The 55,747-nt window shown below is 65.7% G+C and carries 55 protein-coding genes and 1 pseudogene (2 of these 56 cut by a window edge); 23 read left to right on the top strand and 33 right to left on the bottom strand.

The features are described 5' to 3' along the window. The 7 genes and pseudogenes from NDO75_RS06865 to rpl7ae all read right to left on the bottom strand — a co-directional run. Positions 1 to 1,329, bottom strand: partial view of an FAD-linked oxidase C-terminal domain-containing protein gene (locus NDO75_RS06865; RefSeq protein WP_310905408.1) — the start only. 1,701 nt of this gene lie to the left of the window's left edge; only the first 1,329 of its 3,030 coding nucleotides appear in the window; the start codon lies at positions 1,327 to 1,329; the stop codon falls past the left edge of the window. 182 nt (positions 1,330 to 1,511) lie between these two features. After that, entirely contained in the window at positions 1,512 to 2,114 is a 603-nt protein-coding gene (sod, locus tag NDO75_RS06870) for a superoxide dismutase (RefSeq protein WP_310905409.1), read from the bottom strand. Between the two features lie 210 nt (positions 2,115 to 2,324). Next, positions 2,325 to 2,728 (bottom strand): annotated as a pseudogene (locus NDO75_RS06875) (hypothetical protein). A 522-nt stretch (positions 2,729 to 3,250) separates the two neighbouring features. Beyond that, a complete protein-coding gene (ndk, locus tag NDO75_RS06880; RefSeq protein WP_254764394.1) occupies positions 3,251 to 3,715 on the bottom strand; it encodes a nucleoside-diphosphate kinase in 465 nt (154 codons plus the stop codon). After that, on the bottom strand, positions 3,712 to 4,083 hold the full coding sequence (locus NDO75_RS06885; protein WP_310905410.1) for a 50S ribosomal protein L24e: 372 nt from the start codon (positions 4,081 to 4,083) through the stop codon (positions 3,712 to 3,714). Before NDO75_RS06885 ends, ndk begins: the two co-directional genes overlap by 4 nt. Beyond that, positions 4,083 to 4,307 carry a 30S ribosomal protein S28e gene (locus NDO75_RS06890; RefSeq protein ID WP_004214009.1) on the bottom strand — a complete coding sequence of 75 codons (225 nt, stop codon included), beginning with the start codon at positions 4,305 to 4,307 and terminating at the stop codon, positions 4,083 to 4,085. Before NDO75_RS06890 ends, NDO75_RS06885 begins: the two co-directional genes overlap by 1 nt. Positions 4,308 to 4,318: 11 nt before the next feature. Beyond that, on the bottom strand, positions 4,319 to 4,681 hold the full coding sequence (rpl7ae, locus tag NDO75_RS06895) for a 50S ribosomal protein L7Ae (protein WP_006090865.1): 363 nt from the start codon (positions 4,679 to 4,681) through the stop codon (positions 4,319 to 4,321). Positions 4,682 to 4,973: 292 nt separating this feature from the next. Here rpl7ae and NDO75_RS06900 point away from each other — a divergent pair, with 292 nt between their 5' ends. Next, positions 4,974 to 5,453 (top strand): SHOCT domain-containing protein, encoded by a 480-nt coding sequence (locus tag NDO75_RS06900; protein ID WP_310905415.1) that lies wholly within the window; start codon positions 4,974 to 4,976, stop codon positions 5,451 to 5,453. A 36-nt stretch (positions 5,454 to 5,489) separates the two neighbouring features. Here the strand turns inward: NDO75_RS06900 and mnhG are convergent, their stop codons facing one another. The 7 genes from mnhG to mbhE are packed head-to-tail and all read right to left on the bottom strand — an operon-like array spanning position 5,490 to position 11,772. Further along, positions 5,490 to 5,855 (bottom strand): monovalent cation/H(+) antiporter subunit G, encoded by a 366-nt coding sequence (gene mnhG / locus NDO75_RS06905; RefSeq protein WP_310905416.1) that lies wholly within the window; start codon positions 5,853 to 5,855, stop codon positions 5,490 to 5,492. After that, positions 5,852 to 6,142: a monovalent cation/H+ antiporter complex subunit F gene (locus NDO75_RS06910; protein ID WP_310905418.1), complete on the bottom strand. Its 291-nt coding sequence runs from the start codon at positions 6,140 to 6,142 to the stop codon at positions 5,852 to 5,854. The genes mnhG and NDO75_RS06910 overlap by 4 nt, the downstream gene beginning before the upstream one ends. Next, on the bottom strand, positions 6,135 to 6,740 hold the full coding sequence (locus NDO75_RS06915; RefSeq protein WP_310905419.1) for a Na+/H+ antiporter subunit E: 606 nt from the start codon (positions 6,738 to 6,740) through the stop codon (positions 6,135 to 6,137). Before NDO75_RS06915 ends, NDO75_RS06910 begins: the two co-directional genes overlap by 8 nt. After that, the gene (locus NDO75_RS06920) at positions 6,740 to 8,398 is read right to left on the bottom strand and encodes a proton-conducting transporter membrane subunit (protein ID WP_310905421.1); all 1,659 of its coding nucleotides are present in this window, start codon (positions 8,396 to 8,398) and stop codon (positions 6,740 to 6,742) included. The genes NDO75_RS06915 and NDO75_RS06920 overlap by 1 nt, the downstream gene beginning before the upstream one ends. Before the next feature lie 55 nt (positions 8,399 to 8,453). Further along, positions 8,454 to 8,807 carry a sodium:proton antiporter gene (locus tag NDO75_RS06925; RefSeq protein WP_310905422.1) on the bottom strand — a complete coding sequence of 118 codons (354 nt, stop codon included), beginning with the start codon at positions 8,805 to 8,807 and terminating at the stop codon, positions 8,454 to 8,456. Continuing rightward, complete coding sequence (locus tag NDO75_RS06930) at positions 8,804 to 9,268, bottom strand: MnhB domain-containing protein (RefSeq protein WP_310905423.1); 465 nt, start codon at positions 9,266 to 9,268, stop codon at positions 8,804 to 8,806. The genes NDO75_RS06925 and NDO75_RS06930 overlap by 4 nt, the downstream gene beginning before the upstream one ends. Then, positions 9,265 to 11,772: a hydrogen gas-evolving membrane-bound hydrogenase subunit E gene (gene mbhE, locus NDO75_RS06935; protein WP_310905425.1), complete on the bottom strand. Its 2,508-nt coding sequence runs from the start codon at positions 11,770 to 11,772 to the stop codon at positions 9,265 to 9,267. The genes NDO75_RS06930 and mbhE overlap by 4 nt, the downstream gene beginning before the upstream one ends. A gap of 159 nt (positions 11,773 to 11,931) precedes the next feature. On the opposite strand from mbhE, the gene NDO75_RS06940 reads away from it, so the two are divergent. Further along, on the top strand, positions 11,932 to 13,593 hold the full coding sequence (locus NDO75_RS06940; RefSeq protein WP_310905426.1) for a tRNA uridine(34) 5-carboxymethylaminomethyl modification radical SAM/GNAT enzyme Elp3: 1,662 nt from the start codon (positions 11,932 to 11,934) through the stop codon (positions 13,591 to 13,593). Between the two features lie 15 nt (positions 13,594 to 13,608). Here NDO75_RS06940 and NDO75_RS06945 read toward each other — a convergent pair whose 3' ends face one another. Beyond that, on the bottom strand, positions 13,609 to 14,148 hold the full coding sequence (locus NDO75_RS06945; protein ID WP_310905427.1) for a hypothetical protein: 540 nt from the start codon (positions 14,146 to 14,148) through the stop codon (positions 13,609 to 13,611). A 158-nt stretch (positions 14,149 to 14,306) separates the two neighbouring features. Then, entirely contained in the window at positions 14,307 to 14,951 is a 645-nt protein-coding gene (locus NDO75_RS06950) for a hypothetical protein (protein ID WP_310905428.1), read from the bottom strand. 205 nt (positions 14,952 to 15,156) lie between these two features. On the opposite strand from NDO75_RS06950, the gene rqcH reads away from it, so the two are divergent. Then, the gene (gene rqcH / locus NDO75_RS06955; RefSeq protein WP_310905429.1) at positions 15,157 to 17,334 is read left to right on the top strand and encodes a ribosome rescue protein RqcH; all 2,178 of its coding nucleotides are present in this window, start codon (positions 15,157 to 15,159) and stop codon (positions 17,332 to 17,334) included. Between the two features lie 50 nt (positions 17,335 to 17,384). Further along, positions 17,385 to 17,678, top strand: a complete 294-nt coding sequence (locus NDO75_RS06960; RefSeq protein ID WP_310905430.1) for a hypothetical protein — start codon at positions 17,385 to 17,387, stop codon at positions 17,676 to 17,678. A 51-nt stretch (positions 17,679 to 17,729) separates the two neighbouring features. On the opposite strand, the gene NDO75_RS06965 is transcribed toward NDO75_RS06960, so the two are convergent. Further along, positions 17,730 to 18,272: an HTH domain-containing protein gene (locus NDO75_RS06965; protein WP_310905431.1), complete on the bottom strand. Its 543-nt coding sequence runs from the start codon at positions 18,270 to 18,272 to the stop codon at positions 17,730 to 17,732. Between the two features lie 182 nt (positions 18,273 to 18,454). Beyond that, on the bottom strand, positions 18,455 to 19,024 hold the full coding sequence (locus NDO75_RS06970) for a hypothetical protein (RefSeq protein WP_310905432.1): 570 nt from the start codon (positions 19,022 to 19,024) through the stop codon (positions 18,455 to 18,457). A 194-nt stretch (positions 19,025 to 19,218) separates the two neighbouring features. Here NDO75_RS06970 and NDO75_RS06975 point away from each other — a divergent pair, with 194 nt between their 5' ends. Continuing rightward, a complete protein-coding gene (locus tag NDO75_RS06975; RefSeq protein ID WP_310905433.1) occupies positions 19,219 to 20,286 on the top strand; it encodes an mRNA surveillance protein pelota in 1,068 nt (355 codons plus the stop codon). 24 nt (positions 20,287 to 20,310) lie between these two features. On the opposite strand, the gene NDO75_RS06980 is transcribed toward NDO75_RS06975, so the two are convergent. From NDO75_RS06980 to NDO75_RS06990, 3 genes are all read right to left on the bottom strand, one after another. Beyond that, a complete protein-coding gene (locus NDO75_RS06980; protein ID WP_310905434.1) occupies positions 20,311 to 21,063 on the bottom strand; it encodes a helix-turn-helix domain-containing protein in 753 nt (250 codons plus the stop codon). After that, positions 21,060 to 24,065 carry an MMPL family transporter gene (locus NDO75_RS06985; protein WP_310905435.1) on the bottom strand — a complete coding sequence of 1,002 codons (3,006 nt, stop codon included), beginning with the start codon at positions 24,063 to 24,065 and terminating at the stop codon, positions 21,060 to 21,062. Before NDO75_RS06985 ends, NDO75_RS06980 begins: the two co-directional genes overlap by 4 nt. Positions 24,066 to 24,290: 225 nt before the next feature. Continuing rightward, positions 24,291 to 25,025 carry an MBL fold metallo-hydrolase gene (locus NDO75_RS06990; protein WP_310905436.1) on the bottom strand — a complete coding sequence of 245 codons (735 nt, stop codon included), beginning with the start codon at positions 25,023 to 25,025 and terminating at the stop codon, positions 24,291 to 24,293. Between the two features lie 296 nt (positions 25,026 to 25,321). Between NDO75_RS06990 and NDO75_RS06995 the strand changes: the two genes are divergently transcribed. Next, positions 25,322 to 25,582, top strand: coding sequence for a hypothetical protein (locus NDO75_RS06995; RefSeq protein WP_310905437.1), 261 nt, complete (start codon positions 25,322 to 25,324; stop codon positions 25,580 to 25,582). A gap of 18 nt (positions 25,583 to 25,600) precedes the next feature. Here NDO75_RS06995 and NDO75_RS07000 read toward each other — a convergent pair whose 3' ends face one another. Beyond that, positions 25,601 to 25,768: a hypothetical protein gene (locus NDO75_RS07000; protein WP_310905438.1), complete on the bottom strand. Its 168-nt coding sequence runs from the start codon at positions 25,766 to 25,768 to the stop codon at positions 25,601 to 25,603. 191 nt (positions 25,769 to 25,959) lie between these two features. On the opposite strand from NDO75_RS07000, the gene NDO75_RS07005 reads away from it, so the two are divergent. Then, positions 25,960 to 26,769, top strand: coding sequence for a hypothetical protein (locus NDO75_RS07005; RefSeq protein ID WP_310905439.1), 810 nt, complete (start codon positions 25,960 to 25,962; stop codon positions 26,767 to 26,769). Positions 26,770 to 26,779: 10 nt separating this feature from the next. On the opposite strand, the gene NDO75_RS07010 is transcribed toward NDO75_RS07005, so the two are convergent. Continuing rightward, positions 26,780 to 27,127 (bottom strand): hypothetical protein, encoded by a 348-nt coding sequence (locus NDO75_RS07010; RefSeq protein WP_310905440.1) that lies wholly within the window; start codon positions 27,125 to 27,127, stop codon positions 26,780 to 26,782. Between the two features lie 178 nt (positions 27,128 to 27,305). On the opposite strand from NDO75_RS07010, the gene NDO75_RS07015 reads away from it, so the two are divergent. From NDO75_RS07015 to NDO75_RS07025, 3 genes are all read left to right on the top strand, one after another. Continuing rightward, on the top strand, positions 27,306 to 28,199 hold the full coding sequence (locus tag NDO75_RS07015) for a HAMP domain-containing sensor histidine kinase (RefSeq protein ID WP_310905441.1): 894 nt from the start codon (positions 27,306 to 27,308) through the stop codon (positions 28,197 to 28,199). A gap of 65 nt (positions 28,200 to 28,264) precedes the next feature. Further along, complete coding sequence (locus tag NDO75_RS07020) at positions 28,265 to 28,807, top strand: DapH/DapD/GlmU-related protein (RefSeq protein WP_310905442.1); 543 nt, start codon at positions 28,265 to 28,267, stop codon at positions 28,805 to 28,807. Positions 28,808 to 28,919: 112 nt separating this feature from the next. Then, a complete protein-coding gene (locus NDO75_RS07025; RefSeq protein ID WP_310905443.1) occupies positions 28,920 to 29,879 on the top strand; it encodes a DUF4013 domain-containing protein in 960 nt (319 codons plus the stop codon). A gap of 86 nt (positions 29,880 to 29,965) precedes the next feature. Here the strand turns inward: NDO75_RS07025 and NDO75_RS07030 are convergent, their stop codons facing one another. Next, a complete protein-coding gene (locus NDO75_RS07030; protein ID WP_310905444.1) occupies positions 29,966 to 31,135 on the bottom strand; it encodes an NAD(P)/FAD-dependent oxidoreductase in 1,170 nt (389 codons plus the stop codon). A 125-nt stretch (positions 31,136 to 31,260) separates the two neighbouring features. Then, positions 31,261 to 32,181 (bottom strand): arginase, encoded by a 921-nt coding sequence (gene rocF / locus NDO75_RS07035; RefSeq protein ID WP_310905445.1) that lies wholly within the window; start codon positions 32,179 to 32,181, stop codon positions 31,261 to 31,263. 95 nt (positions 32,182 to 32,276) lie between these two features. On the opposite strand from rocF, the gene NDO75_RS07040 reads away from it, so the two are divergent. Both NDO75_RS07040 and NDO75_RS07045 read left to right on the top strand, forming a co-directional pair. After that, positions 32,277 to 32,957: a metal-dependent transcriptional regulator gene (locus tag NDO75_RS07040; RefSeq protein WP_310905446.1), complete on the top strand. Its 681-nt coding sequence runs from the start codon at positions 32,277 to 32,279 to the stop codon at positions 32,955 to 32,957. Between the two features lie 175 nt (positions 32,958 to 33,132). Further along, complete coding sequence (locus NDO75_RS07045) at positions 33,133 to 33,666, top strand: Rrf2 family transcriptional regulator (RefSeq protein WP_310905447.1); 534 nt, start codon at positions 33,133 to 33,135, stop codon at positions 33,664 to 33,666. Between the two features lie 100 nt (positions 33,667 to 33,766). Here the strand turns inward: NDO75_RS07045 and gyrA are convergent, their stop codons facing one another. The 4 genes from gyrA to psmA form a co-directional block, all read right to left on the bottom strand. Beyond that, positions 33,767 to 36,253: a DNA gyrase subunit A gene (gene gyrA / locus NDO75_RS07050; RefSeq protein ID WP_310905448.1), complete on the bottom strand. Its 2,487-nt coding sequence runs from the start codon at positions 36,251 to 36,253 to the stop codon at positions 33,767 to 33,769. Positions 36,254 to 36,443: 190 nt separating this feature from the next. Next, on the bottom strand, positions 36,444 to 38,378 hold the full coding sequence (gene gyrB / locus NDO75_RS07055; protein WP_310905449.1) for a DNA topoisomerase (ATP-hydrolyzing) subunit B: 1,935 nt from the start codon (positions 38,376 to 38,378) through the stop codon (positions 36,444 to 36,446). A gap of 113 nt (positions 38,379 to 38,491) precedes the next feature. Next, positions 38,492 to 39,208, bottom strand: coding sequence for an archaeal proteasome endopeptidase complex subunit beta (gene psmB, locus NDO75_RS07060; RefSeq protein ID WP_310905450.1), 717 nt, complete (start codon positions 39,206 to 39,208; stop codon positions 38,492 to 38,494). Then, positions 39,201 to 39,941, bottom strand: coding sequence for an archaeal proteasome endopeptidase complex subunit alpha (psmA, locus tag NDO75_RS07065; RefSeq protein ID WP_310905451.1), 741 nt, complete (start codon positions 39,939 to 39,941; stop codon positions 39,201 to 39,203). The genes psmB and psmA overlap by 8 nt, the downstream gene beginning before the upstream one ends. Positions 39,942 to 40,533: 592 nt before the next feature. Here psmA and NDO75_RS07070 point away from each other — a divergent pair. The 10 genes from NDO75_RS07070 (at position 40,534) to NDO75_RS07115 (ending at position 51,884) form a co-directional block, all read left to right on the top strand. After that, positions 40,534 to 41,802, top strand: coding sequence for a divalent metal cation transporter (locus NDO75_RS07070; RefSeq protein WP_310905452.1), 1,269 nt, complete (start codon positions 40,534 to 40,536; stop codon positions 41,800 to 41,802). A 130-nt stretch (positions 41,803 to 41,932) separates the two neighbouring features. Next, positions 41,933 to 42,712 (top strand): sulfite exporter TauE/SafE family protein, encoded by a 780-nt coding sequence (locus NDO75_RS07075; protein ID WP_310905453.1) that lies wholly within the window; start codon positions 41,933 to 41,935, stop codon positions 42,710 to 42,712. Between the two features lie 80 nt (positions 42,713 to 42,792). After that, positions 42,793 to 43,221 (top strand): universal stress protein, encoded by a 429-nt coding sequence (locus NDO75_RS07080; RefSeq protein ID WP_310905454.1) that lies wholly within the window; start codon positions 42,793 to 42,795, stop codon positions 43,219 to 43,221. A gap of 101 nt (positions 43,222 to 43,322) precedes the next feature. Further along, on the top strand, positions 43,323 to 43,841 hold the full coding sequence (locus NDO75_RS07085) for a hypothetical protein (RefSeq protein WP_310905455.1): 519 nt from the start codon (positions 43,323 to 43,325) through the stop codon (positions 43,839 to 43,841). Positions 43,842 to 43,939: 98 nt separating this feature from the next. After that, positions 43,940 to 45,199 carry a hypothetical protein gene (locus tag NDO75_RS07090; protein WP_310905456.1) on the top strand — a complete coding sequence of 420 codons (1,260 nt, stop codon included), beginning with the start codon at positions 43,940 to 43,942 and terminating at the stop codon, positions 45,197 to 45,199. Further along, entirely contained in the window at positions 45,196 to 46,200 is a 1,005-nt protein-coding gene (locus NDO75_RS07095) for a two pore domain potassium channel family protein (RefSeq protein ID WP_310905457.1), read from the top strand. The genes NDO75_RS07090 and NDO75_RS07095 overlap by 4 nt, the downstream gene beginning before the upstream one ends. Positions 46,201 to 46,241: 41 nt before the next feature. Then, a complete protein-coding gene (locus NDO75_RS07100) occupies positions 46,242 to 47,738 on the top strand; it encodes a dihydrolipoyl dehydrogenase (protein ID WP_310905458.1) in 1,497 nt (498 codons plus the stop codon). Positions 47,739 to 47,840: 102 nt separating this feature from the next. Beyond that, entirely contained in the window at positions 47,841 to 48,197 is a 357-nt protein-coding gene (locus NDO75_RS07105) for a hypothetical protein (protein WP_310905459.1), read from the top strand. A gap of 118 nt (positions 48,198 to 48,315) precedes the next feature. Beyond that, the gene (locus NDO75_RS07110; protein WP_310905460.1) at positions 48,316 to 50,796 is read left to right on the top strand and encodes a DNA topoisomerase VI subunit B; all 2,481 of its coding nucleotides are present in this window, start codon (positions 48,316 to 48,318) and stop codon (positions 50,794 to 50,796) included. After that, positions 50,793 to 51,884: a DNA topoisomerase IV subunit A gene (locus tag NDO75_RS07115; RefSeq protein WP_310905461.1), complete on the top strand. Its 1,092-nt coding sequence runs from the start codon at positions 50,793 to 50,795 to the stop codon at positions 51,882 to 51,884. The genes NDO75_RS07110 and NDO75_RS07115 overlap by 4 nt, the downstream gene beginning before the upstream one ends. A 148-nt stretch (positions 51,885 to 52,032) precedes the next feature. Here NDO75_RS07115 and NDO75_RS07120 read toward each other — a convergent pair whose 3' ends face one another. Further along, positions 52,033 to 53,385 (bottom strand): Nramp family divalent metal transporter, encoded by a 1,353-nt coding sequence (locus NDO75_RS07120; RefSeq protein ID WP_310905462.1) that lies wholly within the window; start codon positions 53,383 to 53,385, stop codon positions 52,033 to 52,035. A 309-nt stretch (positions 53,386 to 53,694) separates the two neighbouring features. On the opposite strand from NDO75_RS07120, the gene NDO75_RS07125 reads away from it, so the two are divergent. Next, positions 53,695 to 54,000 (top strand): hypothetical protein, encoded by a 306-nt coding sequence (locus NDO75_RS07125; RefSeq protein WP_310905463.1) that lies wholly within the window; start codon positions 53,695 to 53,697, stop codon positions 53,998 to 54,000. Between the two features lie 29 nt (positions 54,001 to 54,029). Here NDO75_RS07125 and NDO75_RS07130 read toward each other — a convergent pair whose 3' ends face one another. The 3 genes from NDO75_RS07130 to NDO75_RS07140 all read right to left on the bottom strand — a co-directional run. Next, entirely contained in the window at positions 54,030 to 54,734 is a 705-nt protein-coding gene (locus NDO75_RS07130; protein ID WP_310905464.1) for an MBL fold metallo-hydrolase, read from the bottom strand. 93 nt (positions 54,735 to 54,827) lie between these two features. Beyond that, positions 54,828 to 55,565, bottom strand: coding sequence for a fumarylacetoacetate hydrolase family protein (locus NDO75_RS07135; protein ID WP_310905465.1), 738 nt, complete (start codon positions 55,563 to 55,565; stop codon positions 54,828 to 54,830). Between the two features lie 91 nt (positions 55,566 to 55,656). Then, positions 55,657 to 55,747, bottom strand: partial view of a sugar phosphate isomerase/epimerase family protein gene (locus tag NDO75_RS07140; protein ID WP_310905466.1) — the 3' portion only. 758 nt of this gene lie beyond the right edge of the window; only the last 91 of its 849 coding nucleotides appear in the window; its start codon lies beyond the right edge, outside the window; its stop codon occupies positions 55,657 to 55,659.

Below are 55,747 nucleotides of genomic sequence, written 5' to 3' on the forward strand. Positions count from 1 at the left end.
GGCGAGTTCCTCGGGCGGAACGGAGGCGTCCTCGACGAACGGGTACGGTTTCGGATCGCCCTCCATACTCATCAACAGCGGGATCGCGGCCTTCCGGAGTTTCCAGAGCTTCTCCTGCTTCGCCGGCGAGAACGCCTCGAGCGCATCGAAGGCTGTCCCTTCGTCCGCGAGCCGGTCGGTCGCCGCGGCGATCGCGTCCGGGAGGTCGTCGACCACTTCGGAGTCGAACTCGAGCATCAGTGCCGCCTCGGTCCCGTCGGGAATCGGCTCCGCGTACTCGGCGTACTCCGTCGACTCGGCGGCGAGGCGGAACACCTCTCGGTCCATCAGTTCGACCGCGCTGGCCTCGCACGCGAGAGCGTCGGGGACGGCCGCGAGCGCCTCGAGCAAGTCGTCGTAACAGAGTACGGCGAGGGCGGTCTCGTCGGGTCTAGTCACGAGCGAAAGCGTGGCCTCGACGACGACGCCGAGGGTTCCCTCCGCGCCGACCAGCAGCTTCGAGAGATTCATCACCCGGTCACCATCTGCGCGCTCTCTGACGACTTTCTGCAGATTGTACCCGCTGACGCTGCGCTTGAGTTCCGGATACCGCGACTCGATCTCGTCGGCGTTGTCCTCGACGAGCGCACGCACCGTCCGGTAGATGGCAGCCTCGCGGTCGTCCCTCGAGACGATTCGCTCCCACTCGGGACTGTCGAGGACGATATCTCGCGTCCGGATCAGCGAGCCGTCGGCGAGGACGACCTCGCACTCCTCGACGTATGCGTCCGTGATCCCGTAGCGCACCGAGTGCGCTCCCGTCGAGTTGTTGCCGATCCCGCCGCCGATCGTCGCCCGGTTCGACGAGGCCGGATCGGGCGCGAATCGGAGCCCGTGGGGCTCGAGCGCGGCGTCGAGATCGTCCTGGACGACCCCCGGTTCGACGACGGCCCGCTGTGCGTCCGGATCGATGTCACGAATCGCGTCCATGTGGCGCGACAGGTCGAGGACGACACAGCCCGGGCCGACCGTCTGGCCGGCCAGCGAGGAGCCGGCCCCGCGGGGCAAGATCGGCGCGCCGTGGTCGGCCGCGACGCGAACGGCCGTCCGCACGTCGTCAGTGTCCCGCGGAAAGACGACGCCAGCGGGTTGTGCACCGTAGATGCTGCCGTCCGTCGCGTAAAGGACGCGCGTGTACTCGTCGAAGCGAACGTCGCCGTCGCAGGCGGCTCGCAGGTCGTCCGCGAGCGCGTCGCCGGAATCACTTCGGTCTACCTCGCTGAGCGGTCGCGGTGACTGTCGCTCCCGATCCTCGGCCCTCGCGTCGACGCTGCTGTCCTCGGCGGCCATATGAGACGTGAAATCGTCCCACACCCAGTTAAACCATGTCAGTCACTCACAGTACATGTGTTCTGGGGCGAGCGCCGGGGGTGGATCGGCGATTCCCGCAGCTCGAGCGATGGCGGCGCTATCGGTACGACGACGCTAAAGAAAGACGGGATTGACTGGCTCGTCGCTCGGCTACTGGGGCGTTACTCGAAGTGGTCGAGGCAGGTCTGGTACTCCTCTGCGGCCTTCTCCCAGTTGACGACGTCGAAGAAGGCGTCGATGAACTCGCCACGGTCCGGACCGTAGTCGTAGTAGTAGGAGTGCTCCCAGACGTCCAGCGCGAGGATGGGGTGGGAGCCCCAGAGCGCGCCCTGGTCGTGTTTGTCGACCGCGACGTTGCGCAGCTGCTTTGCGACCGGGTCGTAGACCAGCAGGGCCCAGCCGCCGGCGGCACCGGCAGCGGCCTCGAACTCGCCCTTCCAGCCCTCGTAGGAGCCGAAGTCTTCCTCGATGCGGTCGGCGAGGTCGCCCTCGGGTTCGCCGCCGCCGTCGGGGGACATGTTCTCCCAGAACAGCGTGTGGAGATAATGCCCACAGCCGTTGTGGGTGACGTTGCTGAGGGCCCCGGGGGTCGAGCCGAAGTCGCCCGACTCGCGGTTCTCCGCGAGAGTCTCCTCAGCAGCGTTGAGGCCGTTGACATACCCTTGGTGGTGGGTGTCGTGATGCCAGGTCAGTACCTGCTCGGAAATCGACGGTTCGAGCGCATCGTAATCGTACGGAAGTGGTGGAAGTTCGTGGTCAGCCATAGTATGCACCTCACTGTCTGTATCGGTATCTCGCTTGTTAAGTTTTGAGGAGTGAGACGATATCACACCTCATAAAGTCGGAGCCGTTACGTCGTGCGATTTACCGACACGTCAGTGGACCCCACCACGGGCTCTGTGTTAAACCTTTCAGCACCCCCGACCGAAGGACCCGTCCAGCGGTCGTCTCCGGTGGTCGCGGGATCGACCGGACTACGCGATTTCTTTGTGATACGCGTGCTCGAGCCACTCCTCGAGCGACGGCTGACTCCAGTATCGCACCGTCTCGCTCCGCCGATCGTGTTCGAGCAGTCCTGCGTCCTCGAGTTTCGGCAGGTAATATGCTGGAGCTCCATCCGTACGTCCGATTCCGTTGCGTCGGGATCGGTATCCGGACCGATAGTCGTCGCCCCGTCCGTCTCCGTCGAGTCGGCCGATCGCTCGAGGGCGATCACGTTTTCAGTGAGACTCTCGATCGATGCGACGCCGTCCGGTTGCTCGTGGAGATAGTAGAGCGCGTACCGCCGTCGGCTGTTCGAGAGCAGTTCGAAGACGAGATTGAGCGACGGTGTCACCTCCGCTGTCAGTGTTGCCGCCTCTCCCTCCGTTTCACGCATCCGCGAACCACCTACCGTGTGTTACCATTCGAAACCACCATCCCCCTCTTCTACAGCCGCCACATTAGATGTTACGTCTACCGGGAAACGTACCTGTGTTATATCCGTGACTATTCATCGAGAGCATAACGTTGGGATCGCGCTCATTCCGCCGGATAGTGGGCGCTAAACGGATAGAGTGTCGAATACTTGCCTTCTGTAGTGAACGAATACAACGGCATGATATCACCGTTCGATTTGGATTGCTCCGTCCGGATAGCGAAACGGTGTCTTTTTTCCTCATTTTCGGTGCCCGTATATTTCGCTATGCGAAATCGATCGTGTTCGCGTACCCGGTCGGACGGCCACAGCCGATCAGGACCTCCGTTACCGGCGTCTACTGCTCCAATCGAACGACGCGATGATGGTTCCGATAGCGAGAGCAACGGCTCTCAGCCGGACCAGCGGATCTGTCGAAAAATCGGTGTGATAAACGCGATTGACTCGACGCGACTCGTCGGTGTCGTCAGACTGAGTCGATCGTTACTCGTAGAGCCACTCGGCGTCGTGTTGCTCGTAGTCGATCAGTTCGTCGTCGTCGAAGTGGATCGCGATCTCGCGCTCGTTCGCGCCCTCGTCCTCGTGGTCGGCGGCGTGAACGACGTTCCGACCGAGGTCGAGTGCGTAGTCGCCCCGGATCGTGCCGGGCGCGGCCTCGAGCGGGTCGGTTTCGCCGATCATCTGGCGGACCTGTCGGGTCGCGTCCTGGCCCTCCCAGACCATCGGGACGACCGGCCCCGAGGTGATGAAGTCGACGAGGTCGTCGTAGAACGGCTTGTCCTCGTGTTCGCTGTAGTGTTCCTCGGCCCGCTCGCGGGGCATATTCTCGACTTTGATGCCGACGAGCTTGAGCCCGCGGTCCTCGAGTCGAGAGACGACTTCGCCCACGAGTCCGCGCGCGAAGGCGTCGGGCTTGACCATCACGAAGGTGCGCTCGTGATCGCTCATGCTTCCTCGGCCTCGGTTTCCTCGGTCTCGTCGGCGGTTTCGTCCCCGGCGGCTACGTCTTCCTCGTCCTCGTCGACGGGTTCGTCCTCAGACTCGGACTCGGTTTCGAGGTCCTCGTCTGCCTCGGCGTCGACCGCTTCGGTCTGATCGGCTTCCGCTTCGGCGGATGTGTCGGCCTGTGCGGAGGTTTTGCCGCGACGCCCTTCCTCGGTCCACTCGAGGTCGCGCGGTTCGCGCCCGAGCTTGAAGTTCTTCTCCGCCTTCGAATCGACGAAGTGGAGTACGGTGCCGTCGTTCTGGACGTACATGATGCCCGTGCCGGGCTCGATCTCTTCGCCCGTGTAGTCGCAGGTTCGTTTCTCGACCATTATTGTCCACCGATGGAGTCGGCCTCGCGGGCGGTCTCGCGAAGCTGGAGTACGTCCCCTTCGCGGACCGGCCCGAGGCAGTTCCGGGTGATGATGCGTCCCTGGTTCTCGCCCTCCTGAATTCGGCACTTGACCTGCATGGCTTCGCCGTGCATGCCGGTCTTGCCGACGATCTCGATGACCTCGGCGGGCGTAGAGCCGCTTTCTTCCTCTTCAGCACTCATCTCTGATCACCTCAGTCGAGGTCCTCGACCTTGTCGGCGATATCCTCGACGTCGTCTCCCGCCTCGCCGGCGTCGACGATCGCCGCGGCGGCCGAGCCGACCTCGAGGCCGGCGGCGTGGCCGACGTCGTCCTGCGTCTCGATGAAGACGACTGGAATGCCCTTTTCGTCGGCGAGCTCCGGGAGGTGCATCACGATCTCCTCGGGCGAGACGTCTTCGGCGACGTAGACGAGGTCGGCGTTGCCGCGCTCGATGGCCTTCGTCGTTTCGTTCGTTCCTTTCTTTACGCGTCCGGTGTCTCGTGCGACCTCGAGCGCCTCGAGGGCGTCGTCGGCGAGGTCGGCTGGGATGTCGGTTGTGACGTATACTGACATTGGTTGTTCACCTCTCCTACGCGTGGGCTCGCGCTCCCCTGCCGTCCGGGCGCTGGGACCCGGGCCGGGTTCGACCCGGCGGAAGTCCTGTGAGGCTAGGAGCATCATCAACCCCGCGTAGGGTGTACACCTCAGTAGCGCTGCCCCCCTTAAAAGCGTGTTCAAACGATCGCAGCCGTGCAATCGGTCCGCATAGGGTCGTGGATCGTCAGTCTGTTTCCCGAGACGCCGCTGCGCGTGGGCGATCCCTCGAGCCACCAACGTATTTCCGATCCGCGTCGAATACGCACCTATGAACGGGCTCGAGGGGAGCAATCGGCGCGGGACGGAGGACGATTGGCGAACCAGACTGCGCGAGAACGCGACCGGGATCGCGTCGATGCTCGTGACGGCGTTCTGGCTCGGCGCGATGGTCACCGGCCAGGACTGGTGGCTCGCGGCGCTGCTCGTCGGCTACATCGCCGTCGTACCGCTGGTCGCGCTCCTGTTCGGCGACGAGGAGGACCGCCGCGAGTGGGTCGACGACTACGCGCCCGGCGAGACGGAATCGGCATCCGACTCCGAGACGGCCGATCGGACCGTCGACCGCGATACCCGGGACGCCCTCGAGACGCTCCGCGAACGGTACGCCGCGGGCGAACTCACCGACGAGCAGTTCGAGCGCAAACTCGAGCGGCTGCTCGATACGGAGACGCTCGAGGACGCCGAGGCGTGGACTCGAGCGCGCGATCAGAACGCGGACCGCGGTCGAGAGCCCGAATACGAGCGGTGAGGTCGGGCGTCGCTGCTCGAGCACGGATACGTCGAGTCAATCGTCAGTCGGCTCGGCCTCGTCCGACTGGTCGGGTCGATCGACAGCCGACGCGTCGGGCCAGGTGACGCTCCCGAGGAAGGAGATGCCGATCCGTTCGGCGGCGCGGGCGATCATGTGCGAGCCGGTCGGCACCGTCAAGAAGAGAAAGACGATGCCGATGAGTGCCGTCAGTCCCTCGGATCCGGGGCCGAACTCGACGAAGCCGGCCAGGAAGATCGCGGCGGTGCCGAGCGTCGTCGGCTTGCTCGTGGCGTGCATCCGGTTGTAGACGTTCGGCAGTCGAAGTAGACCGATCGTGCCGACGGTCAGGAAGAACACGCCGACGACGACGAGCGCGACGATGACGATATCGTGAATCATTCGATCACCTCGCCTTCCGTGACGAACTTGGCGACCGCGACGGTCGCGATGAAACCGATGATCGCGAGCACGAGGCTCACCGTGACGAACAGCCCCCGGTCGGTCAACAGGGCGAACAGCACGGCGATCGCCACGACGTTCGTCGCGATGGCGTCGAGCGCGACCACTCGGTCGGGGTCGGTCGGCCCGCGGATCACGCGGTAGCTACAGAGAACGCAGAGCCCGCTGACGAGGACCAGCGCCGCGCGGATCGCCGTCTCGAGGAACGCCGGGGTCGCCTCAGTCATCGTCCGTCCCTCCGTCCTGGCGGTTCGTAGTACTGTCTCTTTCCCCGCCGGAAACGACGATCTCCGGCGGCGGGTCCGACGGGGAGGCGTCCTCGTCGAACAGTCCGAGCGCGTAGTCCTCCCAGGTGCGGATAGGCTCTGCCATCGCTTCGGGATCGCGGCCGTTGACGCCGTGGACGTACAGCGCGTTGGTCTCCTCGTCGTAGTCGAGCGTCACCGTTCCGGGTGTGATCGTGATGCTGTTGGCGATGACGGTGATGGCGACGTCCGATTCGACCCGGAGCGGCACCAGGATGACCTCGGGTTCGATCGGCATCCCGGGCGAGAGCACCCGGTAGGCGACGTCGATATTTGCCCACAGGAGTTCGCGGGCGAAGGCTCCGAGGTAGAGCCCGGCGTACGGAAGCGACCGGATGCCGCGCCCGAGGTCGACGCGGTCGGCGTAGAGCCGTCGGAAGACGAACGCGACCGGCAGGCCGACGAGCAGCCCCGCGAGGAAGCCGCCGGCCAGTGTCGACGGGGTCAGCGGGAGGCCGCGGACGAACACCCACAGCGTCGCGAAGACGACGCCGGCGACCGGCCACGTTTTCACCTCCATCAGTCGTCACCCCCGTTCGCGCTCGAGTCGGCCAGTTCGCCCGGTTCGACGGGGTCGACGGCCTCGATATAGCCCTCGGTGTCGAGGGCGGCCTCCGCGGCGGCCGTCGCGAACTCGTAGACGGGTTCGAAGCCGACGCCGACGGCGAGGATCGTCGCCGCGAGGACGACGAGGACAGTCACTTCCACGCGGTCGATCGCTGCCGCTTCCACGGCGGGCGTCTGGGCACCCCAGAAGCTCCGGTTCCACAGCCGGGTCGCGTAGGCGATCGTCAGCAGCGACCCGACGAGCAGGAGGACGATCACGGGGCCGGCACCCGCTCGAGCCGCGGCGTCGAAGACCAGCAGCTTGCCGAAAAAGCCCGACAGCGGCGGGATTCCGACGAGCGCGAGCGAGGCGACGAACACCGAGATCGCCAGCGGCGGCGAGTGCTTCGCCAGCCCGCCGAGGTCGTCGAAGCTGCTCGTCCCCGTCGCGGTCCTGACCGCGCCGACCGAGAGGAAGAGCAGCCCCTTCGCCAGCGTGTGATTGAGCGCGTACACCAGCGCGGCGACGATGGCGAGCTGGCGCAGGTCGGGGCCGGTGACCGTCGCCCCGATCGCGACGGGGACGGCGATGAAGCCGACCTGCCCGATGCTCGAGTAGGCGAACACGCCCTCGAGCGAGTCGCGGCCGACGGCCCCGATGCCGCCGAGGAGTATGCTGGCCCCGGCCATGAGGAACAGCGCCGCGCCGACGAAGGCCAGCGGGGAGTCGATCGCGATGCCGGTGGCCGGGATCGCCAGGTCGACCGCGACGTCCGCGTCCGCGAAGACGGTAAAGGAGAGCCGGATGATGGCGTAGATGCCGACTTTCTTCGTCGCACCGGCAAGCAGGGCGGTGATCTGTGGCGGCGCGGCGCGGTAAGCGGTCGGGATCCAGAACTGGAACGGGACGAGGCCGGCCTTGATCGCGAACACCGACAGGAGCAGGCCGAGCAGGCCGATCACTGGCACCGGATCGAGGCCGTAGGCCGCCGGCTCGGCCAGCCGCTGTGCGAGATCCGCCATGTTGAGCGTCCCCGTCGTCGCGTAGATGCCGCCGACGCCGAGCAGGAAGACGGCGCTGGCCAGCAGGTTGAGCGTGACGTACCAGAACGCCGCGCGGGTGTGCTGGGGACCGCCGCTGTAGGCGACGAAGACGTAGCTGGCCATCAGCATCACCTCGAACCAGACGAAGAGGTTGAACAGATCGCCGGTGAGGAACGCGCCCGTCACGCCGAGCGCGAGGAAGTGAAAGAGCGGGAAGTAGTAGCTGCGTCCCTCCCCGCCAGGGAGATGTCTGGTCGAGAAGACCAGCGACGCGACCCCCAGCACGGCGACCATGGTCAGCATGAACGCCGAGAGCCCGTCGGCGACGAGCGTGATGCCGAAGGGGGCCGGCCAGTCCCCCACCTGATAGGTTGCGATCCCCGGCGCGTCCGGTGCGAGGACGACGTACCAGTCGATGGCCGCCACCGCGACCGCGTAGGCCGCGCCGCCGCCCAGGCTCACCGCCGCTCGAGCGCGGGGTCGGCGGCCGAGCAGCAGCGTCGCGACGGCCGTTACGAGGACGATCAGCATCGGCGCGATCACGAGCGCCGAGTTAGCGACCGGCGGCGGCGACGGACCGGCCGTCATAGTCGATCACCCGTCGTTTCCGTCGCCGCCGGTAGCGCCTGTGACAGCTCCGTCGTCATTCGCGATCACCTAACTCCGTCACGTCGAGTGTGTCGTGTTCCTCGTACACCCGGTAGGACAGCACGAGCGCGAACGCAGTCATGCCGAAGCCGATGACGATGGCCGTCAGAACGAGAGCCTGCACCACCGGATCGGCCGTCGTCGGGACGTGCTCGCCGTGGCCGGCCAGCACCGGCACCGACTCGGCGGTCGCGGGCGCGATGCCGCCCATCGACAACAGGTAGAGGTTCGCAGCCTGGCTGACGATCGCTAGCCCCCAGACGACCCGGATCAGGTCCCGCCGCAGCAACAGGAAGGTCCCGAGGGCGAACAGCGCGCCGATCGCCGCCGCGAGGACGACCGCCGTCATTCGGCACCCACCACCGAGAGGATCGTGAGGATACCGCCGACCACGACGCAGTAAACGCCGAAGTCGAACGCCAGCGCGCTGGCCACCTCGAGGTGGTGGTAGATCGGAATCCCCTCGAGAATGACGAACGTCTGCGCGAGGAACGCCTGTCCGACCACCAGCGGTGCGAGCCCGCTGACGACCGCGATCGCGAAGCCGTAGGCGAACAGCCGGCGGTAGGCCACGACGACGCGGTCCCGCGACGGCTCTTTGCCGGGGTCGACGTCCCGCCCGAGGATGCCCCGCTCGAGGAAGTCGAGTCCGTAGGCCATGTAGACGATCGCGAAGGCGGTCGTCGTGAGGACGCCGCCGATGAAGCCGCCGCCGGGGAGGTTGTGACCCTCGATGAACAGCGAGATCGCGACGACGAGGATGATCGGAACGATCGCCCGCGACGTCGTGCGCATGATGACCGTCGTCACGAGTCGTCACCCCGTTCGGTCCCGTTGCCGGTGTCGTCCGCGTCGATATCGGTGGCATCGGCCGCTCCGCCGTCTGCGTGCGTGCCGACAGGTTCGTCCCCGGTCAGATCGTCGTCGAGGAGTTCGTCGCCGCCGCGCGTATCGATCAGGTCGCTGTCGCCGCGGCCGCGCATGACGATCAGCGTCAGGATCGAGATCGCGGCCAGTCCGACTACGACGAGTTCGCCCAGGGTGTCGAACCCGCGAAAGTCGACGAGGGTCACGTTGACGATGTTGGTCCCGCCGCCTTCGGGAACGGCCCACTCGGCGTATTTGCTGGCGATGAGAGTCGGACCGGCGGGCCGCGCGCCGGTCGTGACCAGCACCGTGACGAACGCGGTCGCGCCGACGGCCAGCGAGAGGATGGCGTCGCGGGCGCTCCGCCTGAGCCCGATCGTATACCCCTCCGGGATCTCCTCGATCACGAGCAGGAAGATCACGAGCACCAGCGTCTCGACGACGAGCTGGGTCAACGCGAGGTCGGGCGCGCTCGCGAGGATGTAGAAGATGGCGATCATGAAGCCGAGAATCGAGAGCGTGAGAACGCCCGCGACGTGTGTATCCGAGAGCACGACGGCGAGCGCGCCCACGACCGCGACGAGCAACACGAGCGCGATCGAGGGCGTGGCCTCGAGTCCCAACGCGATCGGATCGAGGGCACCCGCGGCGACGAAACCGACGAGCGCGAGCGCGCAGGTCCCGGCGAGGGTCCACGTGGCGTACGTTCGGAGGAGTCCGTTGTGGACGCGACCCGCGACCCACCGCCCCTCCACGGAGAGGCTGCTGACGACGGCGTCGTACCACCAGTTCGCGCTAATCGGCGGTGCTCGCCGCGGAATTGCGCCAATGGCGTCGTGGAGCCGACCGTAGAACGGGAACGCGGCGACCCCGGCGACGATCGTCACCGCGCTCATCCCGACCGGCGTCGAGTACGACGTCGGAAGGCCGATGTGCATCTCGTGGGGGTCGACCGCCGTCGCCTCGAGAGCGGGCTGGACGACGAGGTCGACGGCGAACTGGGGGTCGACGCTGACGACCGCGGCGAGCAGCGCCAGCAACGCCGGCGGCACGAGCAGACTCACTGGCGGGCTGTGGATGTGGCCGAGTTCGTCCGGCCGCTCGCCGAAGAACAGGGCGAGGAACCGCAGCGAGTAGAGGACGGTGAAGATGCTCCCGAAGACGGCGACGGCGGGATAGAGCCAGCCGAGAGCACCGATCTCGTGGTGGTGGCTCGCCTCGACGGCGGCCTCGTAGAGCAGTTCTTTCGAGTAGAAGCCGTTGAACGGCGGGATGCCGGCCATGCTGAGTGCGACGACCGTCGTGATCGCCGCGGTCACGGGGAGGTCGTGGCGGAGTCCGCCGAGTTTCGCGATCTCGCGGGTGCCCGCCTCGTGGGCGATGATCCCGGCCACGAGGAAGAGCGCAGCCTTGAACAGCGCGTGATTGAGCAGGTGGAAGACGCCGGTCTCCGCCCCGTAGACGGACGTGAAGCCGAAGCCGGCGATCATCAGGCCGAGGTGGCTCGCCGTCGAGTACGCGAGCAGTTCCTTGATGTCCGTCGCCGCGACGGCGAGCATCGCGCAGATCGTCATCGTCGACAGTCCGAGCGTGGCGAACAGCAACAGCCACTCTTCGCCGACGAGCATCGGGCGGACGCGCCCGACGAAGTAGACACCGACCTTGACCATCGTCGCGGAGTGGAGAAAGGCCGAGACCGGCGTCGGGGCCGCCATCGCGTTCGGCAGCCAGAAATGGAGCGGTACCTGCGCGGACTTGGTCGCGGCACCGATGGCGAGCAGTCCGAGTACCGGGAGGAACAGTCCCCGCTCGCGCAGGGCTGCCTGCATCGCCTCGGGGTTCTCGAGCATCGCGGCGAGGTTGAACGCCGACGCGGTGCCGAGGACGTCGCCGGCGACGACCGACAGCAAGAGGAGGCCGACGAGCAGGAAGAGACCGCCGCCGACGGTGACGAGCATGGCCATCCGAGCGGCGTACTGCGAGGAGTCGTCGGCGGTGTAGTAGCCGATCAGGACGAACGACGCGAGGCTGGTGAGCTCCCAGAACAGGAAAATCGCGATCAGGTCGGCGGCCAGCGCGACGCCGACGATCGAGCCCATGAAAGCGAGCAGGGCGGCGTAGTATCTGACGAGGCCCGACTGGCCGTGCATGTACGCGGGTGAGTAGGTGAAGATGAGCGACCCGATACCGCAGGCGAGCAGGGCGAACAGCAGCGCCCAGCCATCGACGTAGAACCGGAGCGCGACGTCCAGCGAGGGAATCCACTGCAGCGCAACGGTTCCTTCGGCCCCATACTGGGTCGCGAGGAGGCCGAACGATACCAGCGCGACGAGGGTCCCCGCGAATCCGGTTCCCTCGCCGAGGACGCGAAAGACCAGCGGCGTGAGCGCTGCGGCGACGAAGGGGAGCGCGACCGCGGCGACGATCACCGCCTGGTCGGGAGACATTCAGTACGCCGAGGATAGGAGAAGACCACCCTTAAACGGTTACCTTTCGGCTGGCAGAAAAGTGCGAGACTCGACAGTGATCCGTCGCTCGCACGGCGAACGCGAGAGTCGTTCCCGAGTCCGACACGCTTATTCGCGAACGGCGACGAATCACGGACAGTGAGTACCGAGACGCCCGAACCGACCGAAACCGAAGCGTTCGAGCGAGTCTGTGAGACGCTCGTCGACCGGATCCTCGCCGGCGAAATCGAGCGCGACGAGGTCGAAAAAGCGAAACTCGAGGCCTGTTCGGAACACTCCGCGCCCAAGGTGCCGAAAAACTCCGAGCTGCTCGACTACGCGCCCGAGGAGCACCGGGAGACCCTCGAGACGGTGCTTCGGCGCAAACCGGTTCGGACGGCCTCCGGCGTCTCGCCGGTCGCGATCATGACCTCGCCCGAGCGGTGCCCCCACGGGAAGTGTCTCTACTGTCCCGGCGGCCCCGACTCCGAGTTCTCCTCTTCGCAGAGCTACACGGGCGAAGAACCCGCAGCAGCCCGCGGCGTCCAGAACGACTACGATCCCTACGGACAGGTGACGCTGCGACTCGAGCAACTGCGCCAGATCGGCCACCCCGTCGACAAGGTCGAACTCATCCTGATGGGCGGGACGATGACCGCCCGCAGCCACGACTACCAGGAGTGGTTCGTCAAGCGCGCCCTCGAGGCGATGAACGACTTCGACGTCGACAAGGAGCCCGAACCGGCCGAGGGCGTCAGCTTCGCTCAGGACCCCGAGGAGTACGAGTGGCGGTATCTCGAGGACGTCATCGCGGAAAACGAGACCGCGGACGTCCGTAACATCGGGACGACCTTCGAGACCAAGCCCGACTGGTGCGACCCCGAGCAGATCGACCGAATGCTCGACCTCGGCGGGACGAAAGTCGAGGTCGGCGTCCAGACGACCTACGAGCGGATCAACCGCGAGATGCACCGCGGCCACGGCGTCCAAGAGTCGATCGACGCGAACCAGCGACTGCGGGACTCGGCGTTCAAGGTCGGCTTCCACATGATGCCGGGTCAGCCCGGGATGTCCAAAGAGATGTGTCTCGAGGACTTCCGCCGGCTGTTCGAGGAGGAACAGTGGAAGCCCGACTACCTGAAGATCTACCCGACGCTCGTCGTGCGGGGCACAGCGACCTACGACTGGTGGCACAGAGACGAGTACGAGCCACTGAGCAACGACGAGGCCGCCGACCTGATCGCGGAGATCAAGGATACGATCCCCCGCTACACGCGGCTCCAGCGCGTCCAGCGGGACATCCCGGCGGACTTCATCGACGCCGGCGTCTGGAAGTCGAATCTGCGCCAGCTCGCCCGCCAGCGGATGGACGAGCACGGCTGGACCTGCGACTGCATCCGCTGTCGCGAGGCCGGGATGAACGACGAGGAACCCGAGAACGTCGAACTCGACGTGCTGACCTACGACGCCTGCGGTGGCACGGAACACTTCATCTCGTTCGAGGACTTCGAGAAGGACCTCCTCGTCGGCTTCTGTCGGCTCCGGTTCCCGAACGATCCCGTCCGGCCCGAACTCGAGAACGCGGCGCTGGTTCGCGAACTCCACGTCTACGGCTCCGAGGTCGCGGTTGGGCGCAAAAGTGAGACGGACCAACACCAGCACCAGGGCTACGGTCGCCGCCTGATGGGACGGGCCGAGGAGCTCGCCGCCGACGCCGGCTACGACAAGCTGAGCGTGATCTCGGGGATCGGCGCTCGAGAGTACTACCGGAACAAACTCGGCTACCACCAGGACGGCCCCTACGTCAGCAAACGGCTCTGACCCGCTCCCGGCGAATTAGTTTTCTACCGCGCTCGACTCGAGTGCGGAGAGATAGAGGAAGTACGCCAGCGCCGCGACGATCAGCGACACCGCCAGAACGGTGACCCCGGCGTAGCCGTCGAGTGCCGTACTGGGATTGCGCCAGAGATAGACGCTCCCCTCGATCGCGAACGCGGTCAGCCCGCCATAGAACAGCGCCAGCACGGTCGCCCGAACCACCGCGACCGCCCCGCGCCCGCGACTCCGGAACAATTCGAGGACGAAGAACAGCGCGAACACGAGCAGATAGAACGGGCCGGGGATCGCCCGCCCGAGCGTCTGGGGACCGGTCACCGCGATGTAGCCGTAGTACGCTAGCGCGAGCAACACGCCGCCGATCAGGGTCAGCGAGAGCCCGTAGCCGCTGGCGTCATCGACGGTCGCCGGGACGACGCCGTCGCTCGTGCCCGACCCGTCCGCCCGTGTCGGGGCGGCTTCGCTGGCCGAGGGATCGTCGTCAGCCGAGCCGCCACTCGCGTTCGACGCTGCCGGTGACCCCTCGCGGTCGCTGGCCATATCGATCGTTGTCCGTCTAGAACAAGAAAAGCGAGCATTGCAATGACAGCTAACGGCGTAATTCGTCGGCCGGTCGGGACCCGGTCGAACGAGGCGGGATCCCGACGGTTCGGCGTGTGCTACCGCTGACTGACGGTCGGTCGGATAACGCCGACGGATCAGTCGATCGTGACCTCGAGTTCGAGCAGGCCGAGGTGAGAGGGCGCGCGGCCGCCGTTCGTGCGGAACTCCTGCGGCGTCGAGCCGATGATCTCGTAGAACTCGGCCTGATCGTTCGGCACGAGCACGCTGCCGTCCTCGCGCTTGAGGAACGCGGGCGCGTTCGTGTCCTCGATGAACTCGAGTTGTTCCTCCCACTCCTCGTCGGCGTAGATGAAGGTACCGAAGGAGAACCGTCCCGCGGCGAGCGCGTCGTGCTTTTTGAGGAACGCTCCGGCCTCTTCGGCGTTGAACTCCTCGTCGCTCACCCAGGCGATGGCCGCGATGCCTTCGGCCTGGAGGAGATAGAAGTCCCAGGAGAGCGTCGCGTCGAACACCGCCCAGGTGCTGCGCGGGCCGATGGTGTTGACCTCGGCGCTGAACGTGGGTACGACCCGCGATCCCTCCTGCTCCGGGACGAAGGCCACGTCGTAGCCCGGGACCCGGATCCCTCGGTCGTGGTAGACGACGCCGTCGAGGTCGATATCGGCGTCGATCCGATCGACGATGCTCCGAACGGTCGCGCCGCCCTCGTTTCGGAGGTGCTCGAGGAAGTCCGGGAACTTCGTGACGTCCGTCCACGTCGGTCCGTCGTCGACGCTCATGCGTCTCGACCTCCCCGCGCTCGAACGAGTCCACCGACAGCGTCGTGCATGCGACAGACTGCGTGCCGGCGCGGATTAGGCCTTCCGACCTCGGCCCGCGGAGCGTGGCCGAGGAGTCGACGGTCGTGCTCGTCGCCCACTCGAGTGCGCAGACGCTGTCGCGGCGGAGCGACACGCCTTTTTGACCGGGCCGGGCAGTTCTGGTATGGATCCAAAGCGGGAACTCACCAGCGTCGACCTCGCCGCCCTCGTCGGGGAGTTCGGAGCCTACGAGGGGGCCAAGGTCGACAAGGCCTACCTCTACGGCGACGATCTCGTCCGGCTCAAGATGCGCGACTTCGATCGGGGCCGCATCGAACTGATCATCGAAGTCGGCGAAGTCAAGCGGGCACACACGGTCGCCCCCGAGCGAGTGCCGGACGCACCCGGCCGGCCGCCGCAGTTCGCGATGATGCTCCGCAACCGGCTCTCCGGGGCCGACTTCGCAGGCGTCGAACAGTACGAGTTCGATCGTATCCTCGAGTTCGTCTTCGAGCGAGAGGACGGGACCACCCGGATCATCGTCGAACTGTTCGGTCAGGGCAACGTCGCCGTCACAGACGGCGAGTACGAGGTGATCGACTGCCTCGAGACCGTCCGGCTGAAGTCCAGAACGGTCGTCCCGGGATCGCGCTACGAGTTCCCCGACACCCGGACGAACCCGCTCTCGGTCTCCCGCGAGGCGTTCGACCACGAGATGGACGACTCCGACACCGACGTCGTCCGGACGCTGGCAACCCAGCTCAACTTCGGCGGCCTCTACGCCGAGGAGATCTGCACCCGCGCCGGCGTCGAGAAGGGAATGGACATCGCGGACGCCGACGAAGGCGTCTACGATCGGCTCTACGAGGCGATCGAACGGCTGGCGCTCGATATTCGGAACGGGAATTTCGAACCGCGGCTCTACCTCGAGCGCGCCGATACGGAGAGCGAGGACGGCGGCGCTGACGGCGAGACGGCCGACGAGGGCGGCAGCGACGCCAGCGAGGGTCGCGTCGTCGACGTGACTCCCTTCCCGCTCGAGGAACACGACGACCTCGACGGCGAGCCCTACGACGCCTTCCTGACCGCGCTGGACGACTACTTCTTCCGGCTCGAACTCGAGGACGAGGAAGAGGTCGATCCCACGGAGCAGCGGCCGGACTTCGAGTCGGAGATCGCCAAACACGAGCGTATCATCGAACAACAGCAGGGGGCCATCGAAGGGTTCGAACAGGAGGCCGACTCGTTGCGCGAGCAGGCCGAACTGCTGTACGCCGAGTACGGGCTGGTCGACGAGATCCTCTCGACGGTCCAAGGGGCACGCGAGCAGGACCGCTCGTGGGACGAGATCAGAGAACGCTTCGAGGAAGGTGCCGACCGCGGGATCGAGGCCGCCGAGGCGGTCGTCGACGTCGACGGCAGCGACGGGACGGTCACGGTCGAGCTCGACGGCGAGCGGATCGACCTCCTCGCCCGGCAGGGCGTCGAACAGAACGCCGATCGGCTCTACACCGAGGCCAAGCGCGTCGAGGAGAAAAAAGAGGGGGCGCTGGCGGCCATCGAGGACACCCGCGAGGACTTGGCGGACGCCAAGCGCCGCCGCGACGAGTGGGAAGCCGGCGAGAACGAGGCGGCCGACGACGAGGGCGACGAGGACGAGGAGCAGCGCGACTGGCTCGCCGAGCCGTCGATCCCCATTCGCGAGAACGAGCCCTGGTTCGACCGCTTCCGCTGGTTCCACACGAGCGATGACTACCTCGTCATCGGCGGGCGCAACGCCGACCAGAACGAGGAACTCGTCAAGAAGTATCTCGAGCCGGGGGACAAAGTCCTCCACACGCAGGCCCACGGTGGTCCCGTCACCGTGCTGAAGGCGACCGACCCCAGCGAGGCCTCCTCGAGCGACATCGAACTCCCCGACTCGAGCATCGAAGAGGCCGCCCAGTTCGCCGTCTCCTACTCGTCGGTCTGGAAAGACGGCCGCTATGCGGGCGACGTCTACGCCGTCGACTCGGATCAGGTCACGAAGACACCCGAGAGCGGCGAGTACCTCGAAAAAGGTGGGTTCGCGATCCGCGGCGATCGGACGTACTACCGCGATACGGCGGTCGGCGCCGCCGTCGGCATTCAATGCGAGCCGTACACGCGAGTCATCGGCGGCCCGCCGTCGGCCATCGAGGACCGCGCGGAGACGACGATCGAACTCGAGCCGGGCCGGTACGCCCAGGCCGACGCGGCAAAGCGGCTCTACCGGCGGTTCCGTGAGCGCTTCGAAGACGAGACGTTCGTCCGCAAGATCGCCAGCCCCGACCGGATTCAGCACTTCATGCCGCCGGGCGGGAGCCGGATCGCGGAGGACTGACTGCACCTGCCGGGTCCACGACTACCCGACCGACCGTGGACGCGTCGACCATGGTGGATATCGACACCGACACCGACTCGGAGCCCGAACTCGGCACTGCGACCATCGTCTACGAGACGCCCGGCGAGAACGACGAGCGGGTAACCGTCGACAATGACCGACTCGCGTACTTTCAGGATCACTGGCTGTTCGCCTACGGGACCGACGACGACGGCAACGATGTCGTCCGACGGGTCCCGAAAGAGCGCGTCCACTACGTCGAGCGATCCGTCGAGGAGATCGAGGAGACGTTCGAAACCGGCCTCGAGAAGGCGAAGGACAAACTCGACGAGATCAGGGGTTGATCGCCGACTCGAGCCGCGAGACGGGATTCGGTGGCCGAATCGGCTGGATCGTCACTCCGATTTCTCGGGTGCGGGCTCTCTCGGCCAGTCGCCCGAGCAGTCCTGCAAGTCGTCTCGCTCGGCGAACGGTTCCGTCCGGCCGTCCTCGAGCGCGGAGAGACACTGCTGGACGGTGAACGTTCGGTCGCCGTCGGAACAGGGCGCGACGCACTCGAGATCGCCGTTCTCGTACACGGCGACGCAGACGATCGGAACTCGGATCACCTCTACCGTCTCGTCGCGGCCGTCTCTCGTCGGCGTCTCGTGGCGCTCGAACGCCGGGCGAAGGGAGTACCCCTCGCGGTCGGCCCAGGACTGAAACGCGTCGACCGTGAGTGAGACCGACGGGCCGGAGTCGCTCAGTGCCTCGATCGCCGGACGCACCGACGACGTCCACGTTTTGACGTGAACGTCGATACCGCCGTCTCGATTCTCGAGGCGGCGCGAACGCGCGACGGTCTCGCCGAGGGTGTCGATTACGTCCGGTGACGCGCACTTTCGAAGAAAGACCTCTACCCGGATCGTTTGCGATGAGTCGGTGGCTGTGTCCGTCATTGTGCGTGGTGATTGGATCCGTCTCCTCGCGCACCGTGTTCGTCGCGGCTACGCTCACCGGTATAAAGCTAACACTGTGTAAACGGGATCGACTCTCGGTACGGCTGGACGGTCGTCTCGAACCGAGTGCGGGGAGCACGGACTGCCTGGCTAAATTTACAGTCGGGTTCCGCCCCGCTTTGTTACTCGTCGGCGGGGTTCGTTTCCGCCCCGCTCGGCCGACGACGGGCCGCCCGCGCGTCGGTGTCGCCGTCATCGTATCCCGTTTCGCGGGTAGTGCTCCGCTCGGCGTTGTCGTAAGACGAACCGAGGGCGATCAGGAACCCGACCATCGCGGTCACGAGGGCGACGCTGCCGATCGCGACGCTGCCGATTGCGGCCACCGTTCCCGAGAGGACCTCGCCGGCGGTCAACAGCGACACCGCCGTCACGGCCGCGATCAGCGCGAGCAGCCTCCCCATCCGACCGGTGTCGAATCCGTAGAACGATTTCTCACCGGTGGTGTCCAGCAACACCGGGATGATCCCGTTGTACGAGTCGTCGGTTCGTGCGTTCCCGAGCGAGTGGACCGATTGCGTGATCCACGCACCGGCCGTGAAGTTGAGAAACGCCACGAACGAGATCAGGCCGACCTGCCCGTCGACGAACAGGCCGGTCAGGATCGCCCCCGCGAACGTAACCGCCATGATGGCGTGAGTCACGAGCGAGCGAGCGCCGAAGTCTTCTAAGCGAGCGGTGTAGTTCTGTTCCATACCCCTACTAGGGCGCGAAGCGTTATCACAACCGTCCCTAACTATGACGCACGTGAACAATTATCAGACTTTTCCCGTCCCGCTGACATTCGTCTCGAACGGCGGTGATCGCGGTCCGAGACAGTGGCCGGATCGCCGGACCGCCGCTGCGACCGATCGCAGTCCACTTACCGCCGCCGCGCGAATCGCCGGCCATGCAGATCAAAGACCGGGAGCAGGTCGAGGGCGGCCGCGAACGGGTCACCGTCGTTCCCGAGAGCGTCGACGACCTCTGGCATCTCCAGTACGTCCTCGAGCCCGGCGACCGCGTCGCGGGCGATACGACCCGACGGATCCAGCGCAACGACGACCAGATGCGCGACACCGGCGGCGAGCGCGAACACATGTGGGTCGCCATCGCCGTCGACGACATCGAGTTCCACAAGTTCGCCAACCGGCTGCGGGTCGGCGGCGAGATCGTCGCCTGCTCGCGCGAGGACCAGCTCGGCTTTCACCACACGCTGAACGTCGAGGCCCGGGACGAGCTCTCGATCGAGAAGCGGTTCAAACCCGATCAGGAGGCCCGCCTCGAAGAGGCCGAGGAGGCGACCGAGAACCCGGACGTGGCCATCGCGACCGTCGAGGAAGGGCAGGCCCACGTCCACACGGTCGCCCAGTACGGCACCGAGGAGCGGGCGACGATCACCGGCACGACTGGCAAGGGCGAGTACGCCCGCGGGCGCTCGGAACTCTTTTCGGAACTCGGTGACGTCCTCAAGCGCCTCGAGGTCGACGCGATCATCCTCGCCGGCCCCGGTTTCACGAAACAGGACGCCTACAAACATCTGGAGCAGAACGAGCCCGAGGTCGCCGATCTGATCACGATGGTCGACACGGCGGCCGTCGGCGACCGCGGCGTCCACGAGGTGCTCAAACGTGGGGCAGTCGCAGACGTGCAAGAAGAAACCCGCATCGAGAGCGAGGCCGAGTACATCGACGAACTCACTCGCCGCATCGCCGAGGGCGCGAAGGCGGCCTACGGCCCCGAACAGGTCAAGCAGGCCGCCGAGTTCGGCGCGATCGAGCGGCTGCTCGTCCTCGATGACCGGCTCAGACAGGAACGCGGCCCCGAGGGCGAGTGGGCGATAGACGTCGACGAGATCGTCCGCACGACCGAACAGAAGGGTGGCGAGGTGACGGTCTTCTCGAGCGAGTTCCCGCCAGGCCAGCAACTCGCCAACCTCGGCGGCATCGCGGCCCTGTTGCGTTATCGGCTCGAGTAAGCCGTCGTCGCGGGAGCGGCTCCGTCAGGTCGGCACTTCTTTGCCCGCTTCGACGAGCTGAATCAGCACCGACGCGAACAACGACCCGGAGCTCCAGATCGCCGTTTCCTGCCCGTCGTCGTCGATGACGCTCAACAGGAGGCTGTCTTCGTCGACGACGATGAATCGTCCCGACCGCTGGTCGTCCTCGCGGTAAAACGGCGGCACCTCGGTCGTCACGCCCTCGAGATCGCCGAATCGTGCGCGAACCGCATCGGTTCTACTAACGACCTGTACAGAGACGCCGGCCGCCGCCCGCTCCGCAAGGGTACGTTCGATTTCGTCGGTGACGAGTTCGGGCAAACGGGTGCCGAAGACGATCTTCTCCGTCGCTTCCGAGAGGAGATCGACGGCTCGGTCGTCCACCCGTTCGCTGCCGCGGACCGTCCAGATGTCCTCCTGGCTCTCTTCGCCCGCGGCCTCGTCCCTGACGGCGTCGACGTACTCGAACGCGCGGTCCTGTTCGCGCTCGAACCGGCGTTGGAGGGTGTTTCGCGCCTCCTCGATGTCTACCGGGCGGTACCGGATCGGGTTCGACTGCTGGACTTCGATCAGACCGTGCTCCTCCAAGCTCTCGGCGACGCTGTAGACCTGCGATCGGGGGACGTCGGTGATTTCGGCGACGTCGCGGGCCGTGCCCGCGCCCAGTCGGTGGAGCGCGATGAACACCTTGGCCTCGTAGCTGGTCAGCCCGAGCCCTTCGAAGGCGTCGACGGCCGCGTTCTCGTCGTCGGTCACTTCTCCTCACCACCCGTGGCGTGGTCGTCGTCGGCCGTCGGCGTCCCGCCGTCGCTCGCGGTCGGCGTAGGCTGACTCAGCCCAGACGGATCGAACGAGACGTCCGGTCCGAAGTACCGCGTCCACAGCACCAGCAGCGCCGGCAGAACGACCACGCTCGCGAGGAACGCGTACGTGATCGTCAGCGCGGTGATGATGCCGAACTGCTGGAGCGCCGGCAGGATTGCGAAGGCCAGCGTCCCGAAGCCGCCGATGGTCGTCGCTGCGCTGCCCAGCAGCGCCCCGCCGGTGCCGGTCACCGTGGTTCGCATCGCCGACCAGACGTTGCCCTGTCGCTCTAACTCGAGCGAGTAGCGATCGCTGACGTGGATGCTGTAGGCGACACCGAGCCCGACGGTGAGGCTCGTGATCATCCCCGTGAGCACGTTGAAGGGCATGTCGATGACGTACATCGTCCCCAGGATCCAGCTCACCGAGAACGCGACCGGAAGCAGGGTCACGACGCCCAGCGTCGCGCTGCTTCCCGTCAGCCGGTAGGCGACGGTGAGGAAGAGGAAGACGGCCACGAGCGTGATCAGCAGGCTCTCGATGACCGTATCGAGCAGGTCCTGCTCGACGATGTGGCCGACGATCGGATCGCCGGTGGCGATGGCGCTCCACTGCCCCCCGCTTTCCGCATCGATGGTGCTCGCAATCTCGCGCATCTCGCTGGTCGTCTCGCTGCTCGCAACGTCGCCTTTCACGGCGACGACCAGTCGGACGGACTCGTAGGAGCCGTCCTCGGTCTGATGGACGACCTGATTAGCGGCCTCACTGTTGACGTCGAACAGTTGATCGTACAGCGCCGAGACGTTCTGATCCGGAATCCCGTCGTCGTCGGTGTCGGCCGCAGTGAACGACTCGTTGAAAGATTCGTTCTGTTCAGCGACCGTCCGCATCGTCGAGAGCGGGTCCTGCACGTCGGCTTCGCCGGTCGCGAGCGTGTAGGCGACGCTGCTGTTAGTCGCCTCGGCCTGGGCAGTATCCATCCGCTCGAGCACGTCGGGGTTCGTCACGTTCCCCTCGACGAGGATCTGCGCCTGCCTGTCCTCGCGCTGGAAATTCTCGTTGACGAACTCGAGGTTTTGCTTCATCGTGTACTCGCCGGGCTGGAAGGCCTCCGGGAGACTCTGAGTCCACTCGGGTGGGCTGTCGGCGATGAAGTCCTCCTGCTGGAAGCTGGTGTCGACCTGCGTCGCGCCGTAGGCACCGCCCGCCGAGAGGAGCAGCGCGCCGACGAGGACGACGATCGGGGCCTTCCGGGCGGCGACCGAGCCGACCGCGAGCACGTCGCTGAAGCGCCCGTCGCCGGTCCCGAACGCGCGTTTGCGGCGGTCGAAGCCGTGGGACTCGAGGAACTCGTCGACCTCGATCTTCGCGGCCGGGATCAGCGCGCCGAAGACGATCAGCGCGGCGACGATCCCGACGGAGCTAACGATCCCGAACTGTCGGATGGGAGCGATCGGACTGACGAGGTTCGAGAGGAAGCCAATGACGGTCGTGGCCGTCACCCAGACGAGGGCGACGCCGACGCCGGCGAGCGCGATCGTCATCGAACCGCGAACGGTGCCGGTCGTGCCGTCTTCCTCGCGCTGTTCGCGGTGGCGCATGAAGACGTGGATCGCGTAGTCGATCGAGAGCCCGATCAGCAAGACCGGGACCGCCACGAACATCTGGTTGAACGCGATCCCCGCCCAGCCCATGAAGCCGAACGTCCAGACGAGGACGGCGACGATGCCGGCGACGCCGAGGACGATGTCGAGCAGGTCGCGGTAGGCGACGATCAGCGCGACGACGACGAACAGCAGCGCGAGCGGGCCGACGATGGCGAGACTGTCACCCATCGACCGCTGGATCTCGTCGGTGATGACGCCACCGCCGAAGATCATGTAGTCCTGATCCTGGGCGTTCGCCAGATCGCGGATCGTGAGCTGGCTCTCGACGATCTCGTCACCGACGGCGCCTTCCATTCCGCTCGAACTGCCCGATGCGGCCGACTGCGTGATCGACGTCATCCGCGACTCGGCCGTCGTGCTGCCGGGCTCGTACGAGGTCGGCATCAACGCGATCGCGAAGTTATCGTCGCCCTCTCCGGACAGCGTCTGCGTGAGCGTCCGCTCGTACTCCGTCGCGCTCAGGTTCTCGAGGGTCGCGATCTGTTCGTCGAGCGGCGGCTGTTCGGAGCTCTGCAGCGCCGCGTACTCTTCCTCGAGGACGCCGTAGGTTCCGGCCTGATAGACGCCCTCGAGCTGCTGGGAGAGTTCCTGATACTCGGGATTCGAACGCGGATTCTCCGACTGCGAGCGGATCTCGTACCGCTGCGATTCGATCGTTCGTGCCTGCTGGACGGCCGACTGATACCTGGCCGTCTGGTTGTCGGTCAGCCCCGCCGTCGCGTTCTCGACGACCGAGTCGAACCGACCCTCGAGCGCGGCCGCGCGCTGCTGGTATTCTGACTCGCCCACCGAGCCGTTCTCGTAGGACTCGTTCAGCTGCTCGTACTGGCGCTGGAGCCCGACAGTTCGGTTGAGGCCGTCGCTGAGTCCCGATCGGGTTTCGTTCAGCTCGGCCGCCTGCTCGCTTCTGATCGCCGAAATCGCGACGATGTTCTCGACGCCGGTGATCGACTGATTCTCGACCAGCGTCGCGTTGACCGTCTCGTTCGCTCGTATCTCCTGTTGGAACTCGAGCGAGGAAATCAGCGACTCCTTCGTGAGCACGTTGTCGCCGCGCGTGATCACTTGGACGCTGGTCGTGTTCTCTCGTTGCTCGCTCGTGAAGTTGCCGTTGATTCGCTCTAGGGCCTTTGCTTCGGCGGATTCGCTCTCGAACTGCGAGAGCGACGAGTCGTCGTCGACGCGGGGCATCCCGGCCCCGATGAGCACCGTCGAGAGCACGAGGACGACGAGAACGATTCGCGTATGGGTCGTAATCCCGCCGGCAAGCCGATCGGGGAGACTCATCCGTCCACCTCTGGGATATCGGGCGGAAGTTCGCTTGGGACCATTCTGTTGTTATGATCCTACAAACTCGACCGTATAAACGTGTTCGGAATCCCCCGCACATTGCGTTATCCCCGATGAAGAACACAGAGCGGGCTTGATTCGTCTATTCTATAGGTGTACAGTGGCAGAAAGCGGCACTCGACTCCGCTGCCGGGAGGCGTCACAGGGGTCGCAGCAGCTGCGCTACTCGATCGAAACTGTCTGGAGGTCTTCGGCGAACCGCACGTCGCCGTCGTAGTGGCTGGCGATCGACTCGAGCATCTCGTCGTGACGGCCGTCGGTATGGGGATAGAGGTGCGTGAGGTAGACGCGACCGATCTCTCGGTCGGCGAGTTCCCGGCCGAGCGCATCGGGCGTCGGGTGATTGGAGACGTCGACGTCGTCGGGGAACGAACAGTCGTGGGCGAGGATCGCCGACCCCTCGGCGAAGTTCGCCAGCCCCGCGAAGGCCTCACTGTCGCCGCTGAAGGTGAAGAGATCGCCGAAGCGGTACGCGAGACACGGCACCGAGTGGCGAGTCTCGTAGGCCGAGACGTCGAACCCCGCGACGGAGAAGTCGCCGGGGACGACCTCTCGGACCTGTAACTCGAGTTTCCCCTGGAGGTACTCGTAGACGTCGAGCAGGTCGTCGACCAGCGCTTTGGTCCCTTGCGGCCCGACGATCTCGAGGTACTCCTCACCGGCGAGCCACCGGGCCTTCATTAGCGGGAGTAGATCGGCGACGTGGTCGAGGTGGTGGTGAGTCAAGAGGACCGTCGAGACGTTCTCGTAGCCGACGCCGGACTGCTGGAGTCGCTGGAGGACGCCGGCACCGCAGTCGACCAGCAGCGTCCGTCCGTCCTCCTGGACGAGGATCCCCGCCTGAAACCGTTCGCCGGTGGGCATCGCGCTGCCCGTGCCGAGAAAGGTAACTCGCATACGCGGACGTGGAACGCCCGCCCCGATAAGGATACCTCTCGCGTCCCCCGGACGGAGTCGGAGGGCTCAGGACCGTCGCAGGATCCGTTGCCGTTCGACCAGCGCCGCGTCGAAACGCAGTTCACCGCGCGCTATAGCCCGGCAGAAACCTTCAAGCGGCTGCACTCTCCATCGTGGAGTACCGTTTCGATGGCATCGCACACGACCGATTCCGCGGGAGTTCGGTACCGGTACGGCGAGGTCGACCCCGCCGTGACTCCAGGGGCGCTCCGTCCCCCTACCCGGCCGGTGACCGAATGATCGGACGACTCGACGACTCGCTTCCACCGGCCGTCACGAAGACGACGCTGTATCGCGTCGCCGGCTGGCTGCTACGGGCCTACGTCGCGAGCCTGGTGATACTGGGCGTCTACAGCCTCCTGTGGGTGCTCGAGATCGCCGGCGTGCTCCCCGGCCGCTGGCTATCGACGGCCTGGATCGGAATCGCCGCGATGGGGGCGATCTTCCTCGTTCTGCTGATCCCGCTGTACTACGCCGCTCGATCGAACGAGCGGTGACGGTCGTCGGCCGGTCGGTCAGGGATCAGTGTACTCGTCGCCCAGAACCTGATACGTCTCGTTTCCACAGTCACACGATCCATCGACGCCGATCGGCTGTACCGTCTCGTCGCGCAGAATCCGGGCTGCGATCACGCTGTCACACTGCGTACAGATCGCGGCCGTTCGCCGTGGCTCGGTAGGCATTGACACAGATACCGCGGCATCCTATTTGAGGCTAACTCAGGGACGGTGACCGATCCGTTCGTTGACCGTCTACGCCGATTCGGAAACCGGTAGCTACGACGATCCGGACCCGGGTACTCAGTCGAACGACCGTCGCGGGATCGGCGGTTTTATCGCTGCGCCGACCCGAGCGGCGGACACGGATCGAACACATGACGGTCGTTCTCGCCGGTATCGGCGCTGACAGCACCAACCTCGGCGCACTGGCGCCACTCTACGACGACGGGCGCTTCGAGTACGTGCCGATCCCGGAGAAGACTCGAGAGACGACCGAGTCCGAAACGCTCGGCTCGTGGCAACTTCGAGCCGGCGACGGCGTCGCCGCGGATCTGACGACGCGCATCACTCCTCAACCCGTTCGCGGCGGGACGGAGACTGTCACCGGTGACGCCCTCGCGTCCTGGCCGCTCCACCACGACCCGAATTTCGACGCGCTAACCTACGGCGAACACCGGACCAGCGGCTACGTCTCGAGGCTGCGCGCGCTCGAGTCGGGCGACGTCGTCGGCTTCTACGCCGGCCTGCGCCGGCCCGACGGGGATCGCGCCCACCGGTATCTGATCGGTTACTTCACCGTCGACGACGTGGTCGTCGTCGGCCCCGAGACGTCCGCCGACGAACGGGAGGCGATCCTCCGAGCAAACCCGAACAACGCCCACGCGAAACGCGCCAGAGAGGGCGATCTCTACCTCGAGAAACCGGTAGTGATCGTCGGCGGCCGCGAGCCGGGCGGCCTCTTCGAGCGGGATCCGATTCGGATCAGCGACTACTACGTCAAAGACGGCAACGAGCGACCACAGTACTACCTGCGCGAGGAGATCGAATCGGCGTGGAACGTCCGGGCCGGCGGAGCGAACATGATGTTCAAGCCGGCGTATCGCTGTGCCCTCTCGGGCGCCGAGTTCAGGGAGTTGGTCGGCATCCCGGGTGAACGGCCGGTTGACGGCGCGAACGTCGTGTAGCGGCGGGGGTCTACTGGGAATCAGCCCGCTCGAGGCGACCGACGATCGACGTGACGTCGTCGAAGTTCGGGCCGATCTCGACTTCGTGTTCGGAACTGTCGTACTCGATGATGTCGTGCTCGTCGAGTCGGGGAAGGTGATGGTGGTGCAGCGCGACCGTCGTCGGTCGCGGTCCGTCGACGTCGCCGAGATCGTTGCGATCGACCTCGCGCTCGACCGCCATGAGATGCTGACCCAGGTCGTGAGTGGTCGTTCTCTCGACCGTCTCGAGACGGTCGAGCACTATTTGCCGCGTTTCGCTTGCGACGAGGGATGCAGTTGCGCCGAGTCCGAATGTCTCCGACCGGGGTCGTGACATACTCGTCCGTCAACCGCCGACCGATACGGGAATGATGCCTAACTAGTTGGGGAGTGGCAACCCACACGTTCGCGGTCGACGGCTCTCTCGCGGAAACCACCTTCCCGACGATCCGCCCTCACGCTGCGGCCCGAAGCTTGATGTGTCCCGAATTCCGCCCTCTATCAGGTGACTCGGGGTGATCGACAGATCCGTACTCCGGCGATCACCGGCCGCGATCGCCGTCGGGTACGCAGCGGTCGGGTCGCTCTGGATCCTCGGGTCGGACGTGCTTGTGTACGCCGTCGTCGAAAACCTGGGGCTGGCCGTCTCCGTCGAGATGATCAAGGGCTGGTTGTTCGTCGCCGGCTCGTTGGTCGTCCTCTACGGACTGGTGTCGTACAGTCAACGGGATCTAGAGCGGACGAACGAGCGACTCGACCGGGCGCTCCAGCAGACGAGCATCCTGCAACGGATCATCTGGCACAACCTCCGGAACACCTGTAACATCATCCGTGGCAACGCCGAACTGCTCGCGGACGACGAGGCTACCGGCGATCAGACCGATCGCGTCGAAACGATTACCGATCAGACGGAACGGCTCGTCGAACTGAGCGAAAAGACCCATCTGCTTCGGGACGTCGTCCTCGATGACTCGCACGTTTCACAGCAGCTCGATCTCTCCAAACTCCTCGAGCTACGCGTCGAAGCGGTTCGACGCCGGTATCCATCTGCGACGGGCCGAACCGATTCCCCCGACGGCATCGTCCACGAGACCGATCCGCGCCTCGAGACAGCCATCGACGAACTACTCGAGAACGCGATCGAACACGACGACACGGCGGCGCCGGTCGTCGAGGTGGCGATAGAGACGGACCCGGACGGACCGGTCGTGATCGAGCTCAGTGATACGGGGCCGGGACTGCCAGACATCGAGCGGACCGTCTTCGAGGAGGGAATCGAGACACCGCTGTCCCACTCGGAGGGCGTCGGCCTCTGGATCGCACAGATGATCGTCACGCAACTCGAGGGGTCGATCACGATCGAGGACAACGAGCCACGAGGGACGACGGTTCGGATGAGTATCCCGTAGTCGAAAGCGATCCAGCGGTTCCGTTTCGGGCGGTTTCATGTACCGATACGTCAAAGGAGATGGCAGTGACGGCTTCCGACGATCCGACACGGCGCCACGACCGCGTCAAACGCCACGCGACGCCCGGGCCGCGCAACTCGCTGGCCCACTGGACGACCGCCCGCCACCCCCTTCGGGTCGCGATCACCTACGTCGTCGTCTGGCTCGTCCGAATCTCGCCCAGCCTTCGGCTCAAGCGCTGGCTGTTGCGCCGCATCGGCGTGACGGTCGGCGAGGGTGTCTCTTGGGGACTCGAGGCGACGCCGGACGTCTTCTGGCCGGACCTGATCACCGTTCGGGCGGACGCGATCGTCGGCTACGACGCGACGATCCTCTGTCACGAGTTCCTGCAAGACGAGTACCGGACCGGCGAGGTCGTCGTCGGCGAGCGGGCGATGATCGGCGCGGGCGCGATTATCTTACCGGGCGTCGAGATCGGTGCCGAGGCCAGCATCGCGGCGAACTCGCTCGTGACGCGCGACGTGGCGCCGGGGGCGACGGTCGCGGGCGTTCCCGCACGGCCGATGGCCGACGACGACGACGCCGATGATCTCGGAACAGTCGACTAACCGTCGCCGTCCGCTGTCCCGCCTGCGTCCCGAGAGCGGCGCTCGCGGATTCATACGATGCGTTCGTTCACGGTAACATAACATATATGAATCAGTGACCGAATCCTCGGTTATGTCGTACTGTCACGACTGTGACGAGCCGTTCGAACAGGGGACGATCCTCTGTCCGGAGTGCGGATCGAAACTGGCGGAGGAAGGGGGTGGGGTGGAGATGTCGTCCGGTTGGTCGAGTGAGGAGTCGACAGCCGATGGCCAGACAGAGAAATGGTCGATCGACGAGTCGACGGACGAGACGGCGGCGCCCGACAGCGGATGGGGCTCGGCGTCACGGGCAGCGGATTCGACCGCGAACGACGCGTCGGAGCCGACCTACCACGACTCGAGCCTGCTCGAGTTCGTCCTCGAGTACCCGTTCGGTCGAGGGGGCAAACCGATGGCGATCAGTTCGCTGCTCTGGCTCTGTTCGTTTCTCGTCGTCCCGGCGATTTTCGCGTTCGGCTACGCCTATCGCGCCGGTCGTGCTGCGGCCCGCGGTGACGCCGAACTGCCGTCGATCGACGACTGGGGAGAGATGGGCAAGGACGGACTGATTCTCTTCGGCCTCTATCTCCTCCTCTCGGTCGTGCTCACCGCGGTGTTGGTCGGATTCGTTTTGGTGTCTGCCGCCGTAGAGGATCCGCTCCTCGTGGTTTCGATCGGCGGTGTCGGACTCCTTCTCGTGCTAGTAGTCAGTTACGTTTCGGGTGCGATCGTCCCGGTGCTGATCGGAACGGGAAGCCTCAGCAAAACGTTCTCGGACGGCCTCGTACTGGAGTTCGCCCTCTCAGTGCACTATCTCAAGGGCATGCTGTTTTTGCTTCTCTTCTGGATCGGCATGTCGATCGTCGCCAACGTCGTCGCGACCGTCCTCGTGTTGACGCTCGTCGGTATCGTTCTCCTCCTCCCGCTGGCGATCGTTCAGGCTGCGTACACCACTCTCTTTACCTTCGCCCTGTGGGGCTACATCTACAACGAGGCGGCCGAAGCAGGCGACGTACCGCCTGTCGAGCCCGACGCATCGCTCTCGATGTAGTCGGAACACCCCTCTCGTAGACGCTCGGCGACGTTCTCGCAACCTGGCTCGAGAAACCGCCGAAAACAGCGCCGAACGAGCAGAACCTACAGCGACGGCCAGGACTTGCGCGCCTCGTTCCACGAGGTGACGTCGGCGATCCAGCGGGCGGCGATCATCTTCTTCAGATTCTGAGCCGGGAAGCCGCCGAAGGTGTCGACAGGCAGGGAGATGCCGAAGGCGGGCTTGACGTCGTGGGCGACGGCCTTCTCGCCGACGGAGACCACGGTCCCCTTGTCCTCGTGCTCCCAGGTCTTCAGCGGCCGGTTCTCGATGGCGCGGGCGATGTTCTCGCCGGCCACTTCCGCCGCCTGCCAGGCGGCCTGGGCGGTCGGCGGCGCGGGCTGGTCGCCCTGGTCGATGATCGCGGAGTCACCGATCGCGAACACGCGCTCGTCGGAGGTTTGGAAATTCGCCTCGGCGACGAGTCGGTTGTGCTCGTTCTCGAGTTCGGTGCCGTCGAACGCATCACGACCCGTGATGCCGCCGGTCCAGACGAGCACGTCGTACTCGAGGGGCTCACCCTCGTCGAACTCGATGGCCTCGTCCGTGGCTTCGGTGATCGGGTCGTCCGTGTGAATGCGGACACCGGCGTCCTCGAGCAGGTCACGCAGCGCCTGCTGGATTTCGGGGTCGTTGCCGGGGAAGATCTCCTCGAGCGCTTCGACGAGGTGGATCTCGATTGGCGCGCGGTGGTTGTCGCGGAACTCGGCGATCTCGCCGGCGGTCTGGATGCCCGAGAGGCCGGCACCGCCGATGACGACCTGCGCGGGATCGCCGCGGGTCGCCTCCTGGCTGGCCTCGGTGACGGCCTCGTGGATCTCGAGGGCGTCGTCGAGACTCTTGAGCGTCAGCGAGTGCTCCTCGAGGCCGGGGATGCCGTAGTAGGCGGTCTGGCTGCCCAGCCCGACGAGGACGTAGTCGTACTCCACGTCGTCGCCGTCGGCGAGTTCGACGACCTGCTCGTCGGTGTCGAGGCCGGTGACCTCGTCCTTGACGAACCGGGTCGACGGATCCGCGATCTGATCGACCGGGAACGTGATGTCCGAGCGAACGTCCGGGTCGCGGATGACGCGGTGGGACTCGTGAAGAACGAGATGGTAGTCGACGTCAGCGATCCAGGTCAGCCGGGCGTTGCCGTCGAGTTCCGACTGGAGTTTGTTGATCGCACCGGTACCGGCGTATCCGGCACCGAGCACGACGACGTTCTCAGTCATACGTCACACTGGGAAACACTATGATACAAAGGTGTTGAAACGGGAATCGGCGTGTTCGGTGTTCCCATACCCCTAATTACACTGCGTTCACACCTCTCGAGGCGCCGACTCGTTCGCCCGACCGCTCAGAGGATGCGCTCGCCGAACGCGCTCGCGGTCAGTTCGGCCGCTAGCGTCGCGGTTTCGTTGGCCTCGTCCAGAATCGGGTTCACCTCGACCACGTCCATCGACCGGAGGAACGCCTCGCGCTCGTTGCGTCGGGAGAGCGACTCGAGTGCGGCGTGGGCCTCCCGATAGGTAACGCCACCGCGAACGGGGGTGCCGACGCCGGGCGCCGTCTTGGGATCGAGCCAGTCCAGATCGAGGCTGACGTGAACGCCGTCGGTGCCGTCGGTCGCGACCGCGAGGGCGTCCTCGACGACTGCGGAGATCCCCCGCTGGTCGATGTCGGACATCGTGAAGGCGGTTAGCTCGCTGTCGCGAATCAGTGCGCGCTCGTGTTTATCGATGCTCCGGAGGCCGACGTAGGCGATCGACGATTCCCGAAGGCGGGACGCGTTCGCCCAGTCGAACTCGCTGAACGCACCGCGCCCGAGGGCCGCGGCCAGGGGCATTCCGTGGACGTTGCCGCTGGGCGAGGTCGCCGGCGTGTTGCAGTCGGCGTGGGCGTCGAACCAGATCGCACCGAGATCCGCCTCGCGCGCCGAGCCATTGAGCGAGCCGATCGCGACCGAGTGGTCGCCGCCCAGCACGAGCGGGAACTCGCCGTCGGCGAGCGTCGCCGCAACCCGATCGCTCACCCGCATACAGACGCCCTCGATCTCCCGGAGAAACTTCGCGCTCCCGCCGATCGGCTGATCCGCGTCGGGGTCGCGTTCTTCCGCTCGCGGCATCGAGATGTCGCCGTCGTCGACCGGATCGACGCCCGCTCGCTCGAGGCCGTCGGCCAGGCCGGCGTACCGGATCGCCGAGGGACCCATGTCGACGCCACGACGGTTCGCCCCGTAGTCCATCGGGGCACCGATTATCCTGACGGTCCGTCCCATACGCCAGATACGCCGTCACCCCGTTTGGTAGTGGCGGTCGGCCGGATTGGCGCAGCGATAGCTTTAGGGGTAGACGACTCCAAATTCGCTACAGAATGATGCTGAGCGACGTGATGGAGGACTACCTCAAAGCCATCTATCAGCTCCAGCGCGAAACCGACGATCGGATCAAGACCTCCGAGATCGCCGAGGAGTTGGACGTCACGTCGCCGACGGTCACGAGCATGCTCGACAAACTCGAGGAGCGAGAACTCGTCGACCGCGAGAAGTACCGCGGGGTGACCCTGACCGACGAAGGCGAGACCGTCGCCCTCGAGATCGTCCGCCACCACCGGCTGCTCGAGGCCTATCTCACCGAACACCTCGACTACGACTGGTCGGAAGTCCACGCCGAGGCCGACCGGCTCGAACACCACATCAGCGAGAACTTCGAAGCCCGCGTCGCCGACGCCCTCGGTGAGCCGACGGTCGATCCCCACGGCTCGCCCATCCCCAGCGCCGACCTCGAGCCACCGGACCGACCCGAGGGCGAGGCCCTGTCCGAGTTCGAAGCAGGCACCGTCGTCACCGTCGCCGAAGTCGCCGACCACGATCCGGACGTACTATCGTATTTGGCAGCACACGGCGTCGAACCCGGCGTCGAACTCGAAATCCTCGAGATCGCGCCGTTCGGCATGGTGACGGCGCGCTCGAGCGAGGCCGACGAACCGGTGTCGCTGCCCGAGTCCGTCGCCCACCACGTTCGGGTCGCACCGCCGACGGAAGCGAAGCCGTAGGGCCTGCCGCCTCGCGGACACCCCTTCCCCCCAACCGCCGGCGCAGCAGCCCGAATAGACGAACGCGAAACTCTCCGCGGAGAACCACGCAGACCGCCGTCTCGTGCGACACATTCCCGGCGAAAGACGGGGCTCACCCGCCGGGTTTAAGGAATACAACTACGAATATATCACTATGTCATCCATCGAACTCACCCCCAGCCAGAAGAAGATACTCCGCGCACTGACGAACCTCCACAAGGAGTCCGAAGACGCGATCAAAGGAGAAGACATCGCCGAACAGGTCGACCGCAATCCGGGGACGATCCGCAACCAGATGCAGAGTCTCAAAGCCCTCCAGCTAGTAGAGGGGGTACCCGGTCCGAAAGGCGGATACAAACCCACGGCCGCCGCCTACGAGGCCCTCGAGATCCAGCAGATGGACGAGCCCGCGGCCGTCCCCATGCAACACGAGGGCGAACCCGTCGACGACACCATCATCGAGGAGATCGACCTCTCGAGTGTCCACCACCCCGAACTCTGTCGTGCGGAGATCCACATTCAGGGCACCCTCGGCGATATCCACGAGAACGATTCCGTCACCGTCGGCCCCACGCCGCTCTCGAAACTCGTCATCGAAGGGACCGTCGACGGCAAAGACGACACGAACAACATCCTCATCCTGCGGATCGACGACATGATCGCGCCGGCGGAAGAGCCGGCACACTGACCGCGTCGCTCGCTCGTCTCTCGACTCTCTCCGTTCTCGCTCTCGACCGCGAAAATCCGCTCGGTAGTGACGACGTCGCTCGGACGTCGAACGGTCGCGGCTACTCGGCCGCGTCGTCGCTCTCGGCCGCGTCGGCCGCCGCCGCCGGAATCACGTCGACGCTCGCGACCGCGTCCTCTCCCTCGACTTCCATCACGATGACGCCCATCGTGTTCCGGCCGACGGTCGAGATCTCGTCGACCCGGGTACGGACGATCTGCCCGCGCTCGCTCATCAACACGAGCTGGTCGTCCGCGGCGACCGCCTTGACGGCCGTCACCGGGCCGTTTCGCTCGCCCGTCTTGATGTCGATCAGCCCCTTGCCGTACCGGGACTGCGTGCGGTACTCGGAGAGGAGCGTCCGCTTGCCGTAGCCGTTTTCGGTGACCGTCAGGAGCGCGCGGTCGTCGGCCTCGTCGGTCGCGACCAGTCCGGCTACCGCGTCGCCGTCCTGAAGCTTGATGCCGTTGACGCCGCGGGCGTTCCGACCCATCGCGCGGACCTCGTCCTCGTCGAAGCGGATCGTCATGCCGCCCTCGGTCGCGACGACGAGGTCCTGCGAACCGTCCGTAACTTCCACGTCGACCAGTTCGTCACCCTCCTCGAGATCGGCGGCGATGATCCCCGTCGAGAGGATGTTGTCGAACTCCTCGCCGGCGGTGCGTTTGACGTAGCCGTGGCGAGTCGCCATCGTGACGAACTCGTCGTCGCCGAAGGCGTCGGTGTCGACGATCGCGGTGATGTCCTCACCGGGATCGAGATCGAGGATGTTGACCGCCGATTTGCCGCGGGCGGTTCGGCCCATCTCGGGTATCTCGTAGGTCTTGAGCCGGTAGACTTCGCCCTGATTGGTAAAGCAGAGCAGATAGTCGTGGGTGTTGGCCCGGAACACCGTCGCGACGCGGTCGTCCTCCTTGACGTCCGCGCCGATGATGCCCTTGCCGCCCCGACCCTGGGGGTCGAAGGCGTCGATCGGCATCCGCTTGACGTAGTCGTCCTCGGTCATGACTACGAACACCTCCTCCTCGGGGATGAGGTCCTCGTGGGTGACAGTCCCCTGATCCTCGATGATCGAGGTCCGGCGCTCGTCGTCGTACTCGTCTTTGATCTCGCGGAGTTCCTCCTTGATGACCGCGAGCAGTTCCGACTCGCTCTCCAAGATTTCGGTGAGCCGTTCGATCTCGGCCTGGACCTCCTCGTACTCGTCTTCGATCTCGGCTGCCTCCATCGAGGTGAGGCTCCCGAGTTGCATCCGGACGATGTGGGTGGCCTGATCCTCCGAGAAGTCGTAGGCCTCCTGCAGCGCCGCTTTCGCGGCCGATCGGTCCTCGCTGTTGCGGATCAGTTCGACGACGTCTTCAGCGTTCTCGACGGCCGTCAGCCGTCCCTCGAGAATGTGCGCTCGATCCTCGGCCTCGGCGAGGTCGTACTCGCTGCGCCGGCGGACGACTTCGCGGCGATGTGCCACGTACTCCTCGAGCGTTTCCTTGAGCGAGAGTACCTGCGGCTGGCCGTCGACCAGCGCGAGGTTGATGACGCCGAACGTCCGTTCGAGGTGATTCTCGAGCAGTTTGTTCTTGACGACCTCGGCGTTCGCGCCGCGCTTGAGTTCGATGACGATGCGGACGCCCTCGCGGTCGGACTCGTCGCGCAGGTCGGAAATCCCCTCGATCTCGCCCTCGTTGACGTCGTCGGCGATGCGCTCGACGAGGCGGGCCTTGTTGGCCTGGAAGGGGAGTTCGGTGACGACGATCCGCTCGCGGTTGTTCTTCCACTCCTCAACCTCGAACTCGGCTCGGACCCGAATCCGGCCGCGGCCGGTCTTGTACGCCGAGTAGATGGCGTCCCGGCCGACGATGTTCGCGCCCGTCGGGAAATCCGGCCCCTTGACGTGGTTCATCAGGTCGTCGACGGTCGCGTCGGGGTCGTCGATCAGTTCGATCGTCGCGTCGATCACCTCACCCAGGTTGTGCGGCGGAATGTTCGTCGACATCCCGACCGCGATCCCCGAGGAGCCGTTCACGAGCAGGTTCGGGAACGCGGCCGGCAACACGTCGGGTTCCTGCAGGCGGTCGTCGTAGTTCGAGGAGAAGTCGACCGTGTCCTTCTCGATGTCCTCGAGCAACTCTTCGGAAACGGGAGCCATCCGCGCCTCGGTATAGCGGGGCGCGGCGGCCGGGTCACCGTCCATCGAACCGAAGTTCCCCTGGCCGTCGACCAGCGGGTAGCGCATCGAGAAGTCCTGTGCCATCCGGACCAGGGTGTCGTAGATCGCGCTATCGCCGTGGGGGTGGTAGTCACCCATCGTTTCCCCGACGATCGAGGAGGACTTGCGGTGGCTCGAGCCGCTCGAGACGCCCATTTCGTGCATCGCATAGAGGATGCGCCGGTGGACGGGTTTGAGACCGTCCCGGACGTCCGGTAGTGCACGACCGGCGATGACGCTCATCGCGTAGTCGATGTAGCTCTGCTCCATCTCGTCTTCGATACGGACGTTTTCGACCGCTCTGGCCTCTACGTCCGTCGGATCTGGTACGTCTGAACTCATGTCTTCATTTCAGCTGGTTCCGTGAACTCTGTGACAAGCACTGCATCCGTGAGAGCGTCCGCTCTGCGGACGCTCGAGCGGGCCGACGACCGACCCGGAGCGCGGGTTGCCGCGCGGAGGGGAGGGAGGAGTGCTTTTCATCAAAGTTTTGCCGAGGGTCAGCTTTGCTGACCCGCAGCGCAAAAGTTTGTTAGATGTCGATCCATTCGGCTTCCGGCGCGTGGTCCTTGATGAACTGCTTGCGGGGTTCGACGGCGTCGCCCATCAGGACGGAGAACATCTTGTCCGCCGCGGCCGCGTCCTCGATCGTGATCTGTTTGAGGATGCGGTTCTCGGGGTTCATCGTCGTCTCCCAGAGCTGCTCGGGGTTCATCTCGCCCAGCCCCTTGAACCGCTGGACCTGAGAGGGGTTGCCGTCGCACTTCTCTTCGATGATCTCGTCGCGTTCGGCCTCGGTCATCGCGTCGTAGGTCTCGCCGCGGTACCGAATGCGGTACAGCGGCGGCTGGGTCGCGTAGACGTAGCCGCCCTCGAGCAGCGGACGCATGTGTCGGTAGAAGAACGTCAACAGCAGCGTTCGGATGTGTGCCCCGTCGACGTCGGCGTCGGTCGCCATGATGATCTTCTTGTACCGGACGTCCTCGACGTCGAACTCGTCGCCGATCCCCGCGCCGATGGCGGTGATCATGTTCCGGATCTCGTCGTTCTCCAAGATGCGATCGAGTCGGTGTTTCTCGACGTTGAGGATCTTCCCCTTGATTGGTAGGACGGCCTGGAATTCGGGGTTGCGGGCCTGTTTTGCGCTCCCGCCTGCGGAGTCACCCTCCGCGATGAACAGTTCGGCTTCCTCCGGGTCCTTGGTCTGACAGTCGGCGAGTTTGCCGGGCAGCGATGTCGACTCGAGGGCCGACTTTCGCCGCGTGAGTTCCTCGGCCTTCTGGGCGGCCATGCGGGCCTTCGCGGCCTCGACGGCTTTCATCACGATCGCCTGGGCGGTGTCGGGGTGCTCCTCGAAGTAAGTGCCCAGCCCCTCGTGTATGGCGCTCTCGACGATGCCGCGAACTTCGCTGTTGCCGAGTTTCGTCTTCGTCTGCCCCTCGAACTGCGGGTCGGGGTGTTTGACCGAGATGACCGCTGTCAGTCCCTCTCGGATGTCTTCGCCTTTGAGATTGTTATCGAGATCGGAGAGCAGGTCGTTCTCGTTGGCGTAGTCGTTGACCGTTCGGGTGAGTGCGGTTTTGAACCCAGTGAGATGGGTGCCGCCCTCGCGGGTGTTGATGTTGTTGGCGAAGGCGTGAATCGAGCCCTGGAGCTCCTCGGTGGCCTGCATCGCCACCTCGACCTGGATGTTCTGTTCCTCGTCCTCGAAGTAGATGACGTCCTCGTGCATCGCCGAGCGCGTCTCGTTCAAATACTCGACGAACTCGCGGATGCCGCCCTGATACTCGTACGTATCGGTGACGTGCCCCTCCTCCTCGCCCGCGTCCTGTCGCTCGTCGCGGAGCGTGATGCGGACGCCGGAGTTGAGGAAGGCCAGTTCGCGGAGCCGGTTCGACAGCGTCGAGAACGCGAACTCGCCGGTCTCGAAGATGTCGGTGTCGGGCCAGAACTGGATCTCCGTGCCCGTCTCCTCGTCGGGCTCCATATCGCGGATCCGTTCCATGTCGCCGACGGGTTCGCCCCCCTCGAAGGCGTGGCGGAAGACGCCGCCGTCGCGTTTGACCTCCGCCTCGAGTCGCTGTGAGAGGGCGTTGACGACGGAGACGCCGACGCCGTGGAGGCCGCCGGAGACCTGATACGACTTGTTGTCGAACTTGCCGCCGGCGTGGAGGACCGTGAGGATGACCTCGAGTGCGGGGCGGTCGTACTCCTCGTGGGTATCGACGGGGATGCCGCGGCCGTCGTCGGCGACGGTGACCGAGCCGTCCTCGTTGATCGAGACGGTGATCTCGTCGCAGTAGCCGGCCAGTGCCTCGTCGATCGAGTTGTCCACCACTTCGTAGACCAGATGGTGGAGTCCTCGAGAATCGGTAGAGCCGATGTACATCGCCGGCCGCTTTCGCACAGCCTCCAGGCCCTCTAAGACCTGGATCTGTCCGGCGCCGTACTCGCTTTCCTGGGACATGTAAAACCTGCTTTCGGATAGCAGTCCGGCCCTAATAAAAGTCACGTGTACGCGCGCGAGCGCGACCCGCAACAAGTCGTTATCGACTCGGCGGGGGAGAGGACGACGGACGCTTACAGGAGGTCGTCGAACGACTCGTGGCCCTGAATATCGACGCCGTCCCCGGTGACCTCGGCGAGAAAGACGCCATTACCGGAGCCGGTATCGCGCTCGACGGCGCTCTTGACCGCGCGGGCCGCGGCCGTCTTCGCGTCGGACAGCGTGAGATCGTCGGCGTACTCGTTCTCGAGGACGCCGTAGGCGAGTTGCATCCCGGAGCCGGTGACGGTGTAGTCGTCCGCCATGACGCCGCCGGCGGGATCGATGCTGTAGACGTGGCTGCCCTCCTCGTCGACGCCGCCCAGAATGGGGTTGATCGCTCGGAACGGGCCGCCGCGGGCGAAGTTACCCGCCAGCGTCGCGAGCGCGTCGATGCTCATGGTCTCCCCGCGACGCGACTCGTAGAGGTTGGCCTCGGCGCGGAGACTCGAGATGAACGACTGGGCACCGCCGACCGAGCCGACGAGCGTCAACGCGGCAGTCGGGTGGATCTGCTCGACCTTCTGGACGTTCTTGTTCGAGACGAATCGCCCGCCGAGGCTGGCGCGCATGTCCGTCGCGATGACGACGCCGTCGTCGGTCGTGATGCCGACGGTCGTCGTTCCGGTCTTGTTCACGGTATCCCCGTGTTCGCCGGCGTTTCGGCCGCCATCGGGGAGCGATCCGAGCTCGGGCTCGTACGGCGACGGGTCGCCGTTGCCCTGCGGGGCCGACGCGTTCCAGTTACTCATCGGTCTCCTCCGCGTCGATTTCGCCGATGATCGACTCGAGGCGGTCCTCGTCGACCGAGTGGAACGACTCGTCCTCGGTCGTGACCGTCGCGACGTCGACGTCTTCGGCGGCGACGGTGCCGTCTTCGGGCTCGCTGAGCGCACTCACGGCGAGTTCGATCCCGCCGTCGATATCGAGGTCCTCGCGGTAGTGCTCTTCGAGGTAGCCCTGAATGGTGTCGCGGGCGCCGCCGACGGCGGCGGCCTGCCACTCGTAGTCCGTCCCCGACGGGTCGGTCTCGAAGAGGCGGGGCTCGCCGTCCTCGACGCCGCCGACGAGCAGCGCGACGCCGAACGGGCGCGCGCCGCCGGTCTGGGTGTACTCCTGAATGTGATCGGTGACCGCACGCGTCAGCGTCTCGACGCCGATATCCTGACCGTAGCGGAGCTGCTCGCCCTGTGCGCGACGGCGGGCGAGATCGATCAGCTGGCGGGCGTCGGCGACGTGGCCCGCGCTGGCGATGCCGACGTGGTCGTCGGCCTTGTGGATCTTCTCGACGCTCGAGCGCTCCATGAGCGGCGAGTTGACCTGCCGATTCGCGGCGAGAACGACGCCGTCCGGCGTACGGAGTCCGACGCTCGCGGTTCCGCGCTTGACGGCCTCGCGGGCGTACTCGACCTGGTAGAGGCGTCCGTCCGGAGAGAAGATGGTGATCCCCCGGTCGTAGGCCTGCTGTTGGGATTGTCCTTGCATTTGGCCTTCACCTACGGTAAGGGGTAGAAATATATAGGCCTTCTTCTGAAGGCAACGCCGTCGGGCTGTCACGGCTCCGCGCCGCTGGCAGTTGATCTGGGCGGTTCGAGTCGTCGGTGGGGAGCCTCGACCGCTCGTCTGACGCGTTTCCGAGGCGGCGGCCCGCACACGACTATCGTCCTCGAGCGGCGGTTCGCTCCGCCGGACGGAGAGACGTGTTATCTATCGATTCGAAATGCCGTCTGCCATCTCAAGCTTTCCCCTCAACCGGGTCCGCGCCGTTAGTCCGGGTACAGCGTTTCGAATTCCAGTACACAGACCCGTTCCCGCCGAACGAGCCCTCTCGAGCGATGCACCGACCGGAAGTTCGAGCGGGACGAGACATCCGGCTTATGTCGGGAAAAATATACATGGATGACCACACTGCGACGACGGCCGTTCGCACCGAACCATCAACTGAAATACTATACGAAGTCGGTCCCGGCTCCCTCCCCGTAACGAGCGGTTGTAGGACCGATTTCGCCGCCCGTTCGGGACATCGACGAGTCAGCGAAGCGAACGCTGTCCGGAGAGATTTACGCGGTGAGAGCGCATGAGCGAGCAATCAGCGTCGGCGCCGACGTCCACGTCGGCGGTCGTCGACGCCGTCCCGGGTGGCGAGGCGATTCACGGAGCGCTCTACAGATACGGGCTGGGGGTTCTGTTCGCCGCGAACGTCTTCGGGGCGGGATCGGTGTACATCCTCGCGGACACGGGGGCAAACTTCGCGTTCGCCCTGCTGTGGGTGTTGCCCCTCGCGTTCCTCGTCGACATCGCGCTCCACGACATGAGCGCGCGCCTCGCCGTCGCCGACGAACCGCTCGCCGACTACATCGCCGACGTGCTCCCGGTCGGCGGCTCGACGCTCCTGATCGGGATCTCGCTGATGTCGGCGCTGTGGGCCGTCTCGAACTACGCGGTCGCGGGTGCGGCCCTCGCCTGGCTGATCCCCGGCCTCGACAACGTCCTGGTCGGGATCGTCCTCGCGGCGGGGATCGGGATCGCCATCGTGCAGATGAAAGTCTACGACCGAATCGAAGCGGCGATCGCCGCGATGGTGTTCGCCGTGTTCAGCTCCTACGGGCTGTTGCTGCTCGGCCTCAACGTGCCGTGGCAGTCGGTCGCCGCGGGGCTCCAGCCGGTTCTCCAGACCGAAATCGGCTACCTCACCGCGGTCATCGCCCTGCTCGGAACGACGGTCTACTGGCCGAACTTCTTCATCCAGTCGAGCATCCAGCCGACGAAGGAGTGGACCGACATCTGGGAGTACCGCCGGGACAACGCCGCCGGCATCGCCACGACGCTCGTCATCGGCAGCTTCGTGATGATCGTCTCCGCCGTTACGCTCTCCGGCGGCGAGATGTCGCTGACGACCCCCGGCGAACCGCTCGCGACGATCCTCGGCGAGTACGCGCTCGTCGTGTTCATCCTCGCGGCCTTCCTCGCTTCCATCTCCTCGGCGACCGGGACGCTGTTCGGAGCCGGCTTCATCATCCCGCAGGCGCTCGGGCGGGACACGGTCTTCGGCGATACCGCCTTCCGGCGAACCGTCGTCGCGCTGATCGTCCTCGCGGCTATCACCGCCCTCCCGATGCTCATCTACACGGGCTTCGGTCCCGTCGAGATGGCGATCGTCATGCCGGCGGTCAACGGCGCGATCGGCCTGCCGGTCACCGTCTTCGCGCTCATCGGGGCGGTCAACCGGTACCGCGACGTCGACTGGTACGAGAACGTCGCCTTCGTGGCCGCAGGGATCGTGCTCCTCGTCGGGAGCCTCCTGACGGTCCAGTCGCTGTACGAAACGATCCTGAATATCCTCTGAGGGCTCGAGGGTCGCTCTCCCCTGCCACGAGCACTCCGTAGACGGACCGAGAAACGACCCCCTCGCAGTCGAGGGGAAGCAGAAGATAGGAGTGGCGCGGAGCGATACGGGCGCGTAGATCGTCACGGCGATGTTCGCACTCCCCTTCGGCCTCTCGCTGGCCCTGTTGCTGGTTTCGATCGCTTTCTTCTCGGGCATCGGAATCACCACCATCGGGCCCGGCGGGATCTTCGTGACGATCGCGCTCTACTCGCTGACCTCGCTGCCCTCGAGTCAGGTCGCCGGTACCGCCCACGCGACGTTCGTCTTCACCGGGCTCGTCGGCAGCGCGGCCTATCTCCACTCGGGCGAGATGAACACCGGCGAGAGCCGCGCGATCGCGGTCGTCCTCAGCGTCGCGAGCATTATCGGTGCGCTCGTCGGCGCGTACGTCAACACCTTCGTCCCGCGCTCGCTGTTCGGCCTCCTGCTCGGCGGCGTCGCGTCGGCCGTCGGCGCGATCATCCTCTACCGGGAGCGTCGCGGTTTCAGCCCGATCTACGACCTCGACCCCCTGACTCGAGGCGGGAAAATCGTACTCGCGGGGCTCGGGTTCGCCCTCGGGATCGCCAGCGGTCTCCTGGGGATAGGGGGGCCGGTGCTGGCCGTGCCCGCGCTCGTGTTAGTCGGCGTGCCGATGCTGCTGGCCGTCGCCGTCGCGCAGGTTCAGTCGATCTTCATCGCGACGTTCGCGGCGTCGGGGTACTTCCTGCAGGGGAACGTCCTCCTGTCGCTCGCGGTCGTCGTCGGCGCGCCGCTGTTGCTCGGCGTCGTCGTCGGCTGGCGGGTCGCCCACGTCGTCGACCCAGAGCGGCTGAAGGTCGCGCTGGGAATCGTCCTACTGGGCGTCGGGCCGTACCTCGCCCTGTGACCGGCCGCCCCCCTTCGAGACCGGCGGCTCGGTGCACCCGCCGGAACCAGACTGAAGGAGGGGCACGTGGACGTGTCTCTATGCCAGCGCGGATCCTCGTCCCCTTCGACGGCTCCGAGCCAGCCCGCGACGCCCTCGAGTACGCGTTCGAGCTGTTCCCCGACGGCGAGTTCGTCGTGTTATCCGTCGCCGATACCACCTCGCTGCCGTACATTCCGAACACTGCGGACGACGCGGCTTCGAGACCGGAGGCGCGCGAGTCCCTGAGCGACGCCGCGGATCAGCTGGCCGCGGCCGAAGCCATCGCCGACGATCGCGGCATCGACGTGGAAACGGAGACCAGTACGGGAACGCCAGCCCAGGAAATCGTGGAGCGCGCCGAGGCCGACGCCATCGATCACGTCGTCATCGGCAGCCACGGCCGATCCGGCGTCGCGCGGGTCTTGCTCGGCAGCGTCGCGGAGGTCGTCGTCAGGCACGCGCCGGTCCCGGTCACCGCGGTCAGGTAACGTTCGCGGGCCGGACCGCCATCGTCACGGCTCGAGGTCGGCCCTGCAATGACGGGCCGGAGACTCTTGCGCTCGAAGCCCCGCCCTCGAGTCGAGAGACGATGAGCGAGTACGACGGCACCGACAACCCCGACACCCCCTGGCGGGAGGATGGAGCGAGCGAGGAGGACAACCGCGGCGACGAAGCGATGACAGGTCGCGACAGAACCGCGTTCAGCCCGAATCCCGACGAGGACGGGAAGTGGCTCTCGGCGGTCGTGGGCCTGCTCGGAGCCGTACTGATCGCCGTGGCCGTCGTCCTCGATCCGGTCGCGAGCCAGTTCTGGAACGACGTCCTGATCGGCGCGACCCTGTTCGTCGCGGGCGCGTACAACTACTCCCGCCGGTCGAGCGAGGAACTCGGGAGCCTCGGCGTCGCGGTGCTGGTCGCCCTCCTGGGCCTCTGGCTCGTCGCGTCGCCGTTCCTGTTCGGCGGGAACGGCGGCGTCGAAGCGGCGACCGATCTCGGCTTCTGGACCGACGTCGTCGTCGGACTGCTCGCGGCCGGTCTGGGGGCCTACAGCGCCATCGGGATCCGCGGTCGTCGCCGGGACGCGACCGTTCGGGACACGGCGGTCTGAGCGGCCGGGCCAGAGAACAGGCGACTCCCTGCCCGCAACACCCGAAATGGCAGCTTCCGGCATAACCCCCTTTGTCCCCGTTCTGGTATAGCGAAGTGATGCTTCCGCTCGTCGCGATAGCGCTCGCTGTCGCCGGTGGTGTGGTGGCGCTCGAATTCGTATCGTACCGGGCACTCGAACGGCTCCCTTCGGTGGCGACCGAGGAGTTCCCAGAGATCGACCGGGAGTTACTGGGGAAGTTCAGCAGCTTCGATTCCGAACTCGGCTGGGTTCCCCAGCCGAACCGGGAGAAACAGAAGGACACGGGCGATCACCTGCCGGGCGAGGAGGTTCGAACCACGGTCACGTACTCGACAGACGAGTACGCGAGTCGCGTCTGTCCCGCAAAAGACCGCACCGAAGACGGCGACGGGACGGTCTCGACCTACGGCGACTCCTACTGTTTCTGCCGGGAGGTCGACGACGATGAGACGTTCCAGAACTACCTCGCGCAGGAACTCGACACCCACGTCGCTAACTACGGCGGCGGCAACTACGGCCTCGATCAGGCCCTGATGCGGCTCAAGCGCAAGTACCCCGAGAATCCGACCGACCACGTCTTCATGGTCGTCACCGCCTCCTCGATCGCGCGGATCCTGAGCGTCTGGAAACATTACCAGGAGTTCGGGAACATCTTAGCGGTCAAACCGCGCTACACCCTCGAGGACGGCGACCTACAGCGGATCGAGAGCCCCGTCGACGAGAAAGAGGAACTACTCGACCTCGAGTCCAAAGCCGACTTCCTCCGCGAGTACGACTTCCACTACGACCACTGGTTCGAGCCCCACTTCGCGACGCGGCCCTACACGGCGGACTTCCTCGAGAAGGACGAACACCTCCGGTACGCAGCGTACACGGCCGGGAAGGAACTCGAGCGCCGTGCAGGGCGGTCGATTCCGGGCATCGACTTCGACGAGGCACAGACGCGATCGGTCCTGCGGCTCGAGCAGCCCCGCGTCCGCTACCACGAGCGGCTGTTCGAGACGCACGAACCGCTGTTCGACGCGCTCATCGAGGAGTTCGTCGACTACGCCGACGAGCAGGACTTCGAGCCGGTGTTCGTGATGGTCCAACAGCTCAGATACGCGAAGTACGAGTCCGAACACGGCCCGATCTACGGCGACCTGATCGACCGACTGGACGACCGGTACGACGACCTAACGACGGTCGACATGGCGCGACACCTCTCTCCCGAGGACGGCGACGTCGAATCGCTGTACGTCGAACGCGGTGAAGGCGGCCACTACAGCCCCGAGACCAACGCGGCGATCGCGGACGTGCTGGCGGATGTCGTCGAGACGCGAGCGGTCGCGAGATGAACCCGATCTACCTCGCCGTCGGCGTCGCGCTGCTCGTCGGCGGGGTCGTCGACATCCTCTGGACGACGCTCTGGGTCGACGGCGGTTCGGGACCGTTCTCGGGCCGGCTCACCACCGGCGTCTGGAAGGGCCTCCGGAAGGTGACCGGGGATCACGACAGGGCACTCAGCCTCGCCGGCCCGATCACCCTCACGCTGACGCTTGCGATGTGGATCGCGTTCATCTGGATCGGCTGGACGCTCGTCTTCTCGAGCGTCCCGAACGCCGTAGTCAACACGCGTACCGGCGGTACAGCCGACTGGTGGGGGCGGTTCTACTACGTCGCCTACACCATGTTCACCGACGGCAACGGCGACTACACCCCGCTGTACGGCGGCGACGTCTGGGAGGTCGCCAGCGCGTTCACGACGGCCTCGGGCATGGCCTTCGTCACCCTCGGCGTCTCGTACGTGCTGACCGTTCTCGGGGCCGTCTCGGACAAACGCTCCTTCGCCAGTTCCGTCACGGGATTGGGCGGCCGGAGCGAGGCGTTCGTTCGCGCCGGCTGGAACGGCGAGAACTTCGACGGTCTCGAGCGAACGATCGATACGCTCGGTGCCGAACTGAGCACCCTCGCCGAGCAACACAAGTCCTACCCGATCCTGCACTACTACCACAGCGAGAAGGGAGAACGCGCCTCGGCCGTGGCCGTTCCCATCCTCGACGAGTCGCTCACGATCTTCAGACACGCCGTCCCGGACGAGCACAGCCCCGATCCCGCGGTCGTCGAGAACGCCCGCTCGGGCGCGCAGAGTTACCTCGAGACGCTCGATGAGTCCTTTATCGAACCCGAGCCGGCGGTCCCTCGGTCGCCGAATCTCGAGCGACTCCGCGAGGACGACATCCCGACGGTCTCCAACCGAGAGTTCGCGGAGGCCCTCGCGGAACTAACCGACCGACGGAAGCAACTGCTCGGCGTCGTCCAGGCCGACGCGTGGGAGTGGCCGCCGCTCGAGGAGTAACCCGGCATGGCACTCATTGCGCTTCGGGCCGTTCCACCTCCATGGAGGAGTACGACTTCCTCGTCATCGGCTCTGGCTCCGGGCTCGACGTGGCGAACGCGGCGGCGAACCAGGGACTCTCGGTCGCGGTCGTCGAGAAGGGACGACTCGGCGGCACCTGCCTCAACCGCGGCTGTATCCCCTCGAAGCAGCTGCTCTACCATGCACACGTAAAGGAGACGATAGACCGGGCGGGCGAGTTCCACATCGACGCGTCGGTAAACGACGTCGCGTTCGCCGACATCGTTCGCGAGGTGAACGACGACGTCCACGGCAGTTCGGATTCGATCCAGCGCGGCCTCCACGCGTCGGACGCCATCGACCTGTACGAGGCCGAGGGACGGTTCGTCGACGACCGAACGCTCGAGCTCGCCGGCGGCGCGGCCGACGGCGAGCGCCTCCGCGGGGAAACCGTCCTCGTCGCGGCCGGGTCGCGGCCGGCGATCCCGCCGATCGAGGGCATCGACGGCGTCGACTACCTCACCAGCAAAGAGGCACTGCAGCTCGAGACGCCGCCGGACCACCTCGTCATCGTCGGCGGCGGCTACATCGCCGCCGAGCTCGCGCAGTTCTTCGGCACGTTCGGAAGTGAAATCTCGATTATCGGCCGCCGGCCGAGACTGCTCCCCGACGCCGATCAGGAGGTGGCCGCCGCGTTCACCGAGCGGTACGCCGAGCGCTTCGACGTCTACACCGGGTACGAAGCCGCTAGCGTCTCGGCGGCGGACGGTTCGATCTCCGTCGAGGCGCGTCCGTACACGTACGGAGACGACAGCGGGGAAGATGGGGGTAGCGGCGAGGCCGGCACGGACGAGGAGCCGGTCACCGTCACCGGTGACGAACTGCTCGTCGCGGCCGGCCGCGTTCCGAACACCGACGCGCTGAACGTCGAGGCGGCGGGCATCGAAACGGATGCGGACGGCTTCGTCGAGACCGACGAGTACCTGCGGACGACCGCCGAGGGCGTCTGGGCGCTCGGCGACATCGTCGGTGAGTACCTGCTGAAACACAACGCCAACCACGAGGCACAGACCGTCGCTCGAAATCTTTTCGGCGAGGACCTCGAGCCGGTCGACTACTCGGCGATGCCCTTCGCCGTCTTCGGCTCGCCGGAGGTCGCCGGCGTCGGGCTGACCGAGGGAGAACTGCGCGCGACCGACCGCGAGTACGCGAAGCGAACCTACCGGTACGAGGAGACGGCCCGCGGGAGCGCGATGCACGCGGAGGGGTTCGTCAAGCCGCTCATCGACCTCGAGGGGAATATCCTCGGCTGTCACATCGTCGGGCCCGAGGCGTCCGATCTGATTCAGGAGGTCGTCGTGGCGATGACGGCCGGCACCGGGACGGTCCACGACATCCGCGAATCGGTTCACATCCACCCCGCGCTCTCGGAGGTCGTCCAGCGCGCCTTCAGCGGACAATTCACGCGGGGCGGTGGCCACGAGCACGGGCATAGCCACACGCACGATCACAGTCATGAGGACGGTCACGACCACTAAACACCAACGCCTCGCCGACCGCCCGTTCTGACTGTCGGCTCTGTACGCGCTATGCACGACCGCCGTCGTCTCTTGTGATCCCGTCTCCCAGTTTCGTCCGCAATGGTAAACGCAGCAGTCGTCATCCTCGCGGGCACTGAATCGCACAGCGACCTCGGCCGACTCGTCAACGGTCTCGAGGCGGCCAGAGAGTTCGACGAAAACCCGGACGACGAACTGGAGCTAATCTTCGACGGCGCAGGGACGCAGTGGATTCCCGAACTCGAGGACGAGGACCACGACTACCACGAACTCTATCAGACGCTCAGCGACGAAGCGGCCGTCTGCGACTACTGTTCGAACGCCTTCGGTGTCAGCGACGCCGTCGGCGACGCCGGCGTCGTCACCGTCGACGAGAACGACGGCCACCCGAGCATCCGCTCGCTGGTCGACGACGACTACGAGATCATCACGTTCTGACGCGGCGATCGCCGTCCCAGTCGCCGGAGCGGGAGCGAACCGAGTAGCGATGGCCCTGTCATTCACTTTCACTTCGGTAGCGCACACCTTTTACCCCCGCCGTTAGTACAGGGAGACGATGACGTCGTTCCAGTCGACACTCGGTGACGAGCCGGGGATCGCCGAGGAGCTGGCGGAGAGCCAGCAGTCGATCTCCATCGCCGAGTTCTTCGAGAAGAACAAGCACATGCTCGGCTTCGACAGCGGCGCTCGAGGCCTCGTCACGGCCGTCAAAGAGGCCGTCGACAACGCCCTGGACGCCGCCGAGGAAGCCGGCATTCTCCCGGACATCTACGTCGAAATTCAGGAAGCCGGCGACTACTATCGGCTGATCGTGGAAGACAACGGACCCGGGTTAACGAAGGAATCGCTGCCGAAAGTCTTCGGGAAGCTGCTCTACGGTTCTCGCTTCCACGCGCGCGAACAGTCCCGCGGCCAGCAGGGGATCGGGATCTCCGCAGCCGTCCTCTACTCGCAGCTGACGAGCGGGAAACCCGCCAAGATCACCAGCCGAACCCAGGGCTCGAGCGAGGCAGAGTACTTCGAACTCATCGTCGACACCGACGACAACGAGCCCGAAATCAGCGTCGAGGAGACGACTACCTGGGACCGCCCCCACGGGACCCGCATCGAACTCGAGATGGAGGCCAACATGCGCGCCCGCCAGCAGCTCCACGACTACATCAAGCACACGGCGGTCGTCAACCCCCACGCCCGCCTCGAGCTTCGCGAGCCCCAGGAACACTTCAAGTTCGAGCGCGCGACCGACCAGCTCCCCGAGGAGACCGAGGAGATCCGACCCCACCCCCACGGCGTCGAACTCGGTACCGTAATGAAGATGCTGGCGGCAACGGACTCCCAGACGGTCTCCGGGTTCGTCCAGGAGGAGTTCACCCGCGTCGGGAAGAAGACGGCCGACTCGATCATCGACGCGTTCCGCGACCGTCACTACGGCCGTGAGATGCGCTGGCGACCGCCCGCGAGCCACGAGTCCGCCGATATCGCGGCCGCGGTCGAAGCAGCGACAGCAAACAAAGGCGCCGACGCGACCAGTGCATTCGCCGAGGCTATTGCCGACGCAGTCGACGACTACGACCGCATCGCTCACCACGAACTGCTCGCGGCCGTCGATACGGCCGCCGACGAGGTCGAAGCCGACCACGGGACGACGTTCGGCGACACCGTCCGCGAAAACGCCGTCGAGGCCGTCTGGCTCGAGTTAATCGACGCCGCCGACGCGGAACTCGAAGCGGCTACGGACGCGGCCGACGAGACCGGCAAGGACGCCGAGTCGCGGCTCACCGGGGACCTGTACGAGCTCGCGGACGACGCCACGAGCACCCGCAAGGACGACGAGGTCGTCCACGCCTTCGCCGAACGACTCGCAGCCAAGTTCGAGGACGAACGCGAGGCCGAGAACGTCCGCCACCGACTCACCCGGACCCGGCTTCGCGAGTTCGTCGACCGGGCCGCTGAACTAACCGAGGAGTACGACGACGTCTCCTTCGGCGAGACGGCCCGCGAAAACGTCGTCGAGGCCGTCTGGGACGTGATGGCGACCGTCCCCGACGACCCGCCGCTCGTCCGCGAACTGAACGGCGACCGCGACGCCACCAGTAACCTCGTCGACGCCATGCGCGCGACCGACATCATGGCGCCGCCGACGCGGTGTCTCTCCCCGATCTCGGAAGACCTCATCACCGCCGGTTTAGAGAAGGAGTTCGACGCGGACTTCTACGCCTCCGCGACCCGCGACGCCGGCGTCTCCGGCGGCGATCCGTTCATCGTCGAGGCCGGGATCGCCTACGGCGGCGAGCTACCGGCCGACGGCACCGGCGAGGTCATGCGCTTTGCAAACCGCGTCCCGCTGGTCTACCAGCGCGGGGCCTGCGCGACGACCGACGTGGTCAAGACGATCGGCTGGCGCAACTACGGGCTCGACCAGCCCGGCGGCTCCGGACTCCCGAACGGCCCGGTCGTGATCATGATCCACGTCGCCTCGACGAACGTCCCCTTTACCAGCGAGTCGAAAGACGCCGTCGCGAACGTCCCTGAGATCGAAGACGAGATCGAACTCGCCATCCGGGAGGCAGCTCGCGATCTCAAGAGCTACCTCAACAAGCGCCGGTCGATGCAGAAGCGCCGAAAGAAACAGAACGTCCTCGGGAAGATCCTCCCGGAGATGGCCGAGAAGGTCGCCGAGGTCACCGACCGCGACGAGCCCGACATCGACGACGCGATCGCACGCATCATGAACAACGTTCTCGTCGAGCGTCGGGTCGAGGAAAACGGCGACGGCACGGCCGTCTCCGTCGTCGTCGAGAACAACTCGAGTACGAACGAGTCCCTCGAGATCACCGACATCGTCTCGGCCGAGCCGACGAGCCTCTCGGACGGCGCGACCGTCGTCGAGATGGACGGAGAGTGGTTCGTCAAGTGGGAGCCCGAAATCTCCAGTCAGGACGACGCCACGCTCGAGTACGAGGTACCGGACGACGCGACGTTCGATCTGGACGTCAAAGGCGTCGAAAGCGAGAAACTAACCGTAACTGACCAATGAGCGCAGACGACAACCAGCAGGCCAGAGAGCAGTTGATCGATCTCGCGGCGCAGTTCTACGACCAGTTCGAACTGGGCGAGATCCCCCACATGTCCGTCCCGACGCGGACGAAGAACAACATCGAGTACGACGAGGACAAGGAGGTCTGGGTCTACGGCGACCGCGAATCGACCCGGTCGGCCAACTCCGTGCGCGGGGCGCGCAAGCTCCTGAAGGCGGTCTACACCATCGATTTCCTCGCCGACCAGCTCGAGGAGGACCGCTCGTCGACCCTGCGTGAACTCTACTATCTCTCGGAAAGCTGGGACAACGACGAGGCGCAGTTCAACGATCAGGACGAGTCGAACAGCATGGTCGAGGACCTGGAGATCGTCTCGGGAGTCACTCGCGAGGACTTCCACATGCGCCCGGAGGAGTCCGGCGCGACGATCATGGGGCCGCTGCACCTGCGAGAACAGACCCGCCGCGGCGAGCGCGAGATCCACTGTCAGGAGGACGTCGGCGAGGGCGGCTACCAGATCCCGAACAACCCCGACACGATCGACTTCCTCGACTGCGACGCCGACTTCATCCTCGCGGTGGAGACCGGCGGGATGCGCGATCGACTGGTCGAGAACGGCTTCGACGACGAGTACAACGCCCTGATCATCCACCTCAAGGGACAGCCCGCGCGGGCGACCCGCCGGATCACCAAGCGCCTGCACGACGAACTCGACCTCCCGGTGACCGTCTTTACCGACGGCGACCCGTGGTCGTACCGCATCTACGGCTCCGTCGCCTACGGCTCGATCAAGTCCGCCCACCTCTCGGAGTACCTCGCCACCCCCGACGCGCAGTTCATCGGCATCCAGCCCGCCGACATCGTCGAGTACGAACTGCCGACCGACCCCCTCTCGGACTCCGACATCAACGCTCTCGAGAGCGAACTCGAGGACCCGCGGTTCCAGACCGACTACTGGGAGGAACAGATCGAGTTGCAACTCGACATCGAGAAGAAATCCGAACAGCAATCGCTGGCGTCCCACGGTCTCGACTTCGTAACTGACACCTATCTTCCCGAGCGGCTGGATGAGATGGGCGTTCTGTAGGTCGGCGAATCGATTCCCGCCTCGAGTCGAATTTTCGCAGACTGCTCACGGCCAACGAGACGGCCGTCCGCAGATCGAACGCCACGAGTCGGCCGTCGGAACCGCCACGGTCGCGAATGCCCGAATGGGTTCGGACCGAACCGGCTGGTTAGCCGATTATACCGAGCCGGACGGCCGCCCCCATCGCCCCGAACAGCAGTACGAGGGCGAGGCTGACGACGTAGTAGGCGTGCCAGGCCCGCGACGGGCGGAACGGCTCGGGCAGGTTCTTCTCGACGACGTACCAGTTGGCCGGATAGAAGAAGATCTCGGTGACCGCGAGCACCGCGGCGACGTAGAGCAACAGCGTCACCGGTACCTCACCGAGCGCGACGACCATCGCGCTGCTGACCGCGACGACGCCGAGGACGACCAGTTTCCGTACTCGCTCGCTGTCGATGTCTTCGTTCTCGAGCGCCATCGGGAGAATATCGCCGGTAGCGCGCGCTGCACCGTCGAGCAGCGTGATGACCGTCGAGTACAGCGCTGCGAATCCGCCGAGCAGCATGGCGTAGTACGACCAGTCGCCGAACGACGCGCTCAGGATGTTCCCGATCGCGAAGGCGAGGTTCGCGTCCGTCGGCGGGTTCGGATAGAGCACGTTCGAGGCGAGCACCACCATCGCGACGATCAGCAGGAAGCTGAAGACGTAGCCGATGTTGAAGTCGCGGCGGCCGGTCCGGATCCACGCGCGGATGTAGTCGTGGTGTTTCGGGTCGTCCGGATCGAGCCCCCGCTCCTCGAGTTCGCTCGCACCCTCGCCTTTCGCCATGCTCCAGCTGCCGATCAGGATGCTCGTGCTGAAACCGGTCGGGGCGAAGCCGGCGGCCGCGGCGAACAGAGCCAGAAACGCGGGTCCGGTCAGGTCAGGCACCGCGAACAGCGTCCCGGTGACGACGTCGCCCGACGGCGGGCCGACGATCACACCGAGGACGACGAGCACGCCCAGCGCGACGGTGAAGCCAATCAGAATCTTCTCGAGCAGGCTGTAGCGCGAGACGACGACGAGCAGCCCCGCGCCGCCGACGAACGCGACGTACGCCATGGTCGCGGTAAACCAGCCGGGGGTCAGCGCGGCGACGAACGCCGCGGTACTCATACCGACGCTAGCGGTGATGACCGTGTACATTCCCGTGAACACGAGGACCGTCACCCACAGCGCCCAGTTCTTCGGGCCGGGGAGCTGGTCGTACGCCTCGATCGGGTTGGCGCCGGCGCCGTAGTTGTACCGGATCCCCAGCTCCCACGCCCCGTACTTCGCGGCGTAGATGAGCCCGAACATCCAGATTGCGACGAGCCCGAAGGTCCCGCCGAGGGTCGGTGCCAGCACGATGTGGCTCCCGCCGATGCTGATCAGCGCCCACAGCATCGACGGCCCGAAGTGCTCCCTGAAGAAGCCCCGCCAGTCCCGCTCGGGGTACTCGAGGTCCGGTTCGGTGATCTCCGTCTGTTCACCACCCATCGGCATCACCGACGGATCGCGTCGCTACCGGCCCGGCAAACGGCGTGGGCCACGGTATTGACAACCATGTTATAACAGTGCACATCATCGATATCGATGAATTCCCCACCGCGCACTTATACTGCCCGAATCCCGGATCAGAAAGCAGACCGGGAGGGATGTTTTCTCAGTGATAACAACGGAGCAGGTATCCGTCGAGTGGCCTGAGGGCGTCGGCTGCTGGCGCGTCGACCGATCTCCCCCTCGCCCTGTGTCTGCAGGTAGAACCGGTTCCCGTCTGCGCCGATTCCCTCCGGCTAGATCGGTGACATGGCTGACGATACTGACGAGAAACGGCCGATGCACAGCGAGCCGGACGAGGAGGCGATCGACGAGCCGACGACCTCCGGAGCGCAGGAGGCCGACGAGACGGCGTGGATGATGAAAGAGGGGGTCGCAGTCGGCCTGATTTCTATCATCGCCGTCCTCATACTCGCGCTGGGGCTGATGCAGGCGACCGGCCTCGTCAACATTCTCGGGCCGTTCGCAGCGGGCGGGCTCCTCCCGTGGGTCGCGTTCGGCGTCCTGATACTCGTCGCACTCGGGGCGTTCGCCTGGACCCGCGTCGGCGTCTGAGGACGGTCGACGAGCGAGGTGAGCCAGCGTTACTCGTCGAGGACGACCGGCACGTTTCGGTGAGCGACGTCGACGACGAACGTATCCGCGTCGACCTCGATCGACTCGAACGTACCGTAGTGGACTGGGAGGACGAGATCCGGCTCGAGCCGCGCAGCCAGCGCCGCCGCCTCGTGGCGATCCATGGTGAACGTGCCGCCGATCGGCGGAAGGAAACAGTCGACGGGAACGTCGTCGTGCATCGGCAGCACGTCGGTATCGCCGGGCCAGAACGCGGTGATTCCATCGATCGTGACGCCGAAGCCACAGCCCTGCCCCTCGGGATGGAAGGGATCGCCGCTCTCGTCGATGTGTGGACCGTCGGGGTCGTTGTACGCCGGCGTCGTGAACAGATCGAGCGGCCCGAGGACGAACGACTCGTCCGCCCCGACGCGTTCGACCTCGAACGGCAGGTCTTCGGGGGCCGCGTCGACTCGGTCGATTTCGGCCGCGTCGATCGACTCGTGGACGACGACCAGCGCGTCCTCGTGAGCCACCCGTCGGATCGAATCCGGGTCGTAGTGGTGGTCGTGACTGACGAGTACCAGATCGCCGTCGCGAGCCTCGTATCCGTCCAGGATACCGTACGCTTCGGGACCGGGGTCGATGTAGACGACCGCGCCCAGCTGCCCCTCGAGTCGGACGGTCGCGAGGCCGAACCAGTCGATGGTCAGCGCGTCGAAGGTGACGGTCATGAAGTCTCGTTCGCCGAGGGGGCGGAAAAGCGTTCGATCCGCGACCGCCGTGTCCGTGCGGCGGTCGAAACGGCGCCGCAAACCACGCGCCGATCAGGGAATCCGAACCGAGTGCTCGAGCGTGCCCACGCCTTCGACTTCGATCTCGATCTCGTCGCCGTCCGAGAGGGGGCCGACGCCCTCCGGCGTGCCGGTCGCGATCACGTCGCCCGGCTCGAGGGTGAGGTAGGTCGTAATCTCGGCGATGAGTTCCGGGATCGAGAAAATGAGTTGCTCGCGGGAGCCGTCCTGTTTCGTCTCGCCGTTGACGCGGGTCTGGACGGACGCGTCGGCCGGGACTTCGTCGGGGGTCGCCACGACCGGACCTATCGGTGCAGCGCCGTCGAAGGCCTTCCCGCGGATCCAGTTCTGTTCCTGGCGCTGGTCGTCGCGGTTCGAGAGGTCGTTGACGCAGGTGAAGCCGGCGATCACGTCCATCGCGTCGTCCTCGGAGACGTGGCGACACTGTTCGCCGATGACGACGCCGAGTTCCGCCTCGTGGTCGATCCGCTCCTTACCCGCAGGGAGGGTGACGGTGTCACCGTGAGCCGCCAGCGTGTTCGGCGGCTTCAGGAAGAGCATCGGTCGGTCGGGGACCTCCGAGTCGAGTTCCGCCGCGTGGTCGGCGTAGTTCTTGCCGATGCAGACGATCTTCGACGGTTCCGACGGCGGTAGCACGTCGATCTCGTCGCTCTCGAGGTCGTAGCGCTCGTCGGCGAACTGGACGGTGCCGTCGTGGTACTCGCCGCGGCGGACCGCGCCGGCCGGATCGCGGAAGCGGACGTATTTCATGCTCGGTGGAATGGGCACCGGGGATCAAAAGCGTTGAGAAGCCGGTGAGCGCGAGGGTTAGTTCGCGGAGCTACGCGTACGGCTCGCGCGTTTACACGTACGCTTCGAGCGCGTCGTACGCCTCCCGCGCTGCGCGATCGGGTTCGTCGGGGTAGGTGTAGAGTTCAAGCGTCGCGAACCCG

Source organism: Natrinema sp. 1APR25-10V2 (genome assembly GCF_031626495.1).
GTDB lineage: Archaea > Halobacteriota > Halobacteria > Halobacteriales > Natrialbaceae > Natrinema.

What these genes read in the sequence shown, in the direction of transcription:
- sod (WP_310905409.1), bottom strand. Translation starts at nt 2,114, where the DNA reads ATGGCTGACCACGAACTTCCACCACTTCCGTACGATTACGATGCGCTC.
- ndk (WP_254764394.1), bottom strand. Translation starts at nt 3,715, where the DNA reads ATGAGCGATCACGAGCGCACCTTCGTGATGGTCAAGCCCGACGCCTTC.
- NDO75_RS06885 (WP_310905410.1), bottom strand. Translation starts at nt 4,083, where the DNA reads ATGGTCGAGAAACGAACCTGCGACTACACGGGCGAAGAGATCGAGCCC.
- NDO75_RS06890 (WP_004214009.1), bottom strand. Translation starts at nt 4,307, where the DNA reads ATGAGTGCTGAAGAGGAAGAAAGCGGCTCTACGCCCGCCGAGGTCATC.
- rpl7ae (WP_006090865.1), bottom strand. Translation starts at nt 4,681, where the DNA reads ATGTCAGTATACGTCACAACCGACATCCCAGCCGACCTCGCCGACGAC.
- NDO75_RS06900 (WP_310905415.1), top strand. Translation starts at nt 4,974, where the DNA reads ATGAACGGGCTCGAGGGGAGCAATCGGCGCGGGACGGAGGACGATTGG.
- mnhG (WP_310905416.1), bottom strand. Translation starts at nt 5,855, where the DNA reads ATGATTCACGATATCGTCATCGTCGCGCTCGTCGTCGTCGGCGTGTTC.
- NDO75_RS06910 (WP_310905418.1), bottom strand. Translation starts at nt 6,142, where the DNA reads ATGACTGAGGCGACCCCGGCGTTCCTCGAGACGGCGATCCGCGCGGCG.
- NDO75_RS06915 (WP_310905419.1), bottom strand. Translation starts at nt 6,740, where the DNA reads ATGGAGGTGAAAACGTGGCCGGTCGCCGGCGTCGTCTTCGCGACGCTG.
- NDO75_RS06920 (WP_310905421.1), bottom strand. Translation starts at nt 8,398, where the DNA reads ATGACGGCCGGTCCGTCGCCGCCGCCGGTCGCTAACTCGGCGCTCGTG.
- NDO75_RS06925 (WP_310905422.1), bottom strand. Translation starts at nt 8,807, where the DNA reads ATGACGGCGGTCGTCCTCGCGGCGGCGATCGGCGCGCTGTTCGCCCTC.
- mbhE (WP_310905425.1), bottom strand. Translation starts at nt 11,772, where the DNA reads ATGTCTCCCGACCAGGCGGTGATCGTCGCCGCGGTCGCGCTCCCCTTC.
- NDO75_RS06945 (WP_310905427.1), bottom strand. Translation starts at nt 14,148, where the DNA reads ATGGCCAGCGACCGCGAGGGGTCACCGGCAGCGTCGAACGCGAGTGGC.
- NDO75_RS06950 (WP_310905428.1), bottom strand. Translation starts at nt 14,951, where the DNA reads ATGAGCGTCGACGACGGACCGACGTGGACGGACGTCACGAAGTTCCCG.
- rqcH (WP_310905429.1), top strand. Translation starts at nt 15,157, where the DNA reads ATGGATCCAAAGCGGGAACTCACCAGCGTCGACCTCGCCGCCCTCGTC.
- NDO75_RS06960 (WP_310905430.1), top strand. Translation starts at nt 17,385, where the DNA reads ATGGTGGATATCGACACCGACACCGACTCGGAGCCCGAACTCGGCACT.
- NDO75_RS06965 (WP_310905431.1), bottom strand. Translation starts at nt 18,272, where the DNA reads ATGACGGACACAGCCACCGACTCATCGCAAACGATCCGGGTAGAGGTC.
- NDO75_RS06970 (WP_310905432.1), bottom strand. Translation starts at nt 19,024, where the DNA reads ATGGAACAGAACTACACCGCTCGCTTAGAAGACTTCGGCGCTCGCTCG.
- NDO75_RS06975 (WP_310905433.1), top strand. Translation starts at nt 19,219, where the DNA reads ATGCAGATCAAAGACCGGGAGCAGGTCGAGGGCGGCCGCGAACGGGTC.
- NDO75_RS06985 (WP_310905435.1), bottom strand. Translation starts at nt 24,065, where the DNA reads ATGAGTCTCCCCGATCGGCTTGCCGGCGGGATTACGACCCATACGCGA.
- NDO75_RS06990 (WP_310905436.1), bottom strand. Translation starts at nt 25,025, where the DNA reads ATGCGAGTTACCTTTCTCGGCACGGGCAGCGCGATGCCCACCGGCGAA.
- NDO75_RS06995 (WP_310905437.1), top strand. Translation starts at nt 25,322, where the DNA reads ATGATCGGACGACTCGACGACTCGCTTCCACCGGCCGTCACGAAGACG.
- NDO75_RS07000 (WP_310905438.1), bottom strand. Translation starts at nt 25,768, where the DNA reads ATGCCTACCGAGCCACGGCGAACGGCCGCGATCTGTACGCAGTGTGAC.
- NDO75_RS07005 (WP_310905439.1), top strand. Translation starts at nt 25,960, where the DNA reads ATGACGGTCGTTCTCGCCGGTATCGGCGCTGACAGCACCAACCTCGGC.
- NDO75_RS07010 (WP_310905440.1), bottom strand. Translation starts at nt 27,127, where the DNA reads ATGTCACGACCCCGGTCGGAGACATTCGGACTCGGCGCAACTGCATCC.
- NDO75_RS07025 (WP_310905443.1), top strand. Translation starts at nt 28,920, where the DNA reads ATGTCGTACTGTCACGACTGTGACGAGCCGTTCGAACAGGGGACGATC.
- NDO75_RS07030 (WP_310905444.1), bottom strand. Translation starts at nt 31,135, where the DNA reads ATGACTGAGAACGTCGTCGTGCTCGGTGCCGGATACGCCGGTACCGGT.
- rocF (WP_310905445.1), bottom strand. Translation starts at nt 32,181, where the DNA reads ATGGGACGGACCGTCAGGATAATCGGTGCCCCGATGGACTACGGGGCG.
- NDO75_RS07040 (WP_310905446.1), top strand. Translation starts at nt 32,277, where the DNA reads ATGATGCTGAGCGACGTGATGGAGGACTACCTCAAAGCCATCTATCAG.
- NDO75_RS07045 (WP_310905447.1), top strand. Translation starts at nt 33,133, where the DNA reads ATGTCATCCATCGAACTCACCCCCAGCCAGAAGAAGATACTCCGCGCA.
- gyrA (WP_310905448.1), bottom strand. Translation starts at nt 36,253, where the DNA reads ATGAGTTCAGACGTACCAGATCCGACGGACGTAGAGGCCAGAGCGGTC.
- gyrB (WP_310905449.1), bottom strand. Translation starts at nt 38,378, where the DNA reads ATGTCCCAGGAAAGCGAGTACGGCGCCGGACAGATCCAGGTCTTAGAG.
- psmB (WP_310905450.1), bottom strand. Translation starts at nt 39,208, where the DNA reads ATGAGTAACTGGAACGCGTCGGCCCCGCAGGGCAACGGCGACCCGTCG.
- psmA (WP_310905451.1), bottom strand. Translation starts at nt 39,941, where the DNA reads ATGCAAGGACAATCCCAACAGCAGGCCTACGACCGGGGGATCACCATC.
- NDO75_RS07070 (WP_310905452.1), top strand. Translation starts at nt 40,534, where the DNA reads ATGAGCGAGCAATCAGCGTCGGCGCCGACGTCCACGTCGGCGGTCGTC.
- NDO75_RS07075 (WP_310905453.1), top strand. Translation starts at nt 41,933, where the DNA reads ATGTTCGCACTCCCCTTCGGCCTCTCGCTGGCCCTGTTGCTGGTTTCG.
- NDO75_RS07080 (WP_310905454.1), top strand. Translation starts at nt 42,793, where the DNA reads ATGCCAGCGCGGATCCTCGTCCCCTTCGACGGCTCCGAGCCAGCCCGC.
- NDO75_RS07085 (WP_310905455.1), top strand. Translation starts at nt 43,323, where the DNA reads ATGAGCGAGTACGACGGCACCGACAACCCCGACACCCCCTGGCGGGAG.
- NDO75_RS07090 (WP_310905456.1), top strand. Translation starts at nt 43,940, where the DNA reads ATGCTTCCGCTCGTCGCGATAGCGCTCGCTGTCGCCGGTGGTGTGGTG.
- NDO75_RS07095 (WP_310905457.1), top strand. Translation starts at nt 45,196, where the DNA reads ATGAACCCGATCTACCTCGCCGTCGGCGTCGCGCTGCTCGTCGGCGGG.
- NDO75_RS07100 (WP_310905458.1), top strand. Translation starts at nt 46,242, where the DNA reads ATGGAGGAGTACGACTTCCTCGTCATCGGCTCTGGCTCCGGGCTCGAC.
- NDO75_RS07105 (WP_310905459.1), top strand. Translation starts at nt 47,841, where the DNA reads ATGGTAAACGCAGCAGTCGTCATCCTCGCGGGCACTGAATCGCACAGC.
- NDO75_RS07110 (WP_310905460.1), top strand. Translation starts at nt 48,316, where the DNA reads ATGACGTCGTTCCAGTCGACACTCGGTGACGAGCCGGGGATCGCCGAG.
- NDO75_RS07115 (WP_310905461.1), top strand. Translation starts at nt 50,793, where the DNA reads ATGAGCGCAGACGACAACCAGCAGGCCAGAGAGCAGTTGATCGATCTC.
- NDO75_RS07120 (WP_310905462.1), bottom strand. Translation starts at nt 53,385, where the DNA reads ATGGGTGGTGAACAGACGGAGATCACCGAACCGGACCTCGAGTACCCC.
- NDO75_RS07125 (WP_310905463.1), top strand. Translation starts at nt 53,695, where the DNA reads ATGGCTGACGATACTGACGAGAAACGGCCGATGCACAGCGAGCCGGAC.
- NDO75_RS07130 (WP_310905464.1), bottom strand. Translation starts at nt 54,734, where the DNA reads ATGACCGTCACCTTCGACGCGCTGACCATCGACTGGTTCGGCCTCGCG.
- NDO75_RS07135 (WP_310905465.1), bottom strand. Translation starts at nt 55,565, where the DNA reads ATGAAATACGTCCGCTTCCGCGATCCGGCCGGCGCGGTCCGCCGCGGC.